This is a genomic window from Rhizobium sp. BT03 (assembly GCF_030053155.1).
Lineage (GTDB): Bacteria > Pseudomonadota > Alphaproteobacteria > Rhizobiales > Rhizobiaceae > Rhizobium.
Map to the genome: position 1 here is coordinate 2,527,215 of NZ_CP125640.1, position 57,347 is coordinate 2,584,561.

General features: G+C 61.8%; 51 protein-coding genes, 1 tRNA gene and 1 pseudogene (2 of these 53 cut by a window edge). 28 read left to right on the top strand and 25 right to left on the bottom strand.

Translation table 11 applies throughout. From position 1 onward, the window contains the following. The 3 genes from QMO80_RS12505 to QMO80_RS12515 all read right to left on the bottom strand — a co-directional run. On the bottom strand, positions 1 to 616 hold the 5' portion of the coding sequence (locus QMO80_RS12505; protein WP_096477106.1) for a response regulator transcription factor. Its footprint begins 53 nt before the window's first position; only the first 616 of its 669 coding nucleotides appear in the window; its start codon is at positions 614 to 616; the stop codon falls past the left edge of the window. Further along, positions 582 to 1,823: a sensor histidine kinase gene (locus QMO80_RS12510; RefSeq protein ID WP_283196889.1), complete on the bottom strand. Its 1,242-nt coding sequence runs from the start codon at positions 1,821 to 1,823 to the stop codon at positions 582 to 584. Before QMO80_RS12510 ends, QMO80_RS12505 begins: the two co-directional genes overlap by 35 nt. A gap of 197 nt (positions 1,824 to 2,020) precedes the next feature. Beyond that, positions 2,021 to 2,365: a hypothetical protein gene (locus QMO80_RS12515; RefSeq protein ID WP_283200256.1), complete on the bottom strand. Its 345-nt coding sequence runs from the start codon at positions 2,363 to 2,365 to the stop codon at positions 2,021 to 2,023. On the opposite strand from QMO80_RS12515, the gene QMO80_RS12520 reads away from it, so the two are divergent. From QMO80_RS12520 to arcC, 4 genes are all read left to right on the top strand, one after another. Next, positions 2,291 to 2,497, top strand: coding sequence for a hypothetical protein (locus QMO80_RS12520; RefSeq protein WP_096477104.1), 207 nt, complete (start codon positions 2,291 to 2,293; stop codon positions 2,495 to 2,497). The two genes, QMO80_RS12515 and QMO80_RS12520, sit on opposite strands and share 75 nt — an antisense overlap. A 144-nt stretch (positions 2,498 to 2,641) precedes the next feature. Next, complete coding sequence (gene arcA / locus QMO80_RS12525) at positions 2,642 to 3,871, top strand: arginine deiminase (protein ID WP_283196890.1); 1,230 nt, start codon at positions 2,642 to 2,644, stop codon at positions 3,869 to 3,871. A 38-nt stretch (positions 3,872 to 3,909) separates the two neighbouring features. Then, positions 3,910 to 4,914 (top strand): ornithine carbamoyltransferase, encoded by a 1,005-nt coding sequence (locus QMO80_RS12530; protein WP_096477103.1) that lies wholly within the window; start codon positions 3,910 to 3,912, stop codon positions 4,912 to 4,914. A 1-nt stretch (position 4,915) separates the two neighbouring features. Further along, positions 4,916 to 5,854 (top strand): carbamate kinase, encoded by a 939-nt coding sequence (gene arcC / locus QMO80_RS12535; protein WP_283196891.1) that lies wholly within the window; start codon positions 4,916 to 4,918, stop codon positions 5,852 to 5,854. Between the two features lie 29 nt (positions 5,855 to 5,883). Here arcC and QMO80_RS12540 read toward each other — a convergent pair whose 3' ends face one another. Beyond that, the gene (locus tag QMO80_RS12540; protein WP_283196892.1) at positions 5,884 to 7,242 is read right to left on the bottom strand and encodes an amino acid permease; all 1,359 of its coding nucleotides are present in this window, start codon (positions 7,240 to 7,242) and stop codon (positions 5,884 to 5,886) included. Between the two features lie 273 nt (positions 7,243 to 7,515). On the opposite strand from QMO80_RS12540, the gene QMO80_RS12545 reads away from it, so the two are divergent. From QMO80_RS12545 to QMO80_RS12585, 9 genes are all read left to right on the top strand, one after another. Continuing rightward, positions 7,516 to 7,875, top strand: a complete 360-nt coding sequence (locus QMO80_RS12545; RefSeq protein WP_170960001.1) for a hypothetical protein — start codon at positions 7,516 to 7,518, stop codon at positions 7,873 to 7,875. A gap of 176 nt (positions 7,876 to 8,051) precedes the next feature. Next, complete coding sequence (locus QMO80_RS12550; RefSeq protein ID WP_283200179.1) at positions 8,052 to 8,978, top strand: cation diffusion facilitator family transporter; 927 nt, start codon at positions 8,052 to 8,054, stop codon at positions 8,976 to 8,978. A gap of 158 nt (positions 8,979 to 9,136) precedes the next feature. Continuing rightward, positions 9,137 to 11,398, top strand: a complete 2,262-nt coding sequence (locus QMO80_RS12555) for an Orn/Lys/Arg decarboxylase N-terminal domain-containing protein (RefSeq protein ID WP_283196893.1) — start codon at positions 9,137 to 9,139, stop codon at positions 11,396 to 11,398. Further along, entirely contained in the window at positions 11,395 to 13,758 is a 2,364-nt protein-coding gene (speC, locus tag QMO80_RS12560; protein WP_283196894.1) for an ornithine decarboxylase, read from the top strand. Before QMO80_RS12555 ends, speC begins: the two co-directional genes overlap by 4 nt. Before the next feature lie 19 nt (positions 13,759 to 13,777). Then, positions 13,778 to 15,136, top strand: coding sequence for a putrescine-ornithine antiporter (gene potE, locus QMO80_RS12565; RefSeq protein WP_096477099.1), 1,359 nt, complete (start codon positions 13,778 to 13,780; stop codon positions 15,134 to 15,136). 17 nt (positions 15,137 to 15,153) lie between these two features. Further along, entirely contained in the window at positions 15,154 to 16,077 is a 924-nt protein-coding gene (locus tag QMO80_RS12570) for an amino acid ABC transporter substrate-binding protein (protein ID WP_283196895.1), read from the top strand. A gap of 48 nt (positions 16,078 to 16,125) precedes the next feature. Continuing rightward, positions 16,126 to 17,220: a calcium/proton exchanger gene (cax, locus tag QMO80_RS12575; protein WP_283196896.1), complete on the top strand. Its 1,095-nt coding sequence runs from the start codon at positions 16,126 to 16,128 to the stop codon at positions 17,218 to 17,220. A gap of 53 nt (positions 17,221 to 17,273) precedes the next feature. Continuing rightward, positions 17,274 to 17,585, top strand: coding sequence for a potassium channel family protein (locus QMO80_RS12580; RefSeq protein WP_096477096.1), 312 nt, complete (start codon positions 17,274 to 17,276; stop codon positions 17,583 to 17,585). 141 nt (positions 17,586 to 17,726) lie between these two features. Further along, positions 17,727 to 17,963 (top strand): hypothetical protein, encoded by a 237-nt coding sequence (locus tag QMO80_RS12585; RefSeq protein WP_283196897.1) that lies wholly within the window; start codon positions 17,727 to 17,729, stop codon positions 17,961 to 17,963. Between the two features lie 66 nt (positions 17,964 to 18,029). On the opposite strand, the gene QMO80_RS12590 is transcribed toward QMO80_RS12585, so the two are convergent. From QMO80_RS12590 to QMO80_RS12610, 5 genes are all read right to left on the bottom strand, one after another. Further along, positions 18,030 to 19,184, bottom strand: coding sequence for an AI-2E family transporter (locus tag QMO80_RS12590; RefSeq protein WP_283196898.1), 1,155 nt, complete (start codon positions 19,182 to 19,184; stop codon positions 18,030 to 18,032). 22 nt (positions 19,185 to 19,206) lie between these two features. Continuing rightward, the gene (gene ppk2 / locus QMO80_RS12595) at positions 19,207 to 20,052 is read right to left on the bottom strand and encodes a polyphosphate kinase 2 (RefSeq protein ID WP_096477093.1); all 846 of its coding nucleotides are present in this window, start codon (positions 20,050 to 20,052) and stop codon (positions 19,207 to 19,209) included. Between the two features lie 19 nt (positions 20,053 to 20,071). After that, positions 20,072 to 21,772 carry a SulP family inorganic anion transporter gene (locus QMO80_RS12600; protein WP_283196899.1) on the bottom strand — a complete coding sequence of 567 codons (1,701 nt, stop codon included), beginning with the start codon at positions 21,770 to 21,772 and terminating at the stop codon, positions 20,072 to 20,074. Positions 21,773 to 21,876: 104 nt separating this feature from the next. Then, positions 21,877 to 23,034: an HlyD family secretion protein gene (locus tag QMO80_RS12605; RefSeq protein WP_283196900.1), complete on the bottom strand. Its 1,158-nt coding sequence runs from the start codon at positions 23,032 to 23,034 to the stop codon at positions 21,877 to 21,879. Continuing rightward, positions 23,034 to 23,375 (bottom strand): DUF3302 domain-containing protein, encoded by a 342-nt coding sequence (locus tag QMO80_RS12610; RefSeq protein WP_283196901.1) that lies wholly within the window; start codon positions 23,373 to 23,375, stop codon positions 23,034 to 23,036. The genes QMO80_RS12605 and QMO80_RS12610 overlap by 1 nt, the downstream gene beginning before the upstream one ends. 273 nt (positions 23,376 to 23,648) lie before the next feature. Here QMO80_RS12610 and QMO80_RS12615 point away from each other — a divergent pair, with 273 nt between their 5' ends. From QMO80_RS12615 to QMO80_RS12625, 3 genes are all read left to right on the top strand, one after another. Further along, complete coding sequence (locus tag QMO80_RS12615; RefSeq protein WP_283196902.1) at positions 23,649 to 23,963, top strand: hypothetical protein; 315 nt, start codon at positions 23,649 to 23,651, stop codon at positions 23,961 to 23,963. A 70-nt stretch (positions 23,964 to 24,033) separates the two neighbouring features. Next, positions 24,034 to 25,428 (top strand): DUF3300 domain-containing protein, encoded by a 1,395-nt coding sequence (locus QMO80_RS12620; protein ID WP_283196903.1) that lies wholly within the window; start codon positions 24,034 to 24,036, stop codon positions 25,426 to 25,428. 29 nt (positions 25,429 to 25,457) lie between these two features. Then, positions 25,458 to 26,396, top strand: a complete 939-nt coding sequence (locus QMO80_RS12625) for a DUF2950 family protein (protein WP_283196904.1) — start codon at positions 25,458 to 25,460, stop codon at positions 26,394 to 26,396. Between the two features lie 26 nt (positions 26,397 to 26,422). On the opposite strand, the gene QMO80_RS12630 is transcribed toward QMO80_RS12625, so the two are convergent. Further along, complete coding sequence (locus QMO80_RS12630) at positions 26,423 to 26,932, bottom strand: CYTH domain-containing protein (RefSeq protein ID WP_184342699.1); 510 nt, start codon at positions 26,930 to 26,932, stop codon at positions 26,423 to 26,425. A 129-nt stretch (positions 26,933 to 27,061) separates the two neighbouring features. Next, the gene (locus QMO80_RS12635) at positions 27,062 to 27,529 is read right to left on the bottom strand and encodes a hypothetical protein (protein WP_049731304.1); all 468 of its coding nucleotides are present in this window, start codon (positions 27,527 to 27,529) and stop codon (positions 27,062 to 27,064) included. A 245-nt stretch (positions 27,530 to 27,774) separates the two neighbouring features. Here QMO80_RS12635 and QMO80_RS12640 point away from each other — a divergent pair, with 245 nt between their 5' ends. Beyond that, complete coding sequence (locus QMO80_RS12640; RefSeq protein WP_283196905.1) at positions 27,775 to 29,556, top strand: hypothetical protein; 1,782 nt, start codon at positions 27,775 to 27,777, stop codon at positions 29,554 to 29,556. Between the two features lie 69 nt (positions 29,557 to 29,625). On the opposite strand, the pseudogene QMO80_RS12645 reads toward QMO80_RS12640, so the two are convergent. From QMO80_RS12645 to QMO80_RS12655, 3 genes and pseudogenes are all read right to left on the bottom strand, one after another. Then, positions 29,626 to 29,850: pseudogene (locus tag QMO80_RS12645) on the bottom strand (GIY-YIG nuclease family protein); the annotation flags it as partial. A 101-nt stretch (positions 29,851 to 29,951) separates the two neighbouring features. Further along, a tRNA-Ala gene (locus QMO80_RS12650) sits at positions 29,952 to 30,027 on the bottom strand. A 150-nt stretch (positions 30,028 to 30,177) separates the two neighbouring features. Beyond that, on the bottom strand, positions 30,178 to 30,561 hold the full coding sequence (locus QMO80_RS12655; RefSeq protein ID WP_003583384.1) for a TIGR02300 family protein: 384 nt from the start codon (positions 30,559 to 30,561) through the stop codon (positions 30,178 to 30,180). A 327-nt stretch (positions 30,562 to 30,888) separates the two neighbouring features. Here QMO80_RS12655 and cmk point away from each other — a divergent pair, with 327 nt between their 5' ends. After that, the gene (cmk, locus tag QMO80_RS12660; RefSeq protein WP_283196906.1) at positions 30,889 to 31,536 is read left to right on the top strand and encodes a (d)CMP kinase; all 648 of its coding nucleotides are present in this window, start codon (positions 30,889 to 30,891) and stop codon (positions 31,534 to 31,536) included. 177 nt (positions 31,537 to 31,713) lie between these two features. Further along, on the top strand, positions 31,714 to 33,417 hold the full coding sequence (rpsA, locus tag QMO80_RS12665; RefSeq protein WP_003571265.1) for a 30S ribosomal protein S1: 1,704 nt from the start codon (positions 31,714 to 31,716) through the stop codon (positions 33,415 to 33,417). A 75-nt stretch (positions 33,418 to 33,492) separates the two neighbouring features. Here the strand turns inward: rpsA and QMO80_RS12670 are convergent, their stop codons facing one another. From QMO80_RS12670 to QMO80_RS12680, 3 genes are all read right to left on the bottom strand, one after another. After that, positions 33,493 to 35,046 carry a hypothetical protein gene (locus QMO80_RS12670; protein WP_283196907.1) on the bottom strand — a complete coding sequence of 518 codons (1,554 nt, stop codon included), beginning with the start codon at positions 35,044 to 35,046 and terminating at the stop codon, positions 33,493 to 33,495. Between the two features lie 230 nt (positions 35,047 to 35,276). Then, positions 35,277 to 35,903, bottom strand: coding sequence for a ribonuclease D (locus tag QMO80_RS12675; RefSeq protein WP_283196908.1), 627 nt, complete (start codon positions 35,901 to 35,903; stop codon positions 35,277 to 35,279). 104 nt (positions 35,904 to 36,007) lie between these two features. Then, entirely contained in the window at positions 36,008 to 36,817 is an 810-nt protein-coding gene (locus tag QMO80_RS12680; RefSeq protein ID WP_283196909.1) for a MerR family transcriptional regulator, read from the bottom strand. A gap of 166 nt (positions 36,818 to 36,983) precedes the next feature. On the opposite strand from QMO80_RS12680, the gene QMO80_RS12685 reads away from it, so the two are divergent. Both QMO80_RS12685 and QMO80_RS12690 read left to right on the top strand, forming a co-directional pair. After that, a complete protein-coding gene (locus QMO80_RS12685; protein WP_283196910.1) occupies positions 36,984 to 38,264 on the top strand; it encodes a 4-aminobutyrate--2-oxoglutarate transaminase in 1,281 nt (426 codons plus the stop codon). Positions 38,265 to 38,329: 65 nt separating this feature from the next. Then, the gene (locus tag QMO80_RS12690; protein ID WP_283196911.1) at positions 38,330 to 39,811 is read left to right on the top strand and encodes an NAD-dependent succinate-semialdehyde dehydrogenase; all 1,482 of its coding nucleotides are present in this window, start codon (positions 38,330 to 38,332) and stop codon (positions 39,809 to 39,811) included. A gap of 45 nt (positions 39,812 to 39,856) precedes the next feature. Here the strand turns inward: QMO80_RS12690 and QMO80_RS12695 are convergent, their stop codons facing one another. After that, positions 39,857 to 40,066 (bottom strand): SlyX family protein, encoded by a 210-nt coding sequence (locus tag QMO80_RS12695; RefSeq protein ID WP_064681619.1) that lies wholly within the window; start codon positions 40,064 to 40,066, stop codon positions 39,857 to 39,859. Positions 40,067 to 40,247: 181 nt separating this feature from the next. On the opposite strand from QMO80_RS12695, the gene uxaC reads away from it, so the two are divergent. After that, a complete protein-coding gene (gene uxaC / locus QMO80_RS12700; protein WP_283196912.1) occupies positions 40,248 to 41,663 on the top strand; it encodes a glucuronate isomerase in 1,416 nt (471 codons plus the stop codon). Continuing rightward, entirely contained in the window at positions 41,660 to 43,117 is a 1,458-nt protein-coding gene (locus QMO80_RS12705) for a mannitol dehydrogenase family protein (protein WP_283196913.1), read from the top strand. Before uxaC ends, QMO80_RS12705 begins: the two co-directional genes overlap by 4 nt. 271 nt (positions 43,118 to 43,388) lie before the next feature. Here the strand turns inward: QMO80_RS12705 and QMO80_RS12710 are convergent, their stop codons facing one another. From QMO80_RS12710 to QMO80_RS12740, 7 genes are all read right to left on the bottom strand, one after another. Further along, positions 43,389 to 45,839 (bottom strand): FAD-dependent oxidoreductase, encoded by a 2,451-nt coding sequence (locus QMO80_RS12710; RefSeq protein ID WP_283196914.1) that lies wholly within the window; start codon positions 45,837 to 45,839, stop codon positions 43,389 to 43,391. Further along, positions 45,840 to 46,715, bottom strand: a complete 876-nt coding sequence (locus QMO80_RS12715; RefSeq protein ID WP_283196915.1) for a phosphotransferase — start codon at positions 46,713 to 46,715, stop codon at positions 45,840 to 45,842. A gap of 153 nt (positions 46,716 to 46,868) precedes the next feature. After that, on the bottom strand, positions 46,869 to 47,945 hold the full coding sequence (locus tag QMO80_RS12720; protein ID WP_283196916.1) for an ABC transporter ATP-binding protein: 1,077 nt from the start codon (positions 47,943 to 47,945) through the stop codon (positions 46,869 to 46,871). A gap of 32 nt (positions 47,946 to 47,977) precedes the next feature. Further along, positions 47,978 to 49,075 (bottom strand): Gfo/Idh/MocA family protein, encoded by a 1,098-nt coding sequence (locus QMO80_RS12725; protein ID WP_283196917.1) that lies wholly within the window; start codon positions 49,073 to 49,075, stop codon positions 47,978 to 47,980. Then, the gene (locus tag QMO80_RS12730) at positions 49,075 to 49,953 is read right to left on the bottom strand and encodes a carbohydrate ABC transporter permease (protein WP_049731318.1); all 879 of its coding nucleotides are present in this window, start codon (positions 49,951 to 49,953) and stop codon (positions 49,075 to 49,077) included. The genes QMO80_RS12725 and QMO80_RS12730 overlap by 1 nt, the downstream gene beginning before the upstream one ends. Position 49,954: 1 nt before the next feature. Then, the gene (locus QMO80_RS12735; protein ID WP_283196918.1) at positions 49,955 to 50,914 is read right to left on the bottom strand and encodes a carbohydrate ABC transporter permease; all 960 of its coding nucleotides are present in this window, start codon (positions 50,912 to 50,914) and stop codon (positions 49,955 to 49,957) included. Positions 50,915 to 50,920: 6 nt separating this feature from the next. Beyond that, positions 50,921 to 52,207, bottom strand: coding sequence for an ABC transporter substrate-binding protein (locus QMO80_RS12740; protein WP_283196919.1), 1,287 nt, complete (start codon positions 52,205 to 52,207; stop codon positions 50,921 to 50,923). A gap of 202 nt (positions 52,208 to 52,409) precedes the next feature. Between QMO80_RS12740 and QMO80_RS12745 the strand changes: the two genes are divergently transcribed. From QMO80_RS12745 to QMO80_RS12765, 5 genes are all read left to right on the top strand, one after another. Then, a complete protein-coding gene (locus QMO80_RS12745) occupies positions 52,410 to 53,087 on the top strand; it encodes a TetR/AcrR family transcriptional regulator (protein WP_283196920.1) in 678 nt (225 codons plus the stop codon). 131 nt (positions 53,088 to 53,218) lie between these two features. Then, positions 53,219 to 54,367, top strand: coding sequence for a Gfo/Idh/MocA family protein (locus QMO80_RS12750; protein ID WP_283196921.1), 1,149 nt, complete (start codon positions 53,219 to 53,221; stop codon positions 54,365 to 54,367). Between the two features lie 3 nt (positions 54,368 to 54,370). Beyond that, positions 54,371 to 55,534 carry a dihydrodipicolinate synthase family protein gene (locus QMO80_RS12755; RefSeq protein ID WP_283196922.1) on the top strand — a complete coding sequence of 388 codons (1,164 nt, stop codon included), beginning with the start codon at positions 54,371 to 54,373 and terminating at the stop codon, positions 55,532 to 55,534. Positions 55,535 to 55,558: 24 nt separating this feature from the next. Further along, the gene (locus QMO80_RS12760) at positions 55,559 to 56,389 is read left to right on the top strand and encodes a sugar phosphate isomerase/epimerase (RefSeq protein ID WP_283196923.1); all 831 of its coding nucleotides are present in this window, start codon (positions 55,559 to 55,561) and stop codon (positions 56,387 to 56,389) included. 42 nt (positions 56,390 to 56,431) lie between these two features. Continuing rightward, a protein-coding gene (locus QMO80_RS12765; protein ID WP_283196924.1) for a Gfo/Idh/MocA family protein crosses the window boundary here: on the top strand, positions 56,432 to 57,347 show its 5' portion. Its footprint extends 362 nt past the window's final position; 916 of the gene's 1,278 nt are visible here — the first part of the coding sequence; it begins with the start codon at positions 56,432 to 56,434; its stop codon lies off the right edge, out of view.

Below are 57,347 nucleotides of genomic sequence, written 5' to 3' on the forward strand. Positions count from 1 at the left end.
TTGACTGCTCAACTGCGTCGATGGCGATGGCCATACGCATGAGCTCTGCTAGATTGCGCGCTCCCATCTTGACCATCACATTGGCGCGATGGACCTCCACCGTACGCGAGCTGATGCCGAGATGATAAGCGATCATCTTGTTCTGCAAACCATCGAGAACGCCGATCAGAACCTGATGTTCGCGGTCTGTGAGCTGACGAACGCGGGCTGCGACGCTTTCAGAGTCCGCAATTGCGCGGCCTGGCCGCCTTTGCCCCATGGCCAGATTGATCGCCGCGATCAATGCTTCCTCCCTGAGGGGCTTTTCCAGAAAGTCCGACGCCCCCGCCTTCATCGCCTGAACGGCTGCGGCGACATCGCCCTGGCCGGTGATGACGATCGCCGGAACGTCCACGCTGAACCGTCGCAGACGGTGGAGCAATTCGATGCCGTCGACGTCAGGCATGCGCAGATCCGTCACCAGGCAGCTTCGGCCCGAAAGGGGCAGAAGATCCAGAAATGCTTTTGCGCAGCTATGCGCTCGCACGGCAAAACCGGCCGACACCAGCAGAAATGTCAAAGATCGTCTCAACGCCTCCTCGTCATCGACGAGATGGATGGTCAGGTCGTTCGTCATTGATTTCGGTCTCCACCAGCGGAAGCGAGAACGAGAAGACTGAGCCGCTCTCTGTTCTCTTACGCGCGCTTATGCGGCCTCCATGCGCCTCGACGATGCGCTTGGACAATGCCAAGCCCATGCCAAGGCCGTGCGGCTTGCCGGTCACGAAGGGACGAAACAACGACTCTTCGATCTCGGCAGCAATCCCGCAGCCGTTGTCGGACACGTCGACAACGAGATACGAGGAATTGTCTACCATTGTGCGGATGGCAATCGACGGCTGCTCGACGCACTCGGTCGCCTCCAAGGCGTTGCGAACGAGGTTCGTCAGCACCTGCACGATCTGAACGCGATTTCCAAGAACGGTGTCCCGCACTGCTTCCAGCCTAAAGTCGGTATGAAGGTCTTTTCGCCGCGACCCGATGAGCGCGAGCCGTGTCGCCCGATGGATCAACTCGTGCATCGCCTCCGGCTTCCTCTCGGAAGCGCCGCGTTCTGCGAATTCTCTGACGTTCTGGACGATACTTCCTGCCCATAGCGCGTGCTGCGTAATTTCCGACAGCGCTTCGCGAAGCTCTTCGCCGCGCTGCGGGCGGTTGCTCGTGACAAGACGCCCGCACCCTTCGGAATAGGCTGCGATAGACGACAGCGGCTGAGAAAGTTCATGGGCAAGAATGGATGCCATTTCTCCCAGTTCCGTCATTCTTGCAAGGCGGGCAATCTCGTGCTGCAACTCCTGAACTTGCTGCAAAGTCTCGCGCTCGGCACGAAAGTCCTCGAAAACCGCCGCAGTGAAAACGCCGTCTGTGTCATGCTTGCGGATAATGGTGAGGACCGTCGGAAATTGAACGCCGCTCTTGGTGATCGCCAGGCCGGCACGCACCGCCCCTTGGTCTGCCCAGCGTCCATTCAATCGGACATTCGGTGTCGGGCGCCAGACAAAGCCGATCTTTCGGCCAATCAACTCACGCTCCTCATAACCGAACAAGGCGACGGCGGCCTTGTTGCAGGCTGAGATTCTATGGCGGTCGCTGATAAAAAACACCGCGTCCGGCATGTGTTCGTGGAGTTGCCGGATCCACTCCATCCGCGGCCCGCCGTTTCCTTCGCGCAAGGCGCGCGCAGGCGCGCGCTGCGGTGTTTGCGATGTCATAGGGGGGACTTGTCCTGCCACGGCGGGGCCGGCTTCGGCGACGGCATCCGGCGCCTCCATCTTGATGGACATGATGGTCTCCTCCGCCCCTTGAGAAGTATGGCCCAGGGACCGTCTTTCCTCCACAACGACGCCACGATACCACCTCCGGGCGGGTAATCCGTGTAGTATCGCGTAGCCTCTATTGTTCTCGTCTCGCGAACTTTGGGCGCAAAGCCCGCCACCGGCGTCCCACTTCGTCGCCATTGATCCGGCTCAATGCCGCCGCCTCATCGTTCCGCTATCGTGAGGGGCCATTTGAGGGAGTTGGAAGATAGGGATGCCCTTGCCATCACAATCGCAACCGCCGCGGCGATGATGACGCCCGTCGGCGGCGAGCCGCGAGGAAATCGGCGCATGAGCGACCCATCGGATCTATTTCCGCAGACAAGACCCGCAACGCAATTTTCAGGCCGGAACATGCCGGTCGGGTGATTGGCGTGCCGGAACAACAACCCCGTGTCCGGTTGACGCTGACGGATCGTCGGGAGGGTTCGGTAATGTGGCGGTTGCCCGTCGAAGCTCCGTTCGAACAGGATATAGAGCTCGCCGTCATCGACGACGAAGGCGTCCATGCCCTGGTTTTCCCTTGTCAGCGTCTGGTTGACGGCTGGATCAATGCGGTGACCGGCGAGGTGCTCGACATTCACCCTACCCATTGGCGCCCGTGGCAAATCGATCGATGCGACATTTCGGGTCTCCAATGACCTCCCGGCTGCAGCCGGCGAAAAGGGCCGCACATACCATGCGGCGGATTGTCTGCGATCAATGACACGACCGAGCAGGCCGAAATAATCTGGTTATTGAAGAAGGGGCGGCGCGGCCGCGATCCGAATGCGAAGGAGGACCACATGCGTGGTTTCGGGGTTCACTCGGAGGTCGGGAAATTAAGAACCGTCATGGTTTGCAAACCGTCTCTGGCGCATCAGCGCCTGACGCCTGCGAATTGCCATGACCTGCTTTTCGACGATGTCCTATGGGTTCACGAGGCCCAGAAGGATCATTTTGATTTTGTGCTGAAGATGCAGGAACGGGGCGTCGAAGTTCTCGAGCTTCACGACCTGCTCGCTCAGACCCTTGCCAACAAGGAGGCGCGTGATTTCGTCTTGGACCGGCGCATTACCCCGAATGTGCTCGGCTCGCAAATCGCCGAGGCGATGCGGCCGTGGCTCGACGAAATGCCCCCGGCGCAGCTCGCCGCATTCATGATCGGCGGCATCGCAATCTCCGACCTGCCCGAAGTCAAGGCGAAGTCGCTGATGCTCAGCGCCTTGCCGGAGACGGATTTCGTCATCCCGCCGATCCCGAACACCTTGTTTCAGCGCGATCCCTCCTGCTGGATCTACGGTGGCGTGACCTGCAACCCGATGTTCTGGCCGGCAAGACGCGCCGAGACGCTGATTCAGCGGGCGATCTACAAGTTTCATCCAATTTTTCTTGGCGGCGATTTCCAGATCTGGTGGGGCGATTCGGACCAGCCGTTCGCCAATGCCTCGATGGAGGGCGGCGACGTCATGCCGATCGGCAACGGCACCGTGCTGATCGGCATGGGCGAGCGTACGACCTACCAGGCCGTCGGCCAAGTGGCACAGGCCCTGTTCAGGAGCAACGCCGCAAAGCGGGTGATCGGCTGCCTGATGCCGAAGAGCCGTGCGGCCATGCACCTCGACACCGTTTTCAGCTTTTGCGATCGCGATGTCGTCACGCTGTTTGCCGAGGTCGTCGACCAGGTCCGCTGCTACAGCATGCACCCGAAGGACGACGACGGCACATTCGAGATTCATCCCGAAAACCGGCCGATGCTCGATGTCGTCGCCGAGGCGCTCGACCTGCCGCAATTGCGCACCGTCGAGACCGGCGGCAATTCCTACCAGGCCGAGCGCGAACAATGGGACGACGGCAACAACGTCGTGGCACTCGAGCCCGGCGTCGTCGTCGCCTACGACCGCAACACCTACACGAATACGCTTCTGCGCAAGGCGGGGATCGAGGTCATCACCATTCGCGGCTCCGAACTCGGCCGCGGCCGCGGCGGCGGGCATTGCATGACATGCCCCATCTGGCGCGACCCTGCTTACTGACGTTTCACACCCACGAACCAGACCGACGGAGCAAGATCATGAGCTTCAATCTGCGCAATCGCTCGCTACTGACCGTGCAGGATTATACCCCGCGGGAATTCCGCTATCTCCTCGATCTCGCCCGCGATCTGAAGCGGGCGAAATATGCCCGCACAGAGCAGGAGCACCTGAAAGGCAAGGAAATCTGCCTGATCTTCGAAAAGACCTCGACGAGGACGAGATGCGCCTTCGAAGTCGCCTGCTCGGACCAGGGCGCCAATGTGACCTATCTCGATCCCTCCGGCTCGCAGATCGGGCACAAGGAGTCCTTCAAGGACACGGCGCGGGTGCTGGGGCGCATGTATGATGCGATCGAATATCGCGGCTCCGCGCAGAAAGGCGTGGAGACGCTGGCAAAATATGCCGGGGTGCCCGTCTATAACGGCCTGACGGACGAATATCATCCGACGCAGATGATCGCCGACGTCATGACCATGCGCGAACATAGCGACAAACCCATCGCAGAGATCAAATATGCCTATGTCGGCGACACGCGCTCCAACATGGGGCATTCGCTGCTGATCGTCGGCTGCCTGCTCGGCATGGATGTGCGTATCTGCGGGCCGAGATCGCTTTGGCCCGCCGAGGAATATATGGTGATCGCAAGGGATCTTCAGCGAAACTCCGGCGCACGCCTGCTGGTCACCGATGATCCCAGGGAGGCCGTCAAGGATGTCGATTTCATTCACACCGACGTCTGGGTCTCGATGGGTGAACCGAAAGATGTCTGGCGAGAACGCATCAAGCTGCTCACCCCCTATCAGGTCAATCGGGACCTGATGAAGGCGACCGGCAAGCCGCAGACCAAGTTCATGCATTGCCTGCCGGCGTTCCACGACACCGAAACGACGCTCGGCAAGCAGATCGCCGAAGATTACGGCATGGAGAACGGCCTCGAAGTGACCAATGAGGTTTTCGAATCCGAGGCCAATGTCGCCTTCGAGCAGGCGGAGAACCGCCTGCACACGATCAAGGCCCTGCTTGTCGCGACGCTGGGAGATTGACATGCGTGTGGTCATTGCGCTTGGCGGCAATGCGCTTCTCCGGCGCGGGGAAGCCATGACGGCCGATACCCAGAGACGGAATGCGCGCGTCGCAGCTCAGGCGATCGCGCCCTTGGCAGCCGAACATGAGATCGTCGTCACGCACGGAAACGGGCCGCAAGTGGGCCTGCTTGCGCTGCAAGGGGCGGCCTACAAGCCCGAGGAAGCCTATCCGCTCGACGTTCTCGGCGCCGAGACCGAGGGCATGATCGGCTACATGCTGGAACAGGAGCTCGGCAATCTCCTGCCGTTCGAGCAGCCTTTGGCCACGCTGCTGACCATGGTCGAAGTCGATGCCGCCGATCCGGGCTTCCAGAACCCCACAAAATTCGTCGGCCCCGTCTATGAGCAGGCCGAGGCGGAGCGGATCCGCACGGAAAAAGGCTGGGTCTTCAAGCAGGACGGCGAACAATGGCGGCGCGTCGTCGCCTCGCCAGCGCCCAAACGCATCTTCGAGATCCGTCCGGTCCGCTGGCTCCTGGAACAGCGCACCATCGTCATCTGCGCCGGCGGCGGCGGCATTCCGACGATGTACGAAAAGGGCGCCGACCGGAAGCTGATCGGCGTCGAAGCCGTGATCGACAAGGATCTGTGCTCGGAGCTTCTGGCGCGCGAGCTTTACGCCGATCTGCTGATCATGGCGACGGATGCCGAGGCCGTCTGCACCGACTGGGGCAAGCCGTCGCAGAAGGCGATCCATCGGGCCCGTCCCGATGATTTCAAGCAGTTTTCCTTCCCGGCCGGATCGATGGGGCCAAAAGTCGATGCCGCCTGCCATTTTGCCCGCGCTGGCGGCAGGACCGCAGCGATCGGAGCGCTCGCCGACATTGCGGGAATGGTGCGCGGCGAGCGCGGAACCATCATCAGCGAAAGCTTTGCCGGGCTGAGCTGGCACGCCTGAACCCCGCCCGGCCCCTTCCAACCGGCTTATTATCCCGACACGGCCGGGTGCCGTGTCGCACCCCCTGCCGTTTCCTGGCGTTCGATCGCCGGCGCGGCGTTGCGCCTTTGCCAGACATAGACGGGGATCCCGAGCATCAGCAGCACCAGCCCATAGAGCACCGGCTCCGCGCCCGAGCCATAGAGCGTGAAGATCGCAAAAACGAAGGCGATCAGTTCGATGGCGCTTACGCGCGGCATTCGCCCGAGCGTCACGCCCGCGACAAGGGTGCCGGCCAGCGAACAGAAGGCGTAGGGAACGACGGCGGCCATCGTGCTCAACCCGACCATCAGCCGATAGGCTGCGGCGAATCCTTCGGCCCCGACAGCCTGAGCAAGAACCAGCAGGGTCGCGAACAAGGCCGAGACGATCATGCCCAGAGCCGGTACGCCGCGGGAAGAGAGCCGCGCGAAAAGCGGAGGAAACAGCCCATCCCGGGCAGCGGCCATCGGCACTTGTCCCATCAGCAGGGTCCAGCCGTTCAAAGCGCCGATCGAAGAGACCAGGACGGCGAGCGAGATCGCCAGTTCGCCGCCGCGTCCCCACATGATGCCCGCGGCCTGCGAAAACGGTGCGACCGAGTGGACCAGCTGTTCGCGCGGCACGAGGCCCATCACCACGATGGTGCCGAGCACGTAAAGTGCCGCAGCGATCGAGATTCCAAGGACCGTCGAGCGCGGGATGGTCCGTTCTGCGTTCTCGACATCGCCTGCGGGCACGGTTGCCGATTCCAGCCCGAGATAGGCAAACATCGTCAGCGGCGCCAGCGTTGCTATCGACTGCAGCAGCGGCTGGCCGCTCGGATTGAATTCGGAGAAATGGGACGTGTCGATGAAGAAGAGGCCGATGATGGCGACGGCGCCGAAGGGAAGCAGCTTGGCATAGGTGGTGACCTGCGCAAAGAGGCCCGCCGCGTGAACGCCGCGAAGATTGACGAGGACGATCGCCCAGATCACGCCGAGCGTCAGCACGGTCGCGGCGAAGCGATTGCCGAGGGCGGGGAAGAGATCGACCATCACGCCGGCAAAGGCAATGGCGATGACCGGAAGCGATGTCCAGATGGAAATCCAGTAGCCCCAGGCGATCAGGAAGCCGGCGAAGTCGCCATAGGCGAGCCTCGTATAGGCGTAAGGACCGCCGACGGCAGGCACCAGGCGCGCCAGCCGCGCAAAGGTGAGGCCGAGGCAGATCGCGCCCGCCCCCATGAGGATCCAGACGAGGATCGCGAGATTGCCATAGGGCGCCACCGCGGCCGGGGAAAGATAAAAGCCCGACCCCACCATGTTTCCGACGACGATGGCGGTGCAGGCGGCAAGTCCAAGACTCTTGCCATTTGGCGACGTTGTCATGGCTCCCTCCCGAGAGACGCCTTTTCCGATGCCGATGCCGATATCGGCTCGGACCTCCGTTCCCGGACGCAATTTTCCTCCCAAAGAATGGACGCCGCAATCCGGTTCAATGCGTAGTGGCGACCGTCTTTTCGGCATTATGCAGTAGCTCGTGCGAGCAGGCGGGAGACGCCGCTCTTGTTCCGAACGCCATTGATCGTGCTCAATGCCCGGCGCCGGTGCATGAGCTATCCTCCACAGCCGAACATCATTTTGTTCTGGGGAGTTAGTGCGATGAAGATGGCCATGATCATTGGACTTGCCGTAATCACTGCCGCCGCCGGAATTGTCCCGGTCGACGCTCAGCAGACGAGACGCGAATATCGGAGAATGAACTGGAGCGAGAACCTGCCTGAGGCGGTGCGAACCTATCACGACAGACGATTCACGATCGTCAGCTATAGGACGGCGGATTTTTCGGAGACCGGCTCACACCCGACACAGGGAAGCGAGGAGCACGTCAAAGCCATCAGGGATGCGATCCGCGCAAACAAATGGCTTACGGGTCAACTCAGGACCAAGAAGCTTACCGCCAACGATATCGAATGGGTCTCGCGGGCGCGCAACGGCAATATGACCTTCTACACAAAATGACCGGCATCTGTGCCGGGCAGATTTCAGGCTGAGCCGCACGCGGCCCCTTCCCTGGATCATCGCCGGCTGCCGCAGGACGGCTGCGACCGGCAGGAGAAAAAAGCAGACCCATCTCGTCTCGCCTTCACGATCAGCATAAAACGATTGGAATGAAGGGTGTCGGAGGTGGGGCAATGATGCTGAGCGAGCAGGGATTTCTCAGGATCTCGATCGCTGCAACGGTCGTGGTTGCGACGCTCGGCGTGGTTTTCGGCATTCTTTCCGGATCGTTCTCCATCGCTTTCGACGGCGTTTATTCGCTGGCCGATGCGGCGATGACCGGGCTGGCGCTCTGGGTTTCCAGCCTGATCATAAAATCCACGCAGAGCGACGCGCGGTCGGGCAGGATCCGAAACCGCTTTACCATGGGCTTCTGGCATCTGGAGCCCATCGTGCTGATGCTCAATGGCTGCCTGCTGATAACCGTCGCCATCTATGCGCTGATCAGCGCGATCATCAGCATCCTGAGTGGCGGCCACGAATTGCAGTTCGGCATGGCGGTCGCCTATTCCGCGGCGACCCTGCTTGTCTGCGCCGCCATGACTTTCCTTGGCATCCGGCTGAACGCCCGGATCAAATCCGATTTCGTCTCGCTCGACACCAAGGCCTGGATCATGTCCGGCGGCATCGCCTTCGCCCTGCTGATCGCATTTCTGATCGGCATGGCCGCGCAGGCGACGTCGGCCGCATGGATTGCCCGCTATATGGACCCCGCGGTTCTGGCGCTGGTCTGCCTGGTCATGATTCCGCTTCCGATCGGCACCGTCTGGAAGGCCCTGAGCGAAATCCTGCTGATTGCGCCCGTCGACCTCCAGCAACACGTCGACCGCGTTGCCGCAGAGACGGTTCACCGCCTCGGTTTCCTCTCGCATCGCGCCTATGTCGCCCGGGTCGGCCGGGCAATGCAGATCGAACTCTATTTCATCGTGCCTGAAGGCCTTCCTCCGAAGACCGTGGAGGAATGGGACGCGCTCAGGGACGAGATAGGCGATGCGATCGGCGATGAAAGCGTCAATCGCTGGCTGACGATCGCCTTCACAGCCGATGCGGAATGGGCCGAATAGGCCAGCGTCGGCGCTCTTCTCTTGATGTCGAAATGCTTTGCCTCACGTTGATTGCAATCAACGACGGTGCACCACCCGTCATGTACCATCCTTCCAGCTGAGATGCGCACCGCTGTAGAGCGGCCACGGCCTTTGACCCTCGGTTTCTGGAGGAAGGCATGGAATTCCAGATGGCATTTCCGATAGCCGTTATCGACGAGGATTTTGATGGCAAAAGCGCTGCCGGCCGCGGCATGCGCGATCTGGCCGCTGCAATCGAGAAGGAAGGCTTCCGGATTGTCTCCGGCGTTTCCTACGAGGATGCGCGGCGCCTCGTGCATATCTTCAACACCGAATCCTGCTGGCTGGTATCCGTCGATGGAGCCGAGGACAAGGTCACGCGCTGGCAGGTGCTCGGAGAGGTTCTGGCCGCAAAGCGCCAGAGGAACGACCGCCTGCCGATTTTCCTTTTCGGCGACGACACGACCGCGGAAGACGTCCCGGCTGCGGTGCTGCGCCACGCCAATGCCTTCTTCCGGCTGTTCGAGGATACGGCGGAATTCATGGCGCGCGCCATAGCGCAGGCCGCCCGCAACTATCTCGACCGGCTGCCCCCGCCGATGTTCAAGGCGCTGATGGACTACACGCTCGAGGGCGCCTATTCCTGGCACACGCCCGGCCACGGCGGCGGTACCGCCTTCCGCAAGAGCCCGGTCGGCCAGCTCTTCTATACGTTCTTCGGCGAAAACACGCTGCGGTCCGACATCTCCGTATCGGTCGGCAGCGTCGGCTCGCTGCTCGATCATGTCGGGCCGATCGCCGAGGGCGAACGCAACGCGGCCCGCATCTTCGGCACCGACGAGACGCTGTTCGTCGTCGGCGGCACGTCGACGGCCAACAAGATCGTCTGGCACGGCATGGTCGGACGCGGCGATCTCGTGCTCTGCGATCGCAACTGCCACAAGTCCATCCTGCACTCGCTGATCATGACGGGCGCCACCCCGATCTATCTCATCCCCTCGCGCAACGGGCTCGGCATTATCGGTCCGATCTCGAAGGATCAGTTCACGCCCGAATCGATTGCCCGCAAGATTGCCGCCAGCCCCTTTGCCGGGCAGACCAGTGGCAAAGTCCGACTGATGGTCATCACCAATTCGACCTATGACGGGCTTTGCTACAATGTCGATGCGATCAAGGCGTCGCTCGGCGACGCCGTCGAGGTGCTGCATTTCGACGAAGCCTGGTATGCCTACGCCAACTTCCACGAATTTTATGATGGCTTCCACGGCATCTCGTCGAACCAGCCCGCACGATCGCAAAACGCCATCACCTTTGCCACGCACTCGACGCACAAGCTGCTTGCCGCCCTTTCGCAGGCATCGATGATCCACATCCAGCATGCCGAGACCAAGCGGCTCGACATCACACGCTTCAACGAAGCCTTCATGATGCACACCTCGACCTCGCCGCAATACGGCATCATCGCCTCCTGCGATGTCGCGGCTGCCATGATGGAGCAGCCGGCCGGGCGGGCGCTGGTGCAGGAGACGATCGACGAGGCGATCAGCTTCCGCCGGGCGATGAACAGCGTGCGAAAACAGACCGAGGGCAGTTGGTGGTTCGACGTCTGGGAGCCGACGGTTGCCGAGCAGACGCCGAGCGACACCCATGCCGACTGGGTGCTGAAGCCTGGCGATGCCTGGCATGGTTTTGCCGGGCTTGCCGAAAATCATGTCATGGTCGACCCGATCAAGGTCACCGTTCTTTCACCCGGCCTTTCGGCCAGCGGAGCGATGGACGAGAACGGGATACCGGCGGCGGTCATCACCAAATTCCTCTCCTCCCGGCGCATCGAGATCGAAAAGACCGGGCTCTATTCCTTCCTTGTTCTCTTCTCGATGGGCATTACCCGCGGCAAGTGGAGCACGCTCGTCACCGAGCTCATCAATTTCAAGGATCTTTACGACGCCAATGCGCCATTGACGCGGGCGCTGCCGGCGCTCGCCGCAGCCCATCCGGAAGCCTATGCGAGCGTGGGATTGAGAGATCTCTGCGAAAAGATCCATGCGATCTACCGCAGGGACGACGTGCCGAAGGCGCAGCGCGAGATGTACACCGTCCTGCCCGAAATGGCGCTGCGTCCCGCCGATGCCTATGACCGGCTGGTCAAGGGCAAGATCGAGAGCATCGAGATCGACGATCTGATGAACCGCATCCTCGCCGTGATGATCGTTCCCTATCCGCCGGGTATCCCGCTGATCATGCCGGGCGAGCGGATCACGCAATCGACGAAGTCCATCCAGGACTACCTGCTTTACGCCCGTGACTTCGACAGCAAATTCCCCGGTTTCGAAACGGATATTCACGGCCTTCGCTTCGCGCCCGGTGATGGCGGACGCCGCTACCTCGTCGATTGCATTGCAGGGGAGGAGCAGGAATGATCCCGCGTGATGTGAAGTCTCCGACGGTCGCCATACCCTTCCACAAGATGCTGAAGATCGTGGCAATCATCGACCGCGACAACTCTCAGGCTCAGGCACTGGTGTCACAGATCGTCGACCAGGGCTTCGAGGTGGAACTGCGCGGCGATTATTCTGCCGATGTCTCCGAGGATGCCGATGTCGGCGCCTATATCGGCTCGGTCGAAGGCGGCCAGCTGTCGGCGGCTCGCAGCTTCCTTCGCTCGGTCAGGGATATCGGCTTCCGTACACCGATCTGGGCAATGGCCGATACGCTGACCATCAAGGATATGGACGTCGTCGAAATGGCCGGCGAGGTCGACGGCTTCGTTTACCTCGGCCAGCAGACGCCGACCTTCTACGCCAAGCAGATCGTCTCCAGCGCGGTCAATTACGGTAAGTCACTGCTGCCGCCGTTCTTCGGCGGCATGATGGCCTATGACGGCGAGGCGAATATCGCCTTCGACTGCCCCGGCCATCAGGGCGGCCAGTTCTATCGGAAGTCGCCGGCCGGCCAGCTGTTCTTCAAATATTTCGGCGAGAGCATTTTCCGCAACGACCTCTGCAATGCGGATGTCGATCTCGGCGACCTCCTGATCCACGAAGGTCCAGCCGTCGAAGCCCAGAAACAGGCGGCGCGCATCTTCGGCGCGGACCGCACCTATTTCATTCTCAACGGAACAAGCACCTCCAACAAGGTGGTTGCCAATGCGGTGCTGCACAGCGGCGATCTCGTGCTCTTCGACCGCAACAATCATAAATCCCTGCATCAGGGCGCTCTTGTTCAGGCAGGCGCCATCCCGATCTATCTACCGACGGCCCGCAATTCTTTCGGCATGATCGGCGCGGTGGACTGGGCGGCGTGGGATGAAAGCTGGCTGCGGCGAAGGATCGAGGAACATCCGCTCGTCGCCGACAAGAGCCGTGCGAAGGCAGACCGGCCCTTCCGTCTCGCCTGCATCCAGCTCGCGACCTATGACGGCACGATCTACAATGTCAGCCAGGTTATGGAGAAGATCGGCCATCTCTGCGACTACGTCCTCTGGGACGAGGCCTGGATCGGCTACAATGCCTTCCACCCGCTCTTCGAAGGCCGCAGCCCGATGCGTCTCAAGGACCTGCGGGCCGACATGCCGGGCCTGTTTTCAACCCAGTCGGTGCACAAGCAGGGTGCCGGCTTTTCCCAGGCGTCGCAGATCCACAAGCGCGACGAACATATCAGCGGTCAGCGCCGGTTCGTCGAACACAAGCGCTTCAATGAATCGCTGCTGATGCATGTTTCGACCTCTCCGTTCTATCCGCTGTTCGCCTCGCTCGATGTCAATGCTAAGGTGCATGAGGGCAAGGCTGGCGAGATGCTCTGGGACCGCTGCATCGAGCTCGGGATCGAGGTGCGCAAGAAGTTGCGCGGTTTCGTGGATCATTACGAGACCAAAGCCGCAAGCCCGGAGGAACAATGGTTTTTCGATCCCTTCGTGCCGGACAAGGTCACCGTTTCGGGCTCCAAACATACCAACGACCTCGAAGGCATGCGGTGGGAGGAAATTCCGACGGATGTGCTCAAACGCGAGCAGCAATGCTGGCAGTTCGATCCGCAGGCAAAGTGGCACGGCTATGCCGGGTATGCACCAGGTTACACCATGGTCGACCCCAACAAACTGGCCATACTGACACCCGGCATCGACCGCAAAACCGGCGGCTATCGCGAGTTCGGCATCCCGGCGACTGTCGTCGCCAACTATCTGCGCGAGCAGCGGGTGGTGGCGGAAAAATGCGACTTGAACAGTCTCCTGTTCCTGCTGACCCCGGCCGAGGACGAGAGCAAGCTGAATACGCTCGTCGCCAAGCTGGTCAAATTCAAAAATCTCTGGGACCGCGATGCGCCGCTGCAGGAAGTGTTGCCAACGGTGTATGCGGCCAATCGCGAGCGCTATGCCGGTTATACGGTCCGTCAGGTCTGCCATGAGATGCACTCCTTCTATCGCGATGCCGGCGTAAAGGAACTGCAGCGCCTCTGCTTCCGCTCCGAGAGCTTCCCGGAACCGGCCATTGCTCCCAAGCAGGCCTACGAAGCGCTGGTCGCCAACAATGTCGACTATGTGCCGCTGACACAGGCTGCCGGCCGCATTTCGGCAACGCTGGCGCTGATCTATCCGCCGGGCATCGGCGTGATCGTGCCGGGAGAGCGCTGGGACGAGAGAGCACGCCCGATGCGGGATTATTTCCTGGCCTTCGAAGAGTCGTTCAACCGGTTTCCGGGCTTCAACTATGAGGTCCAGGGCGTGTTCCAGGAAAAGGTCGAGGGGCGGATCAAATTCCACACATATGTCGTGCGCGAGTAGACGCAGGGAGGGTTTCGTCATGACCGACAACACGATGCATCTCGCGGCCGAGGCCACGGCCAAGAAAAAGATGAACCTGGTGCAGCTCACCTTCATCGTCGCCGTCAACATGATGGGGTCTGGTATCATCATGCTGCCCGCCAATATGGCTCAGGTCGGTGCGATCTCGCTGCTCTCCTGGCTCGTGACGGCCATCGGTTCGATGGCGATCGCTTATGGCTTCGCCCAGGCCGGGCTGTTCAATCAGCGTCCTGGCGGCATGTCCGCCTATGCGGAGGATGCCTACGGCAAAGACGGCTACTTCATGGTGTTCTTCCTGTATTTCCTTTCGCTTGCCGTCGGCAATGTCGCGATCGGCATCTCCGCGGTCGGCTATCTCGCGGGATTTTTTCCGGTGCTGACATCCACGCCCATCATGACCTGCCTGGCGCTGATCATCCTCCTGTGGCTGACCACGGCCGCCAATTTCGGCGGCCCGCGCATCACCGGACGCATCGGTTCGGTCACGGTCTGGGGCGTCATCCTTCCTGTCGGCCTGCTGTCGATCATCGGCTGGCTCTGGTTCAGCTCAAGCACTTTCGGCGATGCCTGGAATCCGAAAGGACTGTCGCTCGCGCAGGGCATGGGATCGAGCATTTCGCTGACGCTCTGGGCCTTCCTCGGCATGGAGTCGGCGGCACAGAATTCGGATGCCGTCGAAAACCCCAAGCGTGACGTGCCGCTCGCCTGCATGTTCGGCACGCTCGGGGCAGCCGTCATCTACATCCTGTCGACGACGGTCATTCAGGGCATCGTGCCGAATGCCGACCTCGCCACCTCCACGGGGCCTTTCGCCTTGGCCTATGCCACGATGTTCAATCCGACCATCGGTTCGATCGTTATGGCGCTGGCGGTGCTGGCCTGCCTCGGCTCGTTGCTGGGCTGGCAGTTCACGATCGCCCAGACGGCGCGGACCGCGGCGGAAGAGCGAATGTTCCCATCCATATTTTCCCGGGTGAATGAGATGGGCGCGCCGGTCAGCGGCATGATCATCCTCGGCATCGTGCAGACGGGGCTTGCCCTGATGACCATATCGCCGACCTTGAGCGAGCAGTTTTCTGCTCTCGTCAATCTCGCTGTGGTGACGAACGTGCTGCCCTATATCATCGCGCTCTCTTCGCTGTTCGTCATGATGAAGGCTGCGCGCGTGCCCCAGGCGAAATACCGGCTGAACGCCACCATTGCCATGGTCGGCATGGCCTACAGCGTTTTCGCCATCTACGCCTCCGGCAAGGATGCGGTGCTCGGCGGCATGATCGTCACAGGGATCGGTTTCATCATTTACGGGCTCATCGCCCCGCGTTTCGCCAACGGCGTGAACCGGGCGCCAGCCGAGTAACACAGGGAGGACAAGATATGTCAGAGAGAAATGGTCGCCGGGCGGCAATCGCCGCCTCTGTCCTCGCCGCAGCGGCCGTCTGCGCCGCCGCGTTGCCCGCGCAGGCACAGACGCTCGACCGCGTCAGCACGAGCAGCGCGCTGAAATTCGGCTACGATCCGGAAGCAAGGCCGTTTTCGTTCGATGCCCAAGGCAAGCCCGACGGCTATGCAGTGGCGCTCTGCAACAGGATCGCCGATAGCCTGAGAGCGCAGTTGAACCTGCCGAAGCTCGATGTGGAATGGGTTCCCCTTTCGGGTGATGCCAAGCTGCGTGCCATACAGGACGGCATGGCGGACCTTGTCTGCGCCGCGGAGCCGGTGACGCTCGGCCGCCGGCAGCAGGTCTCGTTCTCCCTGCCGATCTTCCCGAGCGGTACCGGGGCGCTGCTCAGCGCGAGCGCCCCCTTGGCACTGCGCGAGGTTCTGCAACATGGCGAACCATCGAGCCGGCCCGTCTGGCGCGGCGCACCGGCCCGCACGATCCTCGAACACAAGACATTCTCGTCGATAGCAGGCACGACAAGCGAAGGCTGGCTGTCCGACAGGATCAAGACCTTCCAGCTCGCGGCGACGGCAACGCCCGTCGCCAGCTACCAGCAGGGGATCGAGCATGTCCTGGACGGCAGTTCGGCGGTGCTTTTCGGCGATATGCCGCTGCTGATGGACGCTGCCGCCCGCAGCGACAGCTCCGGCAATCTCATCGTCCTTGAGCGCCATTTCACCTATGAGCCGCTTGGCCTTGCGCTGGCGCGCGGGGACGAGGATTTTCGCCTGGCGGTCGATCGCGCCCTGAGCCAGGCCTATGCAGCGCAGGACTTCCGAGCCTTCTTTACAACCTGGTTTGGCCCGCCTGACGATGCAGTCGTGACCTTCTTCCGGCAGACGGCGCTTCCGGAGTGAGGCCGCGCTCAGAATAAGGAATACGAGCAACTCATGGGGGAGTGAAGGTTGAGCCTCCTTTTCAAAGAGATTCGCGGCAGTCCGATATTATGGCTGCTGGCCGCCGTGCCGGTAGTGTTCTTAGCTGCGGCACTCTTTCCCGAAGCGCACACGGCGCTTTTCGTCCTGTCGGTCTTGGCCATTGTGCCGTTGGCCGGTCTGCTCAGCCATGCGACCGAATCCGTTGCCGCCAAGACGGGTGATGCCGCAGGCGGGCTACTGAATGCGACCCTCGGCAACCTGACCGAACTGGTGATCGCGCTAGCTGCCCTGCAGGCCGGCGAATATACGCTGGTCAAGGCATCCATCGCCGGCGCGATCGTCACCAATACGCTGTTCATGCTCGGCGCTTCCTTTCTGCTTGGCGGGCTCAAATATCACATTCAGGAATTCAACCGCGCCAGCGCACGTATTCAAGCCGGCCTGCTTTTCCTGGCCACGGTCGCCCTGCTGATGCCTTCGGCACTTGGCGGATTGGACACGGCATCGGTCGCACCCGTCACTCAAACCCTCAGCCTCAGCCTGGCCGTTCTGCTTGTCATCGGATATGGGCTGGGACTGTTGTTCACGCTTAGAACACATCGGGAATTTTTCTCTTCACCGGATCATGCCGAGGCCGGCGAGGCGCCGTGGCCGATCGGCCTCGCCCTCGGCACGCTTGCCGGCGTCACCCTCCTTGTGGCCTTGGTGAGCGAGATTTTCGTCGAATCCGTGCAGGAAGCGGCCGTCGCCTTCGGGATGACCCCCGCCTTTGTCGGTTTCATCGTCGTCGCATTGGTCGGCGGCGCCGCCGAAATGGCCTCCGCATTTTCCGGGGCGCGCAAGAACCGGCTCGATCTCAGCGTCGGCATCGCACTCGGGAGCGCGTCGCAGATCGCCTTGTTCGTCGCGCCTGTTCTCGTCCTGATGAGTTATGTGATCGGCCCGTCGCCGATGGATCTGCAATTCTGGCCAGGTGCGGTGACGATGATGTTTCTTGCGACGGTGACCGCGATGTTCGTCACCAACAGCGGGCGATCGGCATGGTTCATCGGCGTACTGGTGCTGATGGTCTACATGATTTTCGCCATCACGCTCTACGTCTTGCCGCCGGCCTTGCGATGAGGGTCCGCCTTGCCAAACAGGGGCGACCAGACGGCGGATCGCACACCCGGCAGATGAGACGGCTGTTCTTCATCGCACTCGCAAAGCAGCTCCGCGTCATCTGGCCGATCCTTTCCGGCATCGTGTCCATCATGGTGATATCCGGCCTGGCAATCTGGCGCATCGAGGATTGGCGGATCGACGAAGCGCTTTATTTCACCTTCGTGACGGGCCTTACCATCGGCTACGGCGACTTCACGCCCAAACATGTTTCGGCGCGAATACTGGCTTTGCTCATCGGTTTTGCGGGGATCGTGCTGACCGGCGTCATTGCGGCCATCACAGTAAAAGCCCTGAACGCAACGGATCGAGACGGCGGCAGCTAGAGCCTTTCCTGGTCAGATTGCGGACGCCGTGCCCTTCTGGTTTCCAAAAAATCGTACATTTATTCGTGATCTCCGGGAACGACCCGATGGGGTTGTGACTTCGTATCGATTGCAGGGGTGCCTTGAATGCGGAGCTGATCCATGAGCCAAGAACGCGGCCGCAGAAAACTGATGTTGCGACTTCCCGATATCCGGCATCTGCTGGCGAGCATGACCAGTGAGGCGCTCGCGGAGATGTTCGAATCCTATGATATTGCCGTCGATGCGCTGGAGCGGTTTCGAAACAAGAGCCCGAGGGAAGAGGGGCTGATCAGTGAATATGAACAGCTCTGCCATGAAATCGAGCAGGAGGTTGTCGTCTACTGCAGGAACCGGTGAGCCCTCCCGGCGGCGCCAGCGGCGATCTCTCCCAGGAGGGGATTCTCGCCCGGCTCGACAGAACCGTCATTGCGTCTGTTCGATGCGTTCCGGTTGAGCATCGAAACCCGCGGGGCGGCTATTTTCCGATGCGGTCGAGCCCGAAGGCCATGCCCAGGCTCTCAGCAACTCGTAGAAGACGCTGAGAACGACCGGCCCCAGAAACAGGCCCAGCAGGCCTTGCGATAGGGTGCCGCCGATCACGCCGATCAGGATCACCAGCATCGGCGTGGAGAGGCCGCGCGCCATCAAGATCGGTTTCAGTATGTTGTCGATGATCATGATCGGGATCGCGACGACGGTGAAAACCAATGCAATCGACGTGGGCCAGGAGAACCACGCCCAGAGAATGACAGGCAAGAGCACAAGCGCCGGCCCGAGCTGCATCAGGCAGAGGACAAACACGATAAACGTCAAAGGCCCGCCGGCCGGAATGTCAAAAAGGGCAAAACACAATCCGCATAGCAGCGCCTGCAGAAAGGCGACGCCGATGACGCCGCGCGATACGTTTCGCACCGTGGTGCCCGCCAGCCGGGCAAAGCCGACACCTTTTTCACCGGCGATCCGGCTTGCCAGTATCTGTATGGCTGCAGCCAGGGGTGCCGACCGGGTGAGAAATATGCCCGAAAGCACGATCGAAACGACAAAACTCAAGACACCGACGCCGATCGAGGCAAGTTTCGCGACGATAACGGCCGTAACCTCACGAATGGGCGCCTGAAACTTGATGATGGTGGCGGCCAGATCGCTTGCGATCTGATTCCAGGCGCCGTGGATCCGCTCGCCGACGACAGGCCACTCCCGGATGGCAGCCGGCGCGGCGGGCAGGGTAAAATTCCCCTCCCGCAACGTGCCGATCAGCGCCTGCGCGGCGTCGGCAAAATTGACCGCGACAAGGGCGAGCGGCGCAATGATCAGGACGAGAGAAAAGACGACGATGACGACGGCTGCGATGACGGGCCTGTTGCCGATCAATCTGGAAAGCGCCTCGAATATCGGGAAAAGCGCGACCGCCAGAATGGCGGACCAGACGACGATCAGGGCAAAGGGAGCAACGAGGACCAGGGTCCAATAGGCGAAAAGCCCGATAATGCCCAAGCGGACCAGATCGCTTATTCTCGCCTCTATGGAAATCTGCCCTGGCCCGGCTCCCTGTGCCGCCGTATCGCCTGCGTTCTCCATCGTTGCATCCCGTCCGCCGCGTTTATGACGCCGTGTCCGGCACAACATGGCGGACGCTGCGGTCCTCCAGGAAATCCGCCGGCCGCTTCTGACGTTTGCCGAGATCGGGCGCGTCGAACTTCACCCGTTCATAGGGAATGGATTGCAGAATGTGCGAGATGCAGTTGACCCGGGCGCGCTTCTTGTCATCCGAGGGCACCACCCACCACGGTGCATGGTTGCTGTCGGTCATCCGCAGCATTTCGTCATAGGCGCGTGTGTAGTCCCACCAGCGCTGATAGGATTCGACGTCCATGGGGCTGAGCTTCCACTGTCGCCGCGGATCGTCGATCCGGCGTCTGAAGCGACGTTCCTGCTCTTCCTCGCTGACCGTCAGGAAGTATTTGAGCAGAATGACGCCGCTTTCGACGATTGCAGCCTCGAAGCGGGGCGCCAGTTCAAGAAAGCGCTGCGCTTTCTTTTCGCTGGTGAATCCCATGACACGATCGACGCCGGCGCGGTTGTACCAGCTGCGGTCGAATATGACGATTTCGCCGGCCGCCGGCAGATGCGCGATATAGCGCTGCATGTAGATCTGGGATTTTTCGCGGTCGGTCGGTGCCGGCAGCGCCACAACGCGAAAGACCCGCGGGCTGACCTTTTCCGTTATGCGCTTGATCATGCCGCCTTTGCCGGCGGCGTCCCGTCCCTCGAAGATGATGACCACCCTCGCGCCGGCCTTCTTGATCCAGGCTTGCAAATGAGCCAATTCCACCTGCAGCCGCCCGATTTCCTTGTCGTAATCCCATGATTTCTTTTTCTTCTTATTGTCCTTTGCGGCGCGGCCAGCCCCTCCATCCGTCTGTGCGGGCTCGTAATTCTCGTCCATTTCTCTCCCTCCCTTTCGGCTAAGATAGTTTGCCTGCCGGCATGGAAGCGCCGGTCTCGCCGACACTTCCGATCAGCGCTCTCAGCGCTTCCTCTCGACCGTTGAAAAGATTTTGGACGCCGATCGCCTTGATGACGCCCGCGCGGTCGAGGATGCCGCGGCTTTCTTCGCTGACGTCGGCCATGGCAAAGACGATATCGCGCTTTGCCAGGAGCTCGGCCACGGCGTCGAGCGCAGCTGCGCCGGTGCTGTCGATATGCGTGACGGCGCTGGCATCGAGCACCAGGCATCTGGTTTCGGCAGGAAGTCCCTTCGCGACCGAGGTCAGCCGCATTCGGACATAATCGGCGTTGTAAAACAGAATGCTGCCCTGGATGGCGAAGACGGCCGCGCCCTCGACGGGGCGAGCTTCCGGAAAGCGGGCGAGATCGAAAAAGCCGTGCCGTCCCTCGATACGGCCAAGCAGGCCGTCCCGGGGAAACATCGTCTGACGCAGGAGATAGACGAGCGTTGCCGCAACGGCGACGATGACGCCGTTGAGAACGCCGAAGCTGATGGCGCCCCACATGGCGATCAGCGCAAAAATGAATTCCATGCGGCTGATGCGCCAGATCTTTTTCAATTCGTGGATATCAATGAGGCTGATCGCCGCCGTTGCAAGAATTGCGGCGAGTGCCGGGATGGGCAGGATCCGCAGCGCGCTGTGAAGGAAGACTAGCGCGGCAATCAGGGTCGCAGCCGATACCAGCCCGGCGAGCTGCGAGACGCCGCCGGTCGACAGGTTGATCGCGGTTCGCGAATCCGAGACGCTGACCGGAAACGAGCCGAACAGGCCGGGCGCCAGATTGGCGGCGCCAAGTCCGATCAATTCCTGATTGGCGTCGACCTCCTCTCCGGTGCGCGATCCGAAGCTCCTTGCCGCGACGATGCCGGCGCCGAAGCTGACCAGAAAGATCGCGGCCGAACCGAGCACGATCTTGTCGAGGGGCATCTGATGCAAGGCAGGCAGGGACAGGCTCGGCAGTCCGCTCGGGATATCGCCGACAACTGCGATGCCGCGGCCCTGGAAATCGAAGATCGCCGACAGGACGACCGAGAGGACGACCACCAGAACGGGGCCCGGCACTTTGAACCGGAAGGCCCGGACGATCCATAACAAGGCGAACATGGCGAGGCCGAGGAGGAGCGACGGCCAGTGGATCAGGCTGCTCTTGGCGAGCATTTCGACCAGCGGCGGGATCAATCCTTCCGATTGGATCTTCACCCCTGTGAAGCGGCCGATCTGCCCGACAAGGATCGAGAGCGAAACGCCGGCGAAGAACCCCACCAGTATGGGGCGGGAGAGAAAACTTGCCAGAACGCCGAGCCTCAGCAATTTCGCCGCGATGCAGAAGACGCCGACGCCAAGCGCAAGCGCCGAGGCGATGGCGATCCGGTCGGCGCCTGCGGTGGCGGGCTCGGCGGCGATGATGGCACCCATGGCGGCGGCCAACACCGTCATCGTCGCGGCATCCGGCCCGACCACCAAAATGCGGGATGGACCGAAGATCGCATAGGCGATCGGCGCGACGATGCTGGCATAGATGCCGGTCTCCGGCGGCAGGCCGGCGATGGCGGGATAGGCGATGGCGCTCGGCAAGCCGACCGCGGCGATCGACAGCCCGGCCGGAATGTCACTGCGGAGCCAGTCTCTGTTGAAGCCGGCCAAGCCCCGCAACATCGGAAGACTTCCTATCACCGCGGGCTCCTTAATCTTTGCCGCAGGCCCTTGCCTTCCCGTCCTCGGATCACATCGGCGATGGCTCAAGGAACAGCGGCATCCGTTTAGTGTTCGAGGAACACGTAGTTCATCCAGCTGCTCATGCGCAGCAGCACCTTGCGTAAAATGGCGACGTGGTGCCAATGGTGCGTGTAGACCGCGACGTCCGCGACCACGCCGCCCGGCAGTTGATAGTCCTTGGTGCTTTCGAGCAGCTCGATGCGCGCCAGCGTTTGTCCGGGCGAGACGCGCTCGGGTGATTGCGGGTCGATCAGCGCGCCGCTCGGCTGCAGCTGGCCCTGGGCCATCACATCGATCACCTCTCCCACCCGCGCCTTGAATATCTTGCCGGGCACGGCTTTGAAGGAGACCTCTGCCTCATCGCCGACGCGGACGCGCTGCAGCGAGTTCTGGATGAAGGCGGCCGCCAGCATGCGGTCCTGGCTGTCGATGAAGACCATGACCGGCCGCAGCGGCAGCGGATTGGCCATCATTCCGGGACGGAGGAAGACCTGGGTGACGTAGCCGTCGGTCGGCGCCCGAACGACGGTCTGATCCAGCTCGTACTCCGCATTGTTCAACTCGGCCTGCAGCCTTGCAACCGTCGGGTTCGTTCCGTTGATCTCGGACTCATAGGCGAGCTTTGCCTGCACCGCTTGCGCGCGGGCCGTATCGACCGTAGCCTCCGAGGTCAGGTAGATGCCGCGCCGGTTTTCAACCTCGAGTTCAGAAAAGACCGCACCCCTGCCGCTCGACTTTGCATTCTCGTTCGACTGCTGGAACTTTTCGAAGGCCTGCAAGGACCTGTCCCTGGAGGCTTCGGCGCCCACGACCGCCGCATTGGCAGCGTCCACCGCCGCTTTCAACTGCAGCACGGTCTGCTCGGCTTCGGCGAGCGCAGCCTTCTTCTGATCGACCGAAAACTGGTAGGGCCGGGGATCGATGCGAAAGAGGATATCGCCTTTCTTCAAGGGCGCATTCGGCGTCACCGGCACCTCGACGACCTGGCCTCCGACAACGGGAATGACGGGAGCCGAGGTGAAATAGATGCGCCCGTCGCTCGAATAGGGATGATTGTAGCTCATCAGCAGCAGCAGGGCGGAGATGAGGAATATCCCGCCGAGCACGGCGGTCGCGAGCGTCCATTGGTTCACCGGAATCCTGAATATCTTGAAAATCGTCCAGCAGATCGCGGCATAGGTCAGTATCAGGAGCAGATCCATCAGGCGGTCTCCTTCTCCGGCGTTTGCGCCTCGAGCTCGGCGATCCGGGCATGCAGACGCGCAATTTCAGCATTCGCTTCAACTTCCGCCGACAGCTTTCCGTCCTGCCGGATGCCCCAGCCGCGGTCTTCGCGGTAAAGCGTTGCCCAGATGAACAGGAACGGCCAGATCGCATGAAGCGTGAAGAGGCTGACCCACCCCGCAACATGGATGGCATCCTGATGAGGATGGTTGCGGGCCTTGGCGATCAGATGCGGAATGTCGTGAATGGCAATCACGGCATAGAAAAGCGTGACCACGACGAAGACCAATACGCCCAAGGCAAAATAGTCGAGAAACACGACCCCTCCCTTCCGGCTTGGGTCTGACCCGAGCCGCTGATCGCAAGCGAAGATGGAATAGTAGGCCCGTTTCGACGCAAAGGCCCGTAGCATCGCGTAATCTCTATCGAGGCGTTTTGCAGATGATCCAACGGATCAGATCGCCTGTGCGGCAAACAGAGATGCGCGATCAGCGAGTCGCATCGTAAGATCGCGTATTTTACGTCTCCAGCCGGCTCGCCTGTTATATAATTTCTCTCATCTGCTAAGCGCAGTTCGGCGGCGGGGGCGGAGATGGCGTCGGGAGAAAGTGGTTCGACATATCGGTCCGCCCTTGAAACGGCAGAGGCTTATTTTCCCGACCAGGCGAGGCTGGTGCAGCGGCTTTTCCATGTCAATGAGGCCTTTCACAGCATGTGCGAGGATCTCGCTGCCGCGGCGGAGGCTTTGGCGAATGCCGAACAGCTGCCCGAGGCGACCAAGGAGCTGCGGCGGCTGGAATATGCAGGTCTGGTCGATGCCTTGTTGAAAGAGATGCGCGAGGCGATCTCGCAATCGAAAATCGTGATGCTCCGGCGGTCAACCGTCACCGGTCCGAAATCTCCGTAAACGCGTCCGTCATTTAAACGCTTCAAGGCAAACGCTTCAAGGCAACCGCTTCAAGGGAGGTCCATGTGCGATGAAAGCAATTTCCCGCAAACTGCTTGGTGGATTGTCGGCTCTGGCGATCATTGTGCTGCAGCCGGCCTTCCCCGTGCGAGCACAGGCTCCGGCGCCCGCTGCCGCCCCTGCCCCTGCCCCGACGGGCGCCGAGCAGCCCGCCGCTGCCCTTCTCTCCGAAGACGAGCTTGAGGTGCTGGTGGCGCGGATCGCGCTCTATCCGGACGAACTGGTCGCGGCGATTTCGGCCGCCTCGCTCTTTCCCCTGCAGATCATCGAAGCGCAGCGTTTTCTGGAAGCGAAAAAGAAAAATGCCGACCTCAAGCCCAAAAGCGATTGGGACGGCAGCGTCGTTTCGCTGCTGAACTACCCCGATATCGTCAAGATGATGAGCGAGGATCTCGATTGGACCCAATCGCTCGCCGATGCGCTCGCCAATCAGCAGAAGGACGTGCTGATCGCCATTCAGCAGCTTCGCGACGAGGCGGTGGCAAAGAACATCATCAAGACGGACGACAAGGTGACGGTCGTCACCGAAAACGACAACATCATTATCCGGCCGACCGATCCCGAGAAGATCTATATCCCGCAGTATCCGCCGGAAATGCTCTATGAGCCGGGCTATGCGACGGAACCGATCTCCTATTATCCCGACTACTACGACAGCTATTATTATCCCGGCGCCGCCTTCTTCGCCGGCGCCGTCACCGGGCTTGCCTGGGCCGCCATCGTCAACTGGGACGACTGGGGGGTATGGGGCGGCCGCTGGGACGGCGATATCGACATCGATTGCAACAATTGCCTGAACAATCGCAACTTCAACGGCAAAATGAAGTTGAATGACGTCGACTGGGCGAATGTCGACCGCAGCAAGCTGAGCATCGGCAAGGATCAGCTTGGCAAGCTGGACCGGTCGGCGATCCAGTCGGGGTTGCAGGCCGACAATCGCAATCAACTGCGCAACAAGGCCGCGGACAGGCAGGCAAGCCAGGGGCCGGGCAATCGCGGCACGGCGGCGCGCGCGGACGATATCCGGAAAAGCACGGCGCAAGGGCTGAAGGCCAAACCGCAGGCAAACAGGCCGGCGGCCGGTGATCGTCAGACTGCGTCCCGGCCGGAGAACCGTCCCAAACAATCGGCCAATCGCCCTTCGGCGAAACCCGCGCAGAAATCCGTCAAGAAACCCAGCAAACCGCAGATGGCTGCGAGGCCCGACAATCGCGGACGCCAGTCGAGCGCACTCGGCAATGTCCAGTCCGGCCGCCAGCAGGCCGTCGCCTCGAAACGAGGTGCACAAAGCATGGGCGCTCACCGCCCGGCAGCCCGTCCCGTTCAGCACTCGCGCCCAATGCCGTCGCGCGGCGGCGGCGGCCGCGGTGGCGGTGGTGGCGGCAGAGGAGGAGGACGGCGATGAGACCCCTTCCAAGCCCATGGAGCTACATCATGAGACGTCAAGCGATCGTAATCCCGCTCATGCTTGCGACAGCGCTTTGCGCGATACCGGCGACACCGGCGCTTTCGCAGGGCCAGACGGATCTCACCGAATACAAGGCGGCAAAGGCTTCACCGAAATTCGACAGCCCGGATCTTGCCCTCGATCGGCTGAAATCGGTGCTCGGCTCCAATAATATCGGCGATCTTGCCGATCTGCTCGGCCTGAACGCGGACAGACTGCGCGCCAGCAACGAGGCGATGATCGCTTATGGATTGATCCGGGAGGGCGCCGAGCGACAGATGATCCTGAAAGACGCCGATGGTGCGAAGATCGTTGCGATCGGCGATCGGCTCTGGCCTCTGCCGTTCCCGCTCACCGAGGACAAGGATGGGAAATGGTCCTTCGACACACAACGCGGCTTTGAGGAGATCGTCAACCGGCGCATCGGCGAGAACGAACTGGCGACGATCGACACGATGCACGAATATGTGGCGGCGCAGTATCAATATGCATCCGACGATCGCGACGGTGACGGTATTTACGAATTCGCCAAGAAACTGATCAGCAGTCCAGGCAAGCTGGACGGTCTCTACTGGGACCCGAAGGTCTATCCGGAAGAAAGCCCGGCAAGCGCGCTTGTGGAGACGGCCGCCTTCGGCGCCGCCAAACGCGGCGAAGGTTATTTCGGATACCGCTATCGCATCCTGACCGCCCAGGGCGACAATGTGCTCGGCGGCAAACAAAGCTACGTCATCAATGGATATATGACCGGCGGCTTCGCACTCATCGCTTGGCCGGTCACCTATCGGGTGACCGGCGTGCAGACATTTATCGTCAACGGGAGGAGCGCCATCTACCAACGCGATCTCGGACCGCAGACGGAACAGCGCGCCGCCGCAATCAAGGAATTCAATCCGGATGCCAACTGGACCGTTGTCAGCGATTAGGTTCGGGCAGCGTCCCGCGCCCCGTTTCAGAGGTGCGACGCCGCTGCCCCTGTCCGCCCCGACGCAATCAGGGGGGGCTTGTACGAGGCAGCGGCCATGGCGCGATTGGAATAGCGTTTGTTGCCCGTGACTTCCCGCCCGAGCCATTGCGGCAGCGCCGGCAGATCTTCTTCGCTCGCTATTTCGATCTCGGCGAGCGTCAATCCCTCATACGCTCCGGCAAAGACGTCCACCTCCCAGTTTCGGCCCTCGTGAAGGACCCGGTAGCGGGTCTTTTCAATAACGTGGCCAGTCGCATGGAGAAGCAGGTCTCGCGCCTCTTCGACGGGAATCTCATACTCATATTCGTCTTTCGCAAGCCCCATCGTATGGAATTTGATTGTCAGGCAGGCGGAACGACCGTCAATCAGACGGACACGCACCGGGTTCTCGCCGCGAGACAGATACCCCTGCTGCAGGACATGTGAAATGCTGGCCCGCGCGCGCCAGCTATCGTTACGCACGAGGAATTTGCGCTCGATCTCGGTCGCTTTCACGTTGATTTCTCCCGAAGGATTTCCGGTTTTCTCCGAATCCCGGAAATGCTCCACTCCTTGTTCTCACATAATTCCCGAAGCAAAAGGGCTAGGCGCTTTTGCTGGAACTGCTCTCGCTTTTCCTGCCGGTCACTCGACAGGCGGCTCCCAGGTGAGGAAGAAGCCGACGTCTCCGGGCATGCCGTCCGGGAAGTTGATGATCATGGCCTTCAGCCCGTATCCCTGCGGCTTGGCAACCTCTTCGAAAAGTTCGAGAAGTTCCTTTGCCTTTCCCTGCAGCGTCTTCTGCCATCCCGACAGGTTATTGTTGATGGCCCGGCCGCTGTCGGAGCAGAAGGTCGATGGAAAGCTGTAGATCAGCGCCTCGTATTTGCCGTCTGCGGCCGCTTTCATGACCAGCCGCTTGATGGTGGCGCGCTCGGCCTCGCCGAGCTGTTTGCGGAAAAAATCTTCGACGAATTCCGCGTGTTTCTTTGCTTCACGCGCCTTGATCTTTTCGCTGCGCTCCATCTCGACAAGCTGAAGCTCCAGAGCACGTTTGCGCAGTTCCTCTGCACTCGTCATCGGATGGGATGTAGAGGTCTCAGGTGATGTCATCGCAGCCTCCTCCAGAATACCCGGCGATGATAGGGCGAGCTTGGAGACTAAGGCAGTAAAATACATGACCGGGCCGGTAGAATACGGTATCCTACGCCGGCCTTTCGCAAATCGTGACTACGTCCATTCTTTGGCCAGTCATCGGATTCTTTTGGCGTTGGGTGGGGTATTCAGCTGGGCAGCATTGCCGTTACGGCTGGCGGGGCGTGCTGCAGATTGTTCGCAATCGGAGTCTGGGGGAACCGATGACGAGTGCAGGCATAAACAGGGTCGCCGCCTCGCAGGAGGAGGTGCAGCAGCAACTCGAGCGAATTCTTTCCAGCCGGGAGTTCCGCCTTCCCGAACGGACGAGGAAGTTCCTTGAATTCGTCGTCACGGAAACGCTTGCGGGCCGTCGCGACTATCTGAAGGCCTTTACCATCGCGCAGGCCGTTTTTGGCCGGGACGCGAACTTCGATGCCCAGCAGGATCCCTGCGTTCGTATCGAAGCCGGCCGGCTGAGACGGGAACTCGAACATTATTACCTGACCGCCGGCGGCGCCGACCGGATCATCATCACCATCCCGAAGGGCGGCTACGCGCCGGTCTTCGATGTCATCGAGAGCGCTGGACCCGCGGAGTTGGTGCCGCCCGAACAGCCCGATCGGCCTGGCCTGTCGGGCGATGATAGCGGGCAGATCGATACGGCTGCGGATACGATCAGCCGGGAGCAACCGGACCGGCGTCTATCGCTGCCCCTATATTGGCTCCTTGCAGCGGGCGCCGTGCTCATCCTGGCCGCGACAGTAGCGCTCCTTCAGCAGTTGGGATCGCCGAATGCGGAGCGCGAGACGGTAGCGGGAACCGACAATCGCCCCACCATCATCGTCGAGCGTTTTGAAAGCGCCCCCGACGGGAGCCTTGCCTCCGATATCTCCCGCGGCATGACCGACGATATCATCGAGAAGCTGGTCCGCTTCAACGACATCGTCGTCGTCACCGCCATGCCGCGGAAAACCGGCGAAGCTTCGCCAGGGCCGCTCTATGCCCTGCAGGGAAGTGTGCGGCTTGAGGGCAGCAACTTGCGCTCGACAGCCAGACTCGTGCGACGGGCCGATGCTGCTGTCATCTGGGCAAGCGACTACGATGCCGACTTGAAGATGCAAGGCATCCCGAAAACACAAACGATCCTTGCCGGGGATATTGCCGCGGCGGTCGCGCGGCCGTTCGGCGTCATGTTCCAAACCGATACCGCGGCCATTGCCGGCAATGCGGACGCTTTTTCTTGCGTTCTCTCCTATTACAGCTACCGCAGCGAAATGACGGTCCAGGCTCATGAAGCGGCGAAATCCTGCCTGCAACAGGCCGTGGAAAAAACCCCGGCCGATTCCAATGTCGCGGCCCTTCTTTCGTTAATATATCTCGACGAGTTCCGCTTTTCATACCAGCTTCACACGCAATCGACGGCCGCCACGCTCGGCATCGCCAAAGAACTTGCCGAGCATGCCGTGCAGCTCGACTCGAAGAATGCCCGCGCCCTTCAGGCACTGATGCTGGCCAACTTTTTCGGTCATGATCCGGCTGCCGCTCTCAGCGCCGGCGCCGCCGCCTATGCCAGCAATCCGAACGATACCGAAGTGGCCGGTGAATACGGCCTGCGCCTGTCGATGTCGGGGGAATGGGATAGAGGCTGCACACTGATTTCGGAGGCCGTCGGCAAAAATGCCGGCCCACGCGGATATTACGAAGTCGGAATGGCCCTCTGCGCCTTCATGCGCGGCGACACGCAGGCTGCCGAACTCTGGTCGCGCATGTCTGATCTCAATTACAACCCGATGCATCGCCTCGTATTGCTCTCCATTCTCGGCGCGCTTGGAAAAAAGCAGGAGGCCGACGAACAGCTCGACTGGATCAGGCGCGAATCACCTGCACTGATACCGAACATCCGACGCGAAGTCGTCAGCCGGCTGGCGCGAACCGAGGATCAGCAGCGGTTCTTTGCGGGAATAGAGGCTGCGGGGCTGTCGGTGCAATCGCCGAGAGATTGAGGTCGTGGGAGCGGAATGCCAGCGCCTCTGTGAGAGGCACGGCTTTCGCATGCACCGGTGCTTATTGCCGGCAAAAGCCCTGCCGGAATGCGATTTCAGGTATGTTTCGAATTCAAGCGCCTTGTGCTTGTCAGCAAAGGCGCAATACCAGAGCAAATTCCATGGTGCGAATTTGGCGGTATGGGTGGATTTTCCGGCATTGTGCGCCGACAGACGCTGTTTCAGATCTGCGGTCGAGCCGATGTATTCCTGTTCGGGAAAATCGACGCTGCGGAGAATATAAACGTACCACATCAGCGTTTCAGCCCGTCGTCGCCCTTCGGGCTATGCCGGGCACTGCTTCGGCCTAACGGTTTCTCGCGGCTGCGCCATGCGAAGCCCGTAAGGGCGAAGCGTGGTGGAGCTAAGCGGGATCGAACCGCTGACCTCTTGCATGCCATGCAAGCGCTCTCCCAGCTGAGCTATAGCCCCATCAAGGTGGTCCGGCTGAGGGCCGGTCCTGGGATGCTTCGCAGGGCGTGCCCTGCGGAGTGGCGGCTTATTACTTCCGGTTTTCGGAGATAGCAAGCCTAAAAAATTCGGCCCGGAGAATTTTTTCCTCGCCGGGCCGAAATGCAGCCGTCAGACTTCGTCTTCGTCGCCGGTCACGCCGATGATGTCGCTCATGTCGTCGTCGTCATCGTCTTCGTCGGGTGTGAGGAAGGTGTCGTCGTCGTCATCGCCTTCGATTTCGACGTCGTCATCGCCCATATCCGGGATGTCGTCGCCGGAGGCGGCGTCATCGGCGTCCTCAAGCGAAACCAGTTCGACTTCGGTGTTTTCGGTATCGACTTCCGCAACCTCGTCCTCTTCGGCAACATCGGCGATTGCCGACGTTTCCTCAAAGAAGGACAGGGGGTAGGACTTGCCGGTATAAGGAGAAACGATCGGATCTCGGTTCAGATCATAAAACTTCTTGCCGGTTTCCGGATCGGTACGCTTGGTTCCAAGTTCCGCTTTCGCCACTATAAGCCTCGTGAGAATGGCCGAATCCGAGATTCGGCAAATGCCGTTCAAGCCGGCGTTCCATCGGAATTTATAAGCCGGTCCCCTTAATCGCTGTGGCTTCCCATGTCAAAGCCAAACTTTACGATCGGAGCGCAAGCTATTTCCGGCGCCAATGGATGACCGGCCGGCGGGTTTATGGTAACGAGCCGCGGCAGCCGCAGAGCTGAGCGAAGATCGTCGTCGGAAGGGGTGGCCTTGCGAAGAAAATGCTGCGCCTTTACAAGGGATTACGCCGTGCATGGCACCGCGCCGCCGCCTTTGAGCCAGTTGCCCCAGGATTGACAGATGAGCACCAAGACTTTCACCATCGCCATCGATGGCCCGGCGGCGGCCGGCAAGGGCACGCTTTCGCGCCGCATCGCCAAGCAATACGGCTTTCATCATCTCGATACCGGCCTGACCTATCGCGCCACGGCCAAGGCGCTGCTCGACGCCGGCCTGCCGCTCGATGACGAGGCGGTGGCCGAAAAGATCGCGCGGGAGGTTGAACTCGCCGGATTGGATCGCGATATACTTTCCAAACATGAGATCGGCGAAGCCGCCTCGACAATAGCCGTCATGCCGGCGGTGCGCCGGGCGCTTGTGGAGGCACAGCGGCGATTTGCGACGAAGGCGCCGGGAACCGTGCTCGACGGGCGCGATATCGGCACGGTCGTCTGCCCGGATGCGCCGGTCAAGCTCTATGTGACGGCAACGCCGGAGGTGCGCGCCAGACGCCGTTACGACGAGATCCTCGGCAAGGGGGCGACGGCCGATTTCGATGCGATTTTCGAGGACGTCAAGCGGCGCGACGAACGCGACATGGGACGGGCCGACAGCCCTTTGAAACCAGCAGTCGATGCGCACTTGCTTGATACGTCGGAAATGAGTATAGAGGCCGCGTTTCAAGCCGCTCAATCGGTCATCGATGCGGTCTTGAACCGAAATGCCTAAATTCAAGCGATTTTGCATGCTCAGACGCATGGATCGCTTTTAATACAGCAGCCTGAAATTCCGTCCAAGCGCCGGATTGCCTTCGTGAAAGAGGGCGGACTGGGTTCAGGCCCGTTCAACGCAAACCAACCGGCGCATACGTGTCCGCTTCCCTATCCAGGACACGCAGGAGATTTTATGTCAGTAGCAACTCCCTCTCGCGAGGATTTCGCGGCCCTTCTCGAAGAGTCCTTTGCCAAGAACGATCTGGCCGAAGGCTATGTCACCAAGGGCATCGTCACGGGCATCGAAAAGGATGTCGCCGTTGTTGACGTCGGCCTGAAGGTCGAAGGCCGCATCGCGCTCAAGGAATTCGGCGCCCGCGCCAAGGATGGCCAGCTCAAGGTTGGCGATGAAGTCGAAGTTTACGTTGAGCGCATCGAAAACGCGCTCGGCGAAGCCGTTCTGTCGCGCGAGAAGGCTCGCCGCGAAGAAAGCTGGGTCAAGCTCGAAGCCAAGTTCGAAGCCGGCGAGCGCGTCGAAGGCGTGATCTTCAACCAGGTCAAGGGCGGCTTCACGGTCGACCTCGACGGTGCGATCGCCTTCCTGCCGCGTTCTCAGGTCGACATCCGCCCGATCCGCGACGTCACGCCGCTGATGCACAACCCGCAGCCCTTCGAAATCCTCAAGATGGACAAGCGCCGCGGCAACATCGTGGTTTCGCGCCGTACGGTCCTGGAAGAATCCCGCGCCGAGCAGCGTTCTGAAATCGTTCAGAACCTCGAAGAAGGCCAGGTTGTCGACGGCGTCGTCAAGAACATCACCGATTACGGTGCGTTCGTCGACCTCGGCGGCATCGACGGCCTGCTGCACGTCACCGACATGGCATGGCGCCGTGTGAACCATCCGTCGGAAATCCTGAACATCGGCCAGCAGGTCAAGGTTCAGATCATCCGCATCAACCAGGAAACCCACCGCATCTCGCTCGGCATGAAGCAGCTCGAGAGCGATCCGTGGGATGGCATCCAGGCCAAGTATCCGGAAGGCAAGAAGATCTCCGGTACCGTCACCAACATCACCGACTACGGTGCGTTCGTCGAGCTGGAGCCGGGCATCGAAGGCCTGATCCATATCTCGGAAATGTCCTGGACCAAGAAGAACGTTCACCCCGGCAAGATCCTGTCCACCAGCCAGGAAGTCGAAGTCGTCGTTCTCGAAGTCGATCCGTCCAAGCGCCGTATCTCGCTCGGCCTCAAGCAGACGCTGGAAAACCCGTGGGCAGCATTCGCCCGCAGCCATCCGGCCGGCACTGAAGTCGAAGGCGAAGTCAAGAACAAGACCGAATTCGGCCTGTTCATCGGCCTCGACGGCGATGTCGACGGCATGGTGCACCTCTCCGACCTCGACTGGAACCGTCCGGGCGAACAGGTCATCGAGGAGTTCAACAAGGGTGACGTCGTCAAGGCCGTCGTTCTCGACGTCGATGTCGAGAAGGAACGCATCTCGCTCGGCATCAAGCAGCTCGGCAAGGATGCGGTCGGCGACGCCGCTGCATCGGGCGACCTGCGCAAGAATGCAGTCGTTTCCTGCGAAGTCATCGCAGTCAACGACGGCGGCGTCGAAGTGAAGCTCGTCAACCACGAGGACATCACTTCCTTCATCCGTCGCGCCGACCTCGCCCGCGACCGCGACGAACAGCGCCCCGAGCGCTTCTCGGTCGGCCAGGTGTTCGATGCCCGCGTCACCAACTTCTCCAAGAAGGACCGCAAGATCATGCTGTCCATCAAGGCTCTGGAGATTGCGGAAGAGAAGGAAGCTGTTGCCCAGTTCGGTTCGTCCGACAGCGGCGCTTCGCTCGGCGACATCCTGGGCGCAGCGCTCAAGAACCGCGGCGGCGAATAAGCCTCGCATCCGCCTTTGAATTGAAGAACCCGCCGGAGCGATCCGGCGGGTTCTTCATTTTCAGGCGATAAAAAGTTACTCCCAGCCGACCATGCGCTGATAGAGCGCATAAACAGGGTCGGCGCCCGCGCCCGACTGATAAGGCGTCGGCTCGGCATCGATCATTCTCGGCGTCCTGCGCTGAGGCGCAGCATTCGCCGCTTCAGCATCGGCCGCGGCATCCCCGTCGCCGGACTGCGCCTGCTGCTGATCCCCTTGCTGCTGATCCGGCGGCGCCCCATCGTGGTGGTGCTGATGCTGGTGGCTGGTTTCACCAGCGTTCTCGTTCGACGGGACATCCTTGGCGAACTGATAAGGCAGCTGCGTATAGGCAAGTCCCTCCGGCATCCTTGCCGCGAGCGGGATATAGGCAGCCTCGACCGTCTCGGAAATCGGCATCATCGGCGGTGGCGCATCGGTCTCTTTCGGCTGGCGGGCAGCCGCGGCCACGATCTCCGTTTCCGCCGGCGACGGGCGCGGCGCTGCAGGCGGGCGCGCATCGGCTGCTGCGAGGTCCGCCGGCTGCCTGGTCAAGGTTTCGGTCGCATCGCTGATGACGGCTTCGTCGAGGATCGCATCGATCTCCACGGCCGCTTCGACACGGCCATCCTCCGGCACGGCCTCGACGTCCTGCTCGCGGATGATGGTGACGATCATCTCGGAGACCTCTTCGGTCATAGAGGCGACAATTCCCGTCCAATTCCTGGGAATGACGGGATCGCCTTTTCCCGACATGGCGCGAGGCTGGATCGCAGGCGCCTCCGGCATTTCCCGCGCGTCCTCGGCCGCTGCGGCTTGGGCCGGCAAGGCTGGCGCGGCGTCGATCTCCCGCGGCTCGGATTCTTCCGGCGCGGCCGCGCTTGCCGCTGCCGATTGAGCCCGGTTTTCGGGCCGCGGCGCTTCCGGATCGGCAGCGTCCACGGCCTCGGCGATTATCGCTTCCTCGGCGGTCGCCGAAGCCGCGGTCTCTATCAGCGAACTCGCCGGCGCGGACGGCTTGTCTGCCGGCTGGCGCATGGCGGCAGACGCATGATCCTCGTGCAGCTGGATTTCCGGCCGGGCCTCAGTGCGTATCGGCGAAGCGTCGTTCTGGCCATAGGAGCGCACGACGGCACGGGCGGCGAGATCGCGATCCTTGTAGCGGACAATTTCCAGATAGGCGACGATGCGGGCTGCTTCCGGACCTGCGGGATTCTTCAGGGCTGCGGCGATCATCCGAAGCGGCAGGCTGTGGCCTTGCTCCGTGAGTTGGCGCTCGACCTCGTCGATCCTGGCAGCCGGCAGCCGCTGGATGGCATCGGCAAGCCGGGCGGCGAAGGCGAGATTGGTCTCGTCCTCGCCGCGATCCAGCGAGATCGCGCGGCCGGCCGCATCGATCGCGTCGAAAAGGGCTTCGACCATGCGCTCGCGGGCGGCAAGAAGCAGGATATTGAGTTTGCCGGCAATGGCGGAATTCAGGTCGGCGGCTTCGACGGGGTTGACGGGCGCTGGCGCAATCACAGAACGGCCGAGGCCGCCGGCGACGATCGCCGCAGTCTGGCCTTGGGACGAAAAGCTTGCATTGGACGCTGCACGAACGGGAGTCAACATGGCATGCTCCTTTCGCAAAGTGACGATGAAAGCAGGCTCCATAAAAGGACCGCGCTCATCCGGCCCCCTTGCATCCCAGCAGATCCTCCTGTCCGCATGACGCAATACCGGCGTCATCGAAATGCATAAATATTAACGGGAATTTTAGGAAAGAGGCGTTAACGAATCGCTAACGCCGCGGACACGCCGATCCACGATCTTTGTTTTCATGCGTGCCGCAGGCGATTTACTCAGCTATGGGCGAAGATATCGGCCTCTTCCCAGCCGAGCAGGTCGAGCTTGGCGCGGGTCGGCAGGAATGCGAAGCAGGCCGTCGCATGGTCGAACCGGCCGTCGCGAAGCAGGCGTTCCGTCAGCTTGTCACGCAGCGCGTGGAGATAAAGCACATCGGAAGCGGCATATTCGAGCTGGGCCGGAGACAGCGTCTCAGCCGCCCAGTCGGACGATTGCTGCGCCTTGGAGATATCGACGTCGAGCATCTCCTTGAGATTGTCCTTGAGGCCGTGCCGATCCGTATAGGTGCGGATCAGGCGCGAGGCGATCTTGGTGCAGAACACCGGCGTCGTCGTGACGCCGAAGGTGTGGAAGAGCACGGCGATATCGAAGCGGCCGTAATGGAAGATCTTCTGATGGGTGGGATCTTCGAGCAGGGCGACGAGATTGGGGGCCTCTTTCTGGCCGGCGGCGATGCGGATGACGTCGGCGGTGCCGTCACCCGGCGAAAGCTGGACGACGCAGAGCCGGTCCCGGCGCGGCACCAGGCCGAGCGTTTCGGTGTCGATGGCGACCGCGCCGGTGTAGCGGGCGGCATCGGCCGCTGATATGTCGCCTTCGTGATAACGTATGGTGGCGGCCATGAGACTGTCTTTCCCTAAGATGTCAGGCTGAACCGGCCTGAGATCGTGTTTTAGCGCTATAGCGCAAAGCCGCAAAATGCGAAACCGCTTCCTCTGGCGGTGGTTCAGAATGTCGGCGGCGTGTTGATCCAGAGCAGGACGGTTTCGCCGTCATGGCGGTTGCGCCAGGAATGGTAGCGGCGGCTTTCGAAATAGAGCGAATCGCCCGGGCCGAGATCGAAGAACTGATCGCTGTCGAGCACCAGTTCGAGCCGGCCGGACAGGACATGCATGAATTCCTCGCCCTCGTGGCGATAGGCGCCCTCGCTGGCAGCACCCGGCGCCAGCACGAAACGATGGCAATCCATCATCCTTGGGCCTTCGGCAAGAAGCTGCACGGCGACCCCAGGTGTCGTTTCCGGCCAGCTGCGCCATTCCCCGGCACGCACCATGACCGGCACCTCGCCGCTTTCTTCGCCGGAGAGGCGGGAGACGGTGGTGCCGTAATACTCGGCGAGATCGTGCAGCGTCTTGAAACCGACGCCCTGCGAGGTGCGCTCCAGCGTCGAGAGCGTCGAAGCGGTGATGCCGATATCGCCGGCCACCTGTTCCAGCGTCTTGCCGCTCGCGTGGCGCAGGCTGCGCAGCTTGCGGCCGAGGCCGGTGGCCTGGTTTGCCTCGGCGCCGTCGGCGGACGGTTCCTCGCCCTCCAACGCCTCGCGGATGGCCGCGGGATTGAGGCCGCGCTCGACCCGATACCAGGAGATGCGCTTCAGGCGCGCCACGTCGTCGGCGCTGTACTGGCGATGACCGGTTTGCGAACGGCCGGGAACCACCAGACCCTGGCTTTCCCACAGACGCAGCGTCGAGGCCGAAACGCCCGCCAGCCGTGCGGCCTCCGCCACCTTGTAGCGTACCGGCCCGTTATCGTTCATCCGCCAACATCCCCGATTCCAATCGCTCCCGAGCATTTATCAAAAAGCGTGATGTTTGAAGCAAAAAATCCCACTTGTTTTCTTGCAGGAAAAATGTAGGAGTTTTATAAATATCTTGCAGAACTTATACAAGATAATTTCAACCCCTTCAGATAGGAGCGCATCAATGACCGCGACGAGCCTTACGGACCGGAAGAACGCCGCCATTTCACGCGGCGTCGGCATGACCACCCAGATCTATGCCGATCGTGCGGAGAATGCCGAGATCTGGGACAAGGAAGGCCGCCGCTACATCGATTTCGCCGCCGGCATCGCCGTTCTCAACACCGGCCACCGCCATCCCCGGGTGATTGCGGCGGTCAGGGATCAGCTCGACCGCTTTACCCATACCTGCCATCAGGTGGTGCCCTATGAAAACTACGTCAGTCTTGCCGAACGGCTGAACGCGCTGGTGCCGGGTGACTTCGAGAAGAAGACGATCTTCGTCACAACAGGCGCCGAAGCGGTCGAAAACGCCGTCAAGATCGCCCGTGCGGCCACCGGCCGCTCGGCCGTCATCGCCTTTGGTGGTGGCTTCCACGGCCGAACCTTCATGGGCATGGCGCTGACCGGCAAGGTCGTGCCCTATAAGGTTGGCTTCGGCGCCATGCCGGGCGATGTCTTCCATATCCCCTTCCCGGTCGAGCTGCACGGCGTCACCGCCGATCAGTCAATGGCGGCGCTGAAGAAGCTTTTTGCCGCCGATGTCGATCCGCAGCGGGTGGCGGCCATCATCATCGAGCCGGTGCAGGGTGAAGGCGGTTTCTACGCCGCACCCGCCGCCTTCATGAAGGCGCTGCGTGAACTCTGCGACCAGCACGGCATGCTCTTGATCGCCGACGAGGTGCAGACCGGCTTTGCCCGCACCGGCAGGATGTTCGCCATGGATCATCACGAGGTGGCGGCGGATCTCACGACGATGGCGAAGAGCCTTGCCGGCGGCTTTCCGCTCGCCGCCGTCACCGGCCGCGCCGAGATCATGGACGCGCCCGGACCGGGCGGGCTCGGCGGCACATATGGCGGCAACCCGATCGGCATCGCCGCCGCCCACGCCGTGCTTGACGTCATCGCCGACGAGGATCTCTGCAACCGCGCCAACCAGCTCGGCGGGCGGCTGAAACAGCGGCTGGAATCGCTGCGCGAGACGGTGCCCGAGATCGCCGATATCCGCGGGCCGGGCTTCATGAATGCCGTCGAATTCAACGACCCGAAGACAGGATTGCCGAGTGCCGACTTCGCCAACCGGGTGCGGCTAATCGCGCTCGACAAGGGGCTGATCCTGCTCACCTGCGGTGTCCACGGCAACGTTATCCGCTTCCTCGCACCGATCACCATCCAAGACGAGGTGCTCGGCGAGGCGCTCGACATTCTCGAAGCTTCAATGCTGGAAGCGACTGCGGGCAAGTGACCGCACCGGAACCCGCATTCCACGGCTGCCCGCGCCGGCAGCCGCGTTCCCAATAAGGATATGACATGGCTTTCACCACCGCACTGACGAAACACGTTCCCTTCTCTTCTCCCTTGCTGCGCGACGCCGGCTACATCAACGGCGCCTGGACCTCAGGCAATGCCACTGGGACTTTCGACGTGCTCAACCCGGCAACGGGAGAACTGCTCGCTTCGCTGCCCGATATGGGGGCTGCCGAGACGCGGGCGGCGATCGATGCGGCCTATGCCGCCCAGCCGGCCTGGGCTGCCCGCCCGGCCAAGGAGCGCAGCGCGATCCTGCGCAAATGGTTCGACCTGATGGTCGCCAATGCCGACGAACTCGCCGCAATCCTGACCGCCGAAATGGGCAAGCCGTTCGCCGAAGCGCGCGGCGAAATCCTCTATGCGGCGTCCTATGTCGAATGGTACGCCGAAGAAGCCAAGCGCATCTATGGCGAGACGATCCCGGCACCTTCCGATGACAAGCGCATGATCGTCATCAGGCAGCCGGTCGGCGTCGTCGGCACGATCACGCCGTGGAATTTCCCGGCGGCGATGATTGCCCGCAAGATTGCACCGGCGCTGGCCGTCGGCTGCACTGTGGTGTCGAAGCCGGCCGAGCAGACGCCGCTGACGGCAATCGCCCTTGCCGTGCTCGCCGAACAGGCCGGCATTCCCTCAGGCGTCTTCAACCTCATCGTCGGCGTCGACGGCCCGGCGATCGGCCGTGAGCTGTGCGGCAACGACAAGGTGCGCAAGATCAGCTTCACCGGCTCGACGGAGGTCGGCCGCATCCTGATGCGGCAATGCGCCGACCAGATCAAGAAGGTGAGCCTGGAGCTCGGCGGCAACGCGCCGTTCATCGTCTTCGACGATGCCGATCTCGACGCCGCGGTCGAGGGCGCGATCGCCTCCAAATACCGCAATGCCGGCCAGACCTGCGTTTGTGCCAACCGTCTCTACATCCAGTCGAGCGTCTATGACGCCTTCGCGGCCAAGCTTGCCGCCAGGGTCGCCGCAATGTCGGTCGGCGACGGCTTTCAGGCCGGCGTCGAGATCGGGCCGCTGATCGATGAGCAGGGCCTTGCCAAGGTGGAAGACCATGTCGGCGACGCGCTGGCCAAGGGCGCCAAGGTGCTGACCGGCGGCAAACGCATCGACGGCGCCGGCACCTTCTTTGCCCCGACGGTGCTGACCGGTGTTGTTCGCGGCATGAAGGTGGCGCGCGAGGAAACCTTCGGGCCGGTGGCGCCGCTCTTCCGTTTCGAGACGGCCGAGGATGTCATCGCTCAAGCCAATGATACGGAATTCGGCCTTGCCGCCTATTTCTATGCCGGCGACCTGAAGAAGGTCTGGCGGGTGGCCGAAGCGCTGGAATATGGCATGATCGGCATCAACACCGGCATCATGTCCTCCGAGACCGCGCCCTTCGGCGGCATCAAGCAATCCGGCCTCGGCCGCGAGGGCTCACGCCACGGCGCCGACGACTATCTGGAAATGAAATATCTCTGCATCGGCGGCGTCTGATCCGTCAGCCGGGAAAACCGGGCACGCGGTATCCCCCGCGTGCCGTCAATAATGCGGCGGGCGGGTGATACCCGGCGCTTCCAGCGACTGCTCCTCGAGCGACAGGAAGCGTTCGGTGAGCCGGTCGAGCTTGGTGCGCATCTGCTCGACGATCTTCCATTGTTCGGCAAGCTGATCGGAAAGCTCCTCGATCGTCTTTGCCTGATAGGCCAGCATTTCCTCCAGACGGGTGATGCGGTTCGTCTCGTCGGACATCGATCCTCCTTTGCCGAAACCGGCAGTACAGATGCTTCTCCCAAAGCGGAAATAGGCCGCTTCGTCAATGCTTTCGAGGGCCGGCGCAGCGGTGCGCAAAAACCGAACCATCTGGTTACTAAAAGACCTTGCCGCGCCTGATGTTGTGGGGTAGGCCCTTATCCATCAGGGAGGAATACTGATGGATGCAGGAAACAGCTTTCTTCATCCGGACCGGCTCTTTCCGGCCGACCCGGCAACACGGACCATTGCGCGCGACCTCTACGAGACGGTGCGCAATCTGCCGATCGTCAGCCCGCACGGGCATACCGAACCCGCCTGGTTCGCCGACGACAAGCCCTTCGAAGATGCGGCCTCGCTGCTGGTCATCCCCGATCACTATCTCTTCCGGATGCTGCACAGCGTCGGCGTTCCCTTGGACGAGCTCGGCGTTCCCAGGCTCGACGGCAAGCCGGTGGCTGCGGGGCGGACGATCTGGCGAACCTTTGCCAAGCATTATCATCTCTTCCGCGGAACGCCGTCGAGCCTCTGGGTCGACCACGCCATGTCGGCCGTGCTCGGCTGCACCGAGCCGCTGACATCAGACAATGCCGATGCGCTCTACGACCATATCAATGCTCAGCTTGCCCTTCCCGAATTCCGCCCGCGGGCGCTGCATCAGCGATTCGGCATCGAAACGATCGCGACGACGGAGGGCGCGCTTGACCCGCTGACGCATCATCAGAAGATGGCCGCCGACGGCTGGATCGGCAAGGTGCGCACCACCTACCGGCCGGACAGCGTCACCGATCCGGATGCGGTCGGCTTCCGCGATAATCTCATCAAGTTCGGCGAGATCACCGGCGCTGACGTGACGCGCTGGGAGGGCCTGATCGAGGCGCACCGGCGCCGGCGCGCCTATTTCCGCCAGTTCGGCGCCACCGCGACCGATCACGGCGTGCCCACAGCCTTCACCGCCGATCTGCCGCTTGCGGAAAAGCAGGCGCTGCTCGACAAGGCGCTGAGGGGGCCGCTGTCGGCTGCGGAGGCGGAACTCTTCCGCGGCCAGATGATGACCGAGATGGCCGGGCTTTCGGCCGAGGACGGCATGGTCATGCAGATCCATGCGGGGTCGCGGCGCAACACCGACAGCGGGCTGTTTGCGACGCGCGGCCCGAATATGGGCGCCGATATTCCGACCCGCACCGACTGGGTCGGCGGCCTCAATGCGCTGCTTTCCAGATACGGCCATGCGCCGGGGCTGCGGGTGCTGCTCTTCACCCTCGACGAGACGACCTATGCGCGCGAAATGGCGCCGATGGTCGGCCATTGGCCCTGCCTGATGATCGGCCCGCCCTGGTGGTTCCACGACAGCCCGCTCGGCATCCGCCGCTATCTCGACCAGGTGGTGGAAACGGCAGGCTTCGCCAATATGGCCGGTTTCAATGACGATACGCGGGCGCTGCTTTCGATCCCGGCGCGGCATGATGTCTGGCGCCGCGAAGTCTGCCGCTTCCTCGCCGGCCTTGCCGCCGAGCACCGGATTTCCGAGAGCGATGCCGCGATCGTGGCGGGCGAACTTTCCTATGGCAATGCGAAGAAGGCCTACAAGCTGTGAGCGAACGACTGCAGACCCTTTCCGGCCTCGCCCCGACGGCGAAGCTTCCCGCCTATGACCGCAGCCGGCTGAAAAGCGGCATCCTGCATCTGGGTCCCGGCGCCTTTTTTCGCGCGCATTTCGCGCCGTTTACGGATGGCGCGCTCGCAGCCGACGGCGGCGACTGGGGTATCGAGGTGGCAAGCCTGCGCACCGCCGATGTCGCCGACAATCTGAGTGCCCAGAACGGGCTTTATACGACGTTGATCCGTGACACCTCGGGAACGACGGGCGAGGTGATCGGCTCGATCCTGAAGGCGCATGTGGCGCCGCGCGATCCGGCCGGCCTGCTGGCGCGGCTCGAAGATCCCGATATCCGCATCGTCAGCATGACGGTGACGGAAAAGGCCTATGGTTTCGATCCCGCAACCGGCGGCCTCGACCTCAAACATCCCGATATCGTCGCCGACCTCGCCAACCGGCATGCGCCGCGCGGCGTCATCGGCTATCTCGTCGAAGGCCTTGCGCGCCGGCGGCAGAAGGGCATCGCACCCTTTACGCCGCTCAGCTGCGACAACCTGCCGAGCAACGGCGCTGTTTTGAAACGCCTGGTGCTCGAATTCACCTCCCGTATCGATGCCGATCTGCACCGCTGGATCGAAGCGAATGTGCCCTTCCCTTCGACGATGGTCGATCGCATCACGCCGGCCAGCACCGACGCGACCTACGCCGATGCCGAGCGGCTGACCGGCCGCACGGATATGGCGGCGATCGAGACCGAGCCCTTTACGCAATGGGTCATCGAAGACCATTTCGCCAATGGCCGGCCGGCCTGGGAAAAGGTGCGCGGCGCGCTGATGGTCGAAGACGTCTCGGCCTATGAGAAGATGAAGCTCCGGATGCTGAACGGCGCCCATTCGCTGCTCGCCTATCTCGGTTATATCGGCGGCTATGAATTCATCCGCGACGTGATGGACGATGCTGCCTTGGCAGCGCTTGCCTACCGCCATATGCATGCAGCGGCGAGAACGCTTGATCCCGTTCCCGGCATCGATCTCGACGACTATGCCAATGAATTGATAGCACGCTTTGCAAATAAGGCGATCGCCCATCGCACCTATCAGATCGCCATGGACGGCACCCAGAAACTGCCGCAGCGGCTGCTGGAACCGGCCTGCGAGGCGCTGGCGCATGGCGACCGGGCGGAGACCTATGCGATCGCCGTGGCGGCCTGGATGCGCTATGCGATCGGCGAACACGGCAATGGCGAGCGCTTCGAGCTGCGCGATCCCCGGGCCGCGGAAATCGCGGCGCTGATCGCCGATGTCCCGCGCACCGGCCCGGCGATTTCGGCGGCTCTCTTCACCCTGCCCGGATTGTTCCCGGCGGCTTTGACCGGACACCGCGCCTGGGCGCAGGATGTCTCGGACAAGCTGGAGATTTTGATTCAGGACGACCGGCTGCCGTTGTTTTGAGATTTTCTGACCTAGGAAAGGGCGTGCCGTAGCCGTCCCCCTCTGCCCTGCCGGGCATCTCCCCCACAGGTGGGGAGATTGGCTGGGCTCGCTGGCTTCCCCAAACAACTGGCGTCACAGCCCGGTGAAACGACAGACGGATGCAAAGGTTTGGCCACTTGTAATCTCCCCACCCGTGGGGGAGATGCCCGGCAGGGCAGAGGGGGCGGCCACGGCGTGCCCTCTCATCGGTACCCTCGGAGTGCTCGAGCACACAAAGAAATTCGACCCATCACGTCTTCACCCGCGCCATATCGGGATCGTAGAGCGGTGCCAGCGACACCTTGCAGGGGATGCGTTCCCTGGCGACGTCGAGCTCATAAGTGCCGGAGAGGACGAAATCCTCCGTGACGCCATCGGCATTGCGGACATAACCGTAGCCGATCGGTTTGCCCAGCGTGTAGCCGAAGCCGCCACTCGACAGCCAGCCGACGCGTTTGCCGTCGCGATAGATGGTTTCGCGGCCGAGCAGCACGATATCGGGATCGTCGGGAACGAAGCAGGCGAGGCGCTTCTTCACTCCCTCTTTAAGCTGGCGCTCGATCGCCTCGCGGCCGCGGAAGGGAATGTTCTTTTTGATCTTCACCGCCCAGCCGAGGCCGGCTTCAACAGGCGTGTGGTCGGGGCCGATATCGGAGCCCCAGGCGCGATAGCCTTTCTCCAGCCGGCAGCTCTCGATGGCGCGGTAGCCGGCATTGACGAGGCCGAATTCGCCGCCTGATGCCATCAACACGTCATAGACCGTGGTCGCGTATTCGATGGGAATATGCAGTTCGTAGCCAAGCTCGCCGACATAGGTGATCCGCAACGCCCGCACCGGGCAGCCCGATATGCCGATGGTTCTGACCTGGCCGAAGGGGAAAGCGGCGTTCGACACGTCGCTGCCGGTCACCTTTTCCAGCACCGCGCGTGCATTCGGTCCCATCAGCGACAACACGGAGTAGGCTGAGGTGACGTCGACCAGCTCGGCATGCATCTCCGCCGGAATATTGCGGGCGATCCAGTTGAAATCATGGGTGGCGAAACCGGTGCCGGTGACGATGTAATATTCGTTCTCGGCGACGCGGGCGACGGTCAGATCGCATTCGATGCCGCCCTTGTCGTTCAGCATCTGCGTGTAGATGAGCGATCCCACGGGTCTTGCGACATCGTTGGCGGCGATCCAGGAGAGGGCCGCCTCGGCATCCCTGCCCTTCAGCACGAATTTGGCGAAGGAGGTCTGATCGAAGATGACGGCCGCCTCGCGCACCGCCCTGTGCTCGCGGCCGACGGCCTCGAACCAGTTCTGCCTGGAATAGCTGTAGATATCCCTAGGCTCCTCGTTAGCGAAGAGATCGGCAAACCAGTTCGGCCGCTCCCAGCCGAGCTTTTCGCCGAAACAGGCGCCCTGCGCTTTCAGCCGGTCGTAGAGCGGCGATTTGCGGCAGGGGCGGCCGCTCGCATGCTCCTCGAACGGCCAGGCCATGGTGTAGTGCTTGCCATAGGCTTCGAGCGTACGGGTGCGCACCCAGTCGGTATCGAAGTGGGGGCGGCCGAAACGGCGGATGTCGACCGGCCAGAGATCATAGGGCGGCTCGCCCTTCGTCACCCATTCGGCAAGCGCCATGCCGGCGCCGCCGGCCGAGGCGATGCCGAAGGCGTTGAAGCCGGCGCCGACGAAGAAGTTCTTCAGATCCGGCGCCTCGCCGAGAATGAAGTTACCGTCCGGCGTAAAACTTTCCGGGCCGTTCAACAGCTGCTTGACGCCGACATTCTCAAGCGCCGGAACGCGGCCGAGCGCCTGTTCCATGATCTGCTCGAAATGGTCGAAATTGCTGTCGAGCAGCGTGTAGTGGAAACCTTCGGGGATGCCGTTTTGCGCCCAGGGAATGGGGTTCGGCTCGTAACCGCCCATGACGATGCCGCCGACCTCTTCCTTGTAATAGGTCAGGCGATCGGGATCGCGCAGCGTCGGCAGGTTGGAGGGCACGCCGAAGGATTCGGTGATGATATATTGATGTTCGACGGAGACCAGCGGCACGTTGACGCCGAAGCGCTGGCCAAAGGCGCGCGTCCATTGGCCGGCGCAGACGACGACGCGCTCGCATTCGATACGGCCCTCAGCGGTAACGACGGCGCGGATTCTTCCCTTGTCGATTTCGAGATCGAGAACCTCGGTATCCTCGAAGATCGAAACACCCGACAGGCGGGCGCCCTTCGCCAGCGCCTGGGTGATGTCGGAGGGATTGGCCTGGCCGTCTGTGGGAAGAAAGGCGGCGCCGACGAGATCGTCAGTTGTCATCAGCGGCCAGAGATCGAAGGCTTCCTGCGGCGTCAGCAATTGCATTTCGAGGCCGAAGGACTGCGCCGTGGTCGCCTGGCGCTTGACCTCGGTCCAGCGCTCCTCGTTGCAGGCAAGGCGCAGGCCGCCATTCATCTTCCAGCCGGTGCCGAGGCCGGTTTCCTCTTCCAGCCGCTTGTAGAGATCGACGGAATAGCCGAGCAGCTGGGTGATATTGGCGCTGCTGCGCAGCTGGCCGACGAGGCCGGCGGCATGGAAGGTGGTGCCCGAAGTCAGCTTCTTGCGCTCCAACAGGACGGTATCGGTCCAGCCGAGCTTGCCGAGATGATAGGCTGTCGAGCAGCCGATGATACCGCCGCCGATGACCACGGCTTTCGCCGTCTTCGGTAATTGTCTCGTCATTTATCGATCCTGTTCAAAGGCTTGATAGGCGCGCTCGAAACGCGCGAGATTTTCGGCCGTGTAGGCGGCATAATCGAAGTCGATGGTGGAATGGATTTCCGAAATCATGCTCCAGAGCGTCTCGCGCAGCAGCGAGGCGCATTTCATCGCGCTATAGCGGCGGCTGAGATCCGATGTCAGCGGCCGGTCGAAATAGGCCTCCAGCATCATCCGCTCGGCCGCTTCAGAGAACTCGTTGTTGGAGGCCAGTCCGCCGAGATCGAACAGCGGGGTGTTGAATCCGGCATAATCCCAGTCGATCAGCCAGAGCCGCTTGCCGTCGTCGAGAAAATTGGCGGCCAGCAGGTCGTTGTGGCCGAAGGCGATCTCGAACGGCCCTGCCGCTTGTTCCAGCGTCTCGGCCCCGCCCAGCAGCGCCGGCAGCAGCGGCAGATAGGGGCTGCCCGACTCCTTCAGGCTGGCGGCGTAGTCGCGGATGACGTGGAAGACCCAGAAGATCATCGCCTGGCCGCGGAAATGCCGGGCGATGTCGTGATGGCAGGCGCGGATGAGCGGAACGATCCGGGCGAGCATATCCGGTGTCCTTACGTCCTCCGGCGACAGCGCCCTCGCCTCGATATAATCGAGCACCAGCACGCCGGGCGAATGGTGGATGACAGCAGGCGACAGGCCGGCGGCATGCGCCGCGCGGCTTGCGGCAAGCTCGTTCTGGCGGCTGATGTGATGGATCGGAATATCGGTGCCGAGTCTGACCACGCAGCGCGCGACGGCATCGCTGACCAGATAGTTCCGGTTGGTGATGCCGCCCGAGATCGGCGAGATTTCGATCGGGCCCCGCCAAATGCCGAGCGCATGAATCCTATCTTCAGGCGTCATGCATCATCCCCCGGAGCATGATACCGAAAAGTGTGCGCGGTTTTCGGACGACATCATGCTCTAACTATTTAAGCTAGAACAGGATTCTTCCTGTTCCAGCGGCCCCTTCTCGAAATGATGGGGCAGAGCAGGATCGGCTGTCAAGCAGGGCGGTCAGATCGTCTTTCCAGCGGCGTCGAAGACGTGGCAGCGAGCCGGATCGAAGAAGGTCCTCACATTGGCGCCGCGCTCGACCTTCTGCTGGCCGTCGAGCGCGATCGTCATGAGCTGGCCATCCGGCGTCGTGGTGTAAAGCATGGTGGCGCCGCCGAGATTTTCGACGAGATCGACGTTGACGGTCGAGAGCGTGATGGCGCCTTCCGTGAGGGAAAGATGCTCGGGGCGGATGCCGAAGGTGACGTCCTCACCGGCTTCGCCCTTCAGCCGGCGCGGCAGGCGGACGGAATTGCCGCAGACATGAATGGTGGTTTCCGTCTCGCCGACCTCTTCGATGCGGGCCTTCAGAAAATTCATCTTCGGGCTGCCGATGAAGCCTGCGACAAAGCGATTGGCCGGGTTATTGTAAAGATCGAGCGGCGCGCCGACCTGCTCGATGCGGCCGGAGTTGAGCACCACGATCTTGTCGGCCATCGTCATGGCTTCGACCTGGTCATGGGTGACATAGATCATCGTGTTGCCGAGCTGCCGGTGCAGGCGGGAGATCTCGACGCGCATCTGCACGCGCAATTCGGCATCGAGGTTCGACAGCGGCTCGTCGAACAGGAAGATGCGCGGCTCGCGCACGATGGCCCGGCCGATCGCCACGCGCTGGCGCTGGCCGCCGGAGAGCGCCTTCGGCTTGCGCTCCAGGAGTTTTTCGATCTGCAGGATTTCGGCGGCACGTTTGACCTTCGGCTGGATGTCCGCCTTCTTATAACCCGCCGTCTCCAGGCCGAAGGCGAGGTTCTTGTAGACCGACATATGGGGATAGAGGGCGTAGGACTGGAAGACCATGGCGATGCCGCGCTTGGCGGGCGCCACCTCGTTCATGCGCTCATTGTCGAGCAGCAGCCCGCCGCCCGATATTTCCTCGAGACCGGCGATCATGCGCAGAAGGGTCGACTTTCCGCAGCCGGAGGGGCCGACGAAAACGACGAATTCGCCGGGATCGATCGTCAGGTCGATGCCATGGATCACATCCAGCGAGCCGTAGCGCTTTTCGACCTTCTGAAGAACGACACTGGTTGCCATCGTCTCAAAACCCCTCTCGTTTCATTTACCGGTTACTTCGTTCTTGCGCGCCAATCGGCGTATTTCGGACTGTCCGGGCCGACCGGCAACGGCACTTCGGCGCCGCTGTCGGAGGACTGGTAGATGGCGGTCACGAGTTCCAGTGCCCGGCGGGCATCCACCGTCGTCACCGGCAGCGGCCCCTGGCCGCTAAGGAAGGCGTGGAACTGGCCCATCTGGGTGGTAAACCTGGGGGCGACCGGCTGCCAATCGCTGACCACCCGGTCGATCTTCTCCCTGATGTCGTCATTGGCGGCGATGATCTTCCAGGGGTCCTTGCCCGGCGTATAGGGCTCATGGCTGCTTTCGAAGGTGACATTCTCGAAGTGCAGCCTCAGCCGGCTCAACTGTTCCTGCGATCCCAGCGTGCAGGACAGCGAGACGAAGGCGCCGCTTTCCATCAGCAGGCTGGCGGAGGCGCAATCCTCGACCTCGATATCGTTGACGCGGGTGGCGACGCGGCCGAAGACCCTTGCCGCCGGGCCCATCAGATGCATCATCATGTCGTGAAGATGCAGCGCATGGGTGACGAGCACGCCGCCGAGTTCGGTGGCCCATTTGCCGCGCCAGGGCACGGCGTAATATTCCGGTTTGCGCAGCCAGAAGGTTTCGACCGAGGCCGTATAGGCTTTGCCGGCAATACCGGCGTCGATGATCCGCTTGGCCTTCTGGATGCCGTCGCCGTAGCGATACTGGAAGATCGGCATCAGCACGCCTTTGGCGGCTTTCTCCGCTGCCATGATCGTATCGACGGCGGCAAGCGAGCCGGTCAGCGGCTTTTCGCAAACGACATGCTTGCCGGCGGCGAGCGCTGCGACCACCTGCTCCAGATGGACGCCGGGAGGCGTGCAGATATCGATGATGTCGATCGTGTCGTCGGCGAGCAGCTCCGCAAAGGAGGTGGTGCGCCGTTCGATGCCGAACTCATCGCCGACCGCGGCCAGACGCTCCTCATTCAGGTCGCAGATCGCCACGACCTTGAACTTGTCGGCATGCGGCAGATAGCCCTCGACGATATGCGAACGGCCGATGCCGCAGCCGACGATCGCGACGGTCTTGATGCTCATGTCGCTTTTTCCCATTGCCGCCATCAGCGCTTCATGCCCGTCGTGGCGATGCCCTCTATCAGCAGGCGCTGGAAGAACAGGAAGAAGAAGAACACTGGCACGAGCGTCAGCGTCGACATGGCGAACAAGCCGCCCCAATCCGATGCGCTGGTGGAATCCACGAAGGTGCGCAGGCCGAGCTGGATCGTATAGGTGTTCATATCGTTCAGGTAGATCAGCGGACCGAAGAAATCGTCCCAGGTCCAGATGAAGGAGAAGATGGCGGCCGTCGCCAAGACCGGCAGCGACAGCGGCAGCATGATCTTCCAGTAGATGCGCCAGGCGCTGCAGCCGTCCATCATGGCGGCTTCGTCGAGTTCGCGCGGGATGCCGCGGAAGAACTGCACCATCAGGAAGATGAAGAAGGCGTCGCTTGCCAGGAACTTCGGCACGACGAGCGGCAGGATGGTGTTGACCCAGCCGAGGTTGAGGAAGAGCACATATTGCGGGATCAGCGTCACGTGATAGGGGATCATCAGCGTGCCGAGCATGATCGCGAACCAGAAATTGCGGCCGGCAAAACGCAGCCGGGCAAAGGCGAAGGCCGTCAGCGAACAGGCGATGACATTGCCGGTCACGACAAGCAGCGAAATGACCAGCGAATTCCAGAAGAACCGGCCGAAGCTGACATCGAGGCCGACCCAGCCACGCGCATAGGAGGAGAAATCGATCGACGACGGAATGAGCGAGGTCGATGAGAAGATCTCGGTCTCCGGCCTGACCGATGCCGAAACCATCCACAACAGCGGATAGACCATCAGCAGCGATGCGGCGATCAGCAGGGCGTGGATGATGAGCGACGCCGGCAGGCTCCGTTTGGTGATATCCGATGGCGGCCTGGCCGCGGTGACGGAAGCGGTCATCTCAGTCATCGTAATGCACCCAATAACGCGAGGTCAGGAAGGAGAAAGCGGTGAAGACGGCGATGATCAGCACCAGGATCCAGGCGAGCGCCGAGGCGTAGCCCATGCGGAAATTGCCGAAGGCTTCCTGATAGAGATAGAGCGTGTAGAACAGCGTCGAGTTGATCGGACCGCCCGTGCCGCCGGAGATGATGAAGGCGGGCGTGAAAGCCTTGAAGGCATCAATGGTCTGGACGACGGCGTTGAAGAAGATCACCGGCGTCAGAAGCGGCAGGGTGATCTTGTAGAATTGGCGGAATTTCGAGGCGCCGTCGAGGCTTGCCGCCTCGTACATATCCTGGGGAATCTGGCGCAGGCCGGCGAGGAAAATAATCATCGGCGAGCCGAACTGCCAGACCGACAGAGCCACCAGCGTGTAGATCGAATAGTTCGGATGCGAGATCCAGCTCGGACCTTCGATGCCGAACTGCGAGAGCGCGGCATTGACGAGACCATCGCTGGCGAAAAGCTGGCGCCAGAGCACGGCGATCGCCACGCTGCCGCCCAGCAAGGAAGGGAGGTAGAAGATGGCGCGATAGAAGGTCAGTCCGCGCAGGCCGCGATTCAAAGCCATGGCGACCAGCAAGGCGAAGGTCAGTTTGAACGGCACCGAGAAGACGACATAAGTCAGGGTGACGTGCATGGCGGCCGAGAATTTCGGATCCGCCGTGGCGATGCGCACGTAATTCGCCATTCCCACCCACCGCGGCGACTGCAGCATGTCGAAGTCGGTGAAGGAGAGGTAGAGCGAAATCAGGGCCGGCCCGAGCGTCAGCCCGAAAAAGCCGAGTAGCCATGGCAGGAGGAAGAGATAGCCGGGAGCATTGGCATTCCAGAGACGCCGGAAGCGTCCTTCGGCCACGGCCCCCTGATATCTTTCCACGGATATGGCCCCTGCGGGCGTGCGCATCGCATTGCTCATACGGGATCAGCCTCGTGCGAGAATCTGCGTGATTTCCGTGACCAGCTGTTTGCCGCCATCGGAAGGAGACAGCTGGCCGAAGCCGACCTGTTCGGCGATGTTTCGCAGCATCAGCTCGCCTTCACCGGCGCCGGCCGGCGGCGGCGGCGGCAATTTGCCGGCGAGATCACCGAGACCGCTGACATAGGCCAATGCGACCTTGCCGTTCTCATCGAGCTTCGCCGCGACGACCTCGCGCATGGCGGCCGATTCCGGAATGCCGCGTTCGACATCCAGGAGCAGCACTGCCTCGGGATTCTTGACGAAGAAGTTGATGTAGTCCACGGCCAAGTCGATCGCTTTCGACTGGGCCGAAACAGAGAAGAACATCGAAGGCTTGCGATAGTGGCCGCCCTTCGAATCCGCCTTGATGCGCATATAGTTGGTGAGCGCCAGCTTGTCCTTGTTCATGGCCTGATAGGCAACGAACTGATTGGAATGGGCAAAACCGGCCGCAGATTTGCCGAGCGACACCGTGTTGGTTTCGATATCGTTCTTGTCGAGAGCCTGGATATCGGCTGGAACGCAGGCGCCGGCCTCACGGAACTTCGCCCACATATCGTACCATTCCGATGCGTCGTCCACGCCGAAGCCGATCTTGCCGTCGGCGGTATAGAGCGCCTTGCCGCGCTGGCGCAGCCAGTTTTCGAACAGAGGTTCGCCGCCGCTGCCGTCGGCGAGGCCGAACATGCCTTTGCGCTTGCCGGCCTTGGTGATCTCGGCGCCCATGCGGGCGAACTCGTCCCAGGTGGTCGCCTGCGTCGGCAGATCGACGCCTGCCTCCTTGAAGGCGGTGGTGTTCAGCACCGTCGCGGCCGAGTTCGCGCCCAGGCTGACACCATAGAGATGGCCGTCGACACTGCCGCCTTCGATCTGCGCCTTGTCGAAATCGTCGAGGTTGAGCTTCGCCGGCATGTAGGATTCCAGCGGCGCAAGCGCGCCGCGGCGCGCGTACTGAACGATATAGCGGTAGTCCATCTGGATGACGTCAGGCGCATTGCGGCCGGCGACCTGGGTCGCAAGGCGCGGCCAGTAATCGCCCCAGCCGAGGAATTCGCCGGTAATCGAGGTGCCGGCATTCTTCGTCTGGTAGAGCTGGGACACCTTGTTGGTGCGGTCGGCGCGCGGCTGCGAGCCCCACCACAGGAGGCGCAAGCGCTGTTCCTGTGCAAAAGCGCTGGTTCCCAGCGCCGAGAGCGAAAGAAGCGTGGCCCCTCCCGCAACGAAATTACGTCTGCTTACACGTAGGCTCATTTTTTCCTCCTCCAAAGGGAAGCGCCTCCACACGCTTCCGACCAGTTACCCTTGCATAAATAACTAATTGGTTACAAGCTACGAGCAAAGCGGCAAGCGTGTCAAGCGGGGTGTCGGTTCTTGCCGGCCGCCCTTTTAAATTCGGTTTTTACAATTTCGCACCGAAGGCTTATGAGCGCAACATGCCAGAGGGAGGGGAACGATGAACGACAGCGGGGAAAACGGGGAGAAGAAAAAATCCCGGCGCCCTTCTCAGGAACGCACGGCGCAACGCGATCCGGAGCGGACGCGCGCCGCAATCCTCGAGGCGGCCACCCGGGAATTCGCCGAAAACGGCATGGGCGGCGCCCGCGTCGACGCCATCGCGGAGCGCGCCGGCACCAACAAGCGCATGCTCTATCATTATTTCGGCGACAAGGAGCAACTCTACCTGAAAGTGCTCGAAGAGGCCTATGTCGGCATCCGCACCGCCGAGCGTGCGCTGCATATCGGCGACCGCAGCCCGGAGGAAGGCATCGGCGAACTGGCGCTCTTCACCTGGCGTTACTTTCTCCAGCACCCGGAATTCCTCAGCCTGCTCGGCACGGAAAACCTGCATCGAGCCCGGTGGCTGCGCCAGTCCGTCCGGCTCAAGGAACTGCATTCGCATCTGATCGGCGAACTTTCCCAAGTGCTGGAGCAGGGGAAGAAACAAGGCGTCTTCGTCGAGACGGCCGATCCGCTGCACGTCTATCTGACGATCGCCTCGCTCGGCTATTTCTATCTCTCCAACCAGTACACGCTTTCGACGATTTTCGGCCGCGACCTGATCGAGCCGGCCCATCTCAATGCCTGGGAAAGCCATATCGTCCACGTTACGCTCGCCTCGATCAAGCGCTGAGTTTCGAAAATCGCATTCGACTCTTGACAGGCTCTCCGCTCTTCTGTCATCAAGTAACTGTTTAGTTACTGGCTTGGGAGGGCCGGGCTGACATGCCCGCTCCCGCCGAAAAAGATTGCAGGGAGGAAAACATGGCACGCTTGGGGATCATCTTGCACGGCGTCACCGGCCGCATGGGTTACAACCAGCACCTAGTGCGCTCGATTCTGGCCTTCCGCGACCAGGGCGGCATCACGCTGAAATCGGGCGAGAAACTGGAGATCGACCCGATCATCGTCGGCCGCAACGGCGCCAAGATGGAAGAGCTGGCGAAGAAGCATAACATCAAGCGCTGGTCGACCGATCTCGACGCCGCTCTCGCCAATCCCGACGACACGATCTTCTTCGACGCCGGCACGACGCTGATGCGCGCCGAACTGCTGTCCAGGGCGCTCGATGCCGGCAAGCATGTCTATTGCGAAAAGCCGATCTCCGACGATCTGCAGGTGGCGATCGATCTTGCCCGCAAGGCGCGCCGCTCCGGCCTCAAGCACGGCGTCGTGCAGGACAAGCTGTTCCTGCCCGGCCTGCGCAAGCTGGCGCTGCTCAAGGATTCCGGCTTTTTCGGCAAGATCCTCTCGGTGCGCGGCGAATTCGGCTACTGGGTGTTCGAAGGCGATTGGGGCGTGCCGGCTCAGCGCCCCTCCTGGAACTACCGCAAGGGCGACGGCGGCGGCATCATCCTCGACATGCTCTGCCACTGGCGCTACGTGCTCGACAATCTGTTCGGCGAGGTCAAGGCCGTCTCCTGCCTCGGCGCCACCCATATTCCAAGCCGCATCGACGAGCAGGGCAAGCCTTATGACTGCGACACCGACGATGCGGCCTATGCGACCTTCGAGCTCGAAGGCGGCGTGATCGCGCAGGTCAATTCCTCCTGGGCGGTGCGCGTGCGCCGCGACGACCTCGTCACCTTCCAGGTCGACGGCACCCATGGTTCGGCCGTCGCCGGCCTGACCAAATGCTGGAGCCAGCACCGCGTCAACACGCCGAAGCCGGTCTGGAACCCAGACCAGCCGCAGACGATCGATTTCTACAAGACCTGGGACGAGGTTCCCGATACCCAGGCTTTCGACAACGGTTTCAAGGCACAGTGGGAGATGTTCATCCGCCATGTCGTCGAAGACGCGCCGTGGCCCTACGGGCTCGAAGCCGGCGCCAAGGGTGTGCAGCTCGCCGAACTCGGCCTGAAATCCTGGGCCGAGCGCCGCTGGCTCGACGTTCCCGCACTGGAGTTCTGAGCCGTGACGACGATCAATCTCCCCCTCGACGGCAAGATCGTCCCCTACACGCTGACCGGCACGCCGATCGAACTGAAGAAGCGTGACGCCAAGAGTTTTCCGCGCATCGCCTTTGCGGCGGCGCACGTCGTCGCCGATCCGCTTGCCGACAACGACCCCTGGCTGACGCCGGCAATCGATTGGGAGCGGACGCTCGCCTTCCGCCATCGGCTGTGGGATCTCGGCCTCGGTGTGGCCGAGGCCATGGATACGGCGCAGCGCGGCATGGGCCTCGGCTGGCCGGAGGCGCGCGACCTCATCCGCCGGGCGCTCGGCGAGGCGGCCGGGCGCAGGGATGCGCTGATTGCGTGCGGCGCCGGCACCGACCACCTGGTGCCTGGACCCGACGTGACCATCGACACCATCCTCAAGGCCTATGAGGAGCAGATCGAAACGGTGGAGGCGGCCGGCGGCCGGATCATCCTGATGGCGAGCCGGGCGCTTGCCGTCACGGCCAAGGGACCGGACGATTATATAAGGGTCTATGACCGCATCCTTCGCCAGGTCAAGGAACCCGTCATCATCCACTGGCTGGGCGAAATGTTCGACCCGGCGCTCGAGGGATATTGGGGCAATGGCGACCACCTGAAGGCGATGGAAACCTGCCTTGAGGTGATCGAAGCCAATGCCGCCAAGGTCGACGGCATCAAGATCTCGCTGCTTTCCAAGGAGAAGGAAGTGACCATGCGCCGGCAGCTGCCTAAGGCCGTGCGCATGTATACCGGCGACGACTTCAATTATGCGGAGCTGATTGCCGGCGACGAAGAAGGCCATTCCGACGCGCTGCTCGGCATTTTCGATGCGATCGCGCCGGCGGCGTCGGCTGCGCTCGACGCGCTCGGCCGCAAGAGCAATCACGAATTCTTCGACCTGCTCGAGCCGACCGTGCCGCTGTCGCGCCACATCTTCAAGGCGCCGACCCGCTTCTACAAGACCGGCGTCGTCTTCCTCGCCTATCTCAACGGCCTGCAGGACCATTTCACCATGGTCGGCGGCCAGCAGAGCACCCGTTCGCTGTCGCATCTGGCCGAACTCTTCCGCCTGGCCGACAAGGCGCGGGTTCTGGCCGATCCGGAACTCGCCACAGTGCGCATGAAACAGGTGCTTGCCGTCCACGGCGTCAACTGAAGCTGCGATACGAGAGGGAATGACATGCAGGTCGAAGGACTTTCGATCAATCTGGCGACGATCCGCGAGCAATGCGGATTTGCTGAAGCCGTCGATATCTGCCTGAAAAACGGCATCACCTCGATCGCGCCCTGGCGCGACCAGGTCGCCAAGGCCGGCCTCGACGAAGCGGTCAGGATCGTCAAATCGAACGGCATCAAGCTGACCGGGCTTTGCCGCGGCGGCTTCTTTCCGGCGGCAAACGAGGCCGACTGGCAGAAGAACCTCGACGACAACAGGCGTGCCATCGACGAGGCGGCAGCCTTCGCCGCAGATTGCCTGGTGCTCGTCGTCGGCGGGCTGCCGGGCGCTTCGAGGGATATCGTCGCCGCCCGCCAGATGGTTTTCGACGGCATTGCCGCCGTGCTGCCGCATGCGCAGGCATCAGGCGTGAAGCTTGCCATCGAGCCGCTGCATCCGATGTATGCCGCCGACCGGTCCTGCGTGAACACGCTCGGCCAGGCGCTCGACATGTGCGAACCGCTCGGCGAGGATGTCGGTGTCGCAATCGACGTCTACCATGTCTGGTGGGATCCCGATCTTGCCAACCAGATCGCCCGCGCCGGACGGATGAAACGCATCTTTGCCCATCACATCTGCGACTGGCTGGTGCCGACCAAGGACATGCTGCTCGACCGCGGCATGATGGGCGATGGCGTCATCGACCTCAAAGGCATAAGACGGATGATCGAGGCGGCCGGCTTCTTCGGCGCGCAGGAGGTGGAGATCTTTTCGGCCGAGACCTGGTGGAAACGCCCGGCCGACGAGGTGATCGCCACCTGCGTCGAGCGCTTCAGAAGCTGCTGCCAGATCTAATTTTCAATATTCGTTTCATCACGCATGCAGGAGGATCATTCGATGGAGAAACGCCGTTTTGCCCTGATCGGCACCGGGAACCGCGGCACCACCATGTGGGGCAAGGATCTGCTGGCCGGCTGGCGCGAACATGTCGACCTCACAGCCATCGTCGAGAAGAATTCGCTGCGCGGCGAGCGCGCCCGCAACATGATCGGCAGCAACGCGCCCCTCTATGAAAACATCGATTCCATGCTGGCCGAGCAAAAACCGGATCTGGTCATCGTCTGCACGCCCGACCAGACGCATGACGATATTATCGTGAGGGCGCTGGAGTCCGGCATCGACGTCATCACCGAAAAGCCGATGACCACCTCGGTCGAGAAAATTCGCCGGATTCTTGATGCCGAGAAGCGCACCGGCCGCCGCGTCGACGTCTCCTTCAACTATCGCTACGCGCCAACCGCCGCCAGGATCAAGGAGCTTCTGAACGCCGGCGAGATCGGCCGGGTGACCTCCGTCGATTTTCATTGGTATCTCAACACCAAGCATGGTGCCGACTACTTCCGACGCTGGCATGCCTATACGGAAAATTCCGGCAGCCTGTTCGTCCACAAGGCGACGCATCATTTCGATCTGCTGAACTGGTATCTCGACAGCGATCCCGACGCCGTCACCTCGTTTGCCGACCTGCAGAACTACGGCCGAAAGGGTCCGTTCCGCGGACCGCGCTGCAAGCTCTGTCCGCACGCGCATGAATGCGACTATTATCTCGATCTCGAAAAGGATCCCTTCCTCGATCAGCTCTATGAAGATCCCTCGAAGATCGACGGTTATTTCCGCGACGGCTGCGTTTTCCGCGAAGACATCGATATTCCCGATACGATGATGGTCAGCCTGCGCTACCGCAACAATGTCCATGTGTCCTATTCGCTGAACACCTTCCAGCCGATCGAAGGCCACCACCTCGCCTTCAACG

Coding starts and splice junctions, on each gene's coding strand:
- uxaC (WP_283196912.1), top strand. CDS start 40,248: ATGGATGCAGGAAACAGCTTTCTTCATCCGGACCGGCTCTTTCCGGCC.
- QMO80_RS12510 (WP_283196889.1), bottom strand. CDS start 1,823: ATGTCCATCAAGATGGAGGCGCCGGATGCCGTCGCCGAAGCCGGCCCC.
- QMO80_RS12690 (WP_283196911.1), top strand. CDS start 38,330: ATGGCTTTCACCACCGCACTGACGAAACACGTTCCCTTCTCTTCTCCC.
- QMO80_RS12550 (WP_283200179.1), top strand. CDS start 8,052: ATGCTGAGCGAGCAGGGATTTCTCAGGATCTCGATCGCTGCAACGGTC.
- QMO80_RS12615 (WP_283196902.1), top strand. CDS start 23,649: ATGGCGTCGGGAGAAAGTGGTTCGACATATCGGTCCGCCCTTGAAACG.
- QMO80_RS12545 (WP_170960001.1), top strand. CDS start 7,516: ATGAAGATGGCCATGATCATTGGACTTGCCGTAATCACTGCCGCCGCC.
- QMO80_RS12590 (WP_283196898.1), bottom strand. CDS start 19,184: ATGGAGAACGCAGGCGATACGGCGGCACAGGGAGCCGGGCCAGGGCAG.
- QMO80_RS12750 (WP_283196921.1), top strand. CDS start 53,219: ATGGCACGCTTGGGGATCATCTTGCACGGCGTCACCGGCCGCATGGGT.
- QMO80_RS12605 (WP_283196900.1), bottom strand. CDS start 23,034: ATGGATCTGCTCCTGATACTGACCTATGCCGCGATCTGCTGGACGATT.
- QMO80_RS12625 (WP_283196904.1), top strand. CDS start 25,458: ATGAGACGTCAAGCGATCGTAATCCCGCTCATGCTTGCGACAGCGCTT.
- speC (WP_283196894.1), top strand. CDS start 11,395: ATGATCCCGCGTGATGTGAAGTCTCCGACGGTCGCCATACCCTTCCAC.
- ppk2 (WP_096477093.1), bottom strand. CDS start 20,052: ATGGACGAGAATTACGAGCCCGCACAGACGGATGGAGGGGCTGGCCGC.
- arcA (WP_283196890.1), top strand. CDS start 2,642: ATGCGTGGTTTCGGGGTTCACTCGGAGGTCGGGAAATTAAGAACCGTC.
- QMO80_RS12710 (WP_283196914.1), bottom strand. CDS start 45,839: ATGACGAGACAATTACCGAAGACGGCGAAAGCCGTGGTCATCGGCGGC.
- cmk (WP_283196906.1), top strand. CDS start 30,889: ATGAGCACCAAGACTTTCACCATCGCCATCGATGGCCCGGCGGCGGCC.
- arcC (WP_283196891.1), top strand. CDS start 4,916: ATGCGTGTGGTCATTGCGCTTGGCGGCAATGCGCTTCTCCGGCGCGGG.
- QMO80_RS12695 (WP_064681619.1), bottom strand. CDS start 40,066: ATGTCCGACGAGACGAACCGCATCACCCGTCTGGAGGAAATGCTGGCC.
- QMO80_RS12555 (WP_283196893.1), top strand. CDS start 9,137: ATGGAATTCCAGATGGCATTTCCGATAGCCGTTATCGACGAGGATTTT.
- QMO80_RS12530 (WP_096477103.1), top strand. CDS start 3,910: ATGAGCTTCAATCTGCGCAATCGCTCGCTACTGACCGTGCAGGATTAT.
- QMO80_RS12640 (WP_283196905.1), top strand. CDS start 27,775: ATGACGAGTGCAGGCATAAACAGGGTCGCCGCCTCGCAGGAGGAGGTG.
- QMO80_RS12520 (WP_096477104.1), top strand. CDS start 2,291: ATGTGGCGGTTGCCCGTCGAAGCTCCGTTCGAACAGGATATAGAGCTC.
- QMO80_RS12730 (WP_049731318.1), bottom strand. CDS start 49,953: ATGACCGCTTCCGTCACCGCGGCCAGGCCGCCATCGGATATCACCAAA.
- QMO80_RS12620 (WP_283196903.1), top strand. CDS start 24,034: ATGAAAGCAATTTCCCGCAAACTGCTTGGTGGATTGTCGGCTCTGGCG.
- QMO80_RS12680 (WP_283196909.1), bottom strand. CDS start 36,817: ATGAACGATAACGGGCCGGTACGCTACAAGGTGGCGGAGGCCGCACGG.
- QMO80_RS12670 (WP_283196907.1), bottom strand. CDS start 35,046: ATGTTGACTCCCGTTCGTGCAGCGTCCAATGCAAGCTTTTCGTCCCAA.
- QMO80_RS12635 (WP_049731304.1), bottom strand. CDS start 27,529: ATGACATCACCTGAGACCTCTACATCCCATCCGATGACGAGTGCAGAG.
- QMO80_RS12540 (WP_283196892.1), bottom strand. CDS start 7,242: ATGACAACGTCGCCAAATGGCAAGAGTCTTGGACTTGCCGCCTGCACC.
- QMO80_RS12585 (WP_283196897.1), top strand. CDS start 17,727: ATGAGCCAAGAACGCGGCCGCAGAAAACTGATGTTGCGACTTCCCGAT.
- QMO80_RS12685 (WP_283196910.1), top strand. CDS start 36,984: ATGACCGCGACGAGCCTTACGGACCGGAAGAACGCCGCCATTTCACGC.
- QMO80_RS12740 (WP_283196919.1), bottom strand. CDS start 52,207: ATGAGCCTACGTGTAAGCAGACGTAATTTCGTTGCGGGAGGGGCCACG.
- QMO80_RS12515 (WP_283200256.1), bottom strand. CDS start 2,365: ATGGACGCCTTCGTCGTCGATGACGGCGAGCTCTATATCCTGTTCGAA.
- QMO80_RS12725 (WP_283196917.1), bottom strand. CDS start 49,075: ATGGCGGCAATGGGAAAAAGCGACATGAGCATCAAGACCGTCGCGATC.
- QMO80_RS12715 (WP_283196915.1), bottom strand. CDS start 46,715: ATGACGCCTGAAGATAGGATTCATGCGCTCGGCATTTGGCGGGGCCCG.
- QMO80_RS12675 (WP_283196908.1), bottom strand. CDS start 35,903: ATGGCCGCCACCATACGTTATCACGAAGGCGACATATCAGCGGCCGAT.
- potE (WP_096477099.1), top strand. CDS start 13,778: ATGACCGACAACACGATGCATCTCGCGGCCGAGGCCACGGCCAAGAAA.
- QMO80_RS12720 (WP_283196916.1), bottom strand. CDS start 47,945: ATGGCAACCAGTGTCGTTCTTCAGAAGGTCGAAAAGCGCTACGGCTCG.
- QMO80_RS12570 (WP_283196895.1), top strand. CDS start 15,154: ATGTCAGAGAGAAATGGTCGCCGGGCGGCAATCGCCGCCTCTGTCCTC.
- QMO80_RS12580 (WP_096477096.1), top strand. CDS start 17,274: ATGAGACGGCTGTTCTTCATCGCACTCGCAAAGCAGCTCCGCGTCATC.
- QMO80_RS12745 (WP_283196920.1), top strand. CDS start 52,410: ATGAACGACAGCGGGGAAAACGGGGAGAAGAAAAAATCCCGGCGCCCT.
- QMO80_RS12760 (WP_283196923.1), top strand. CDS start 55,559: ATGCAGGTCGAAGGACTTTCGATCAATCTGGCGACGATCCGCGAGCAA.
- QMO80_RS12600 (WP_283196899.1), bottom strand. CDS start 21,772: ATGTTGCGGGGCTTGGCCGGCTTCAACAGAGACTGGCTCCGCAGTGAC.
- QMO80_RS12735 (WP_283196918.1), bottom strand. CDS start 50,914: ATGAGCAATGCGATGCGCACGCCCGCAGGGGCCATATCCGTGGAAAGA.
- rpsA (WP_003571265.1), top strand. CDS start 31,714: ATGTCAGTAGCAACTCCCTCTCGCGAGGATTTCGCGGCCCTTCTCGAA.